The sequence below is a fragment of the Pseudomonas fjordensis genome, assembly GCF_976987115.1.
The window spans coordinates 2,777,378-2,835,048 of record NZ_OZ336860.1 but is presented as its reverse complement, the minus strand read 5'-3'; the positions used below and the strand labels follow the sequence as shown (position 1 = coordinate 2,835,048).

Annotated in this window: 41 protein-coding genes (2 of these 41 running past the window's edge); 14 read left to right on the top strand and 27 right to left on the bottom strand. The window is 61.2% G+C overall.

The genetic code is table 11. The annotated features are described in order from the left end of the window. Both ACWHXD_RS12745 and ACWHXD_RS12740 read left to right on the top strand, forming a co-directional pair. Positions 1-1,398 carry the 3' portion of a tetratricopeptide repeat protein gene (locus tag ACWHXD_RS12745; protein WP_138762568.1) on the top strand. Its footprint begins 342 nt before the window's first position, so only the last 1,398 of its 1,740 coding nucleotides appear in the window; its start codon lies beyond the left edge, outside the window; it ends in the stop codon at positions 1,396-1,398. Continuing rightward, positions 1,395-3,035, top strand: coding sequence for a BatD family protein (locus ACWHXD_RS12740; RefSeq protein ID WP_138762567.1), 1,641 nt, complete (start codon positions 1,395-1,397; stop codon positions 3,033-3,035). The genes ACWHXD_RS12745 and ACWHXD_RS12740 overlap by 4 nt, the downstream gene beginning before the upstream one ends. 670 nt (positions 3,036-3,705) lie before the next feature. Here the strand turns inward: ACWHXD_RS12740 and ACWHXD_RS12735 are convergent. Continuing rightward, the gene (locus ACWHXD_RS12735) at positions 3,706-4,176 is read right to left on the bottom strand and encodes a hypothetical protein (RefSeq protein WP_169918595.1); all 471 of its coding nucleotides are present in this window, start codon (positions 4,174-4,176) and stop codon (positions 3,706-3,708) included. 404 nt (positions 4,177-4,580) lie between these two features. Between ACWHXD_RS12735 and ACWHXD_RS12730 the strand changes: the two genes are divergently transcribed. The 5 genes from ACWHXD_RS12730 to ACWHXD_RS12710 all read left to right on the top strand — a co-directional run bounded on the left by ACWHXD_RS12730 (position 4,581) and on the right by ACWHXD_RS12710 (position 12,511). Continuing rightward, on the top strand, positions 4,581-4,820 hold the full coding sequence (locus ACWHXD_RS12730; protein ID WP_032892142.1) for a DUF6124 family protein: 240 nt from the start codon (positions 4,581-4,583) through the stop codon (positions 4,818-4,820). 160 nt (positions 4,821-4,980) lie between these two features. Next, positions 4,981-6,954, top strand: coding sequence for a zinc-dependent metalloprotease family protein (locus ACWHXD_RS12725; RefSeq protein WP_032892143.1), 1,974 nt, complete (start codon positions 4,981-4,983; stop codon positions 6,952-6,954). A 90-nt stretch (positions 6,955-7,044) separates the two neighbouring features. After that, on the top strand, positions 7,045-8,286 hold the full coding sequence (locus ACWHXD_RS12720) for an exonuclease SbcCD subunit D C-terminal domain-containing protein (protein ID WP_098951755.1): 1,242 nt from the start codon (positions 7,045-7,047) through the stop codon (positions 8,284-8,286). After that, on the top strand, positions 8,283-11,921 hold the full coding sequence (locus ACWHXD_RS12715) for an AAA family ATPase (protein WP_138762566.1): 3,639 nt from the start codon (positions 8,283-8,285) through the stop codon (positions 11,919-11,921). Before ACWHXD_RS12720 ends, ACWHXD_RS12715 begins: the two co-directional genes overlap by 4 nt. Further along, the gene (locus ACWHXD_RS12710; RefSeq protein WP_032892146.1) at positions 11,918-12,511 is read left to right on the top strand and encodes a glutathione S-transferase; all 594 of its coding nucleotides are present in this window, start codon (positions 11,918-11,920) and stop codon (positions 12,509-12,511) included. The genes ACWHXD_RS12715 and ACWHXD_RS12710 overlap by 4 nt, the downstream gene beginning before the upstream one ends. 615 nt (positions 12,512-13,126) lie before the next feature. Here the strand turns inward: ACWHXD_RS12710 and ACWHXD_RS12705 are convergent. The 3 genes from ACWHXD_RS12705 to ACWHXD_RS12695 all read right to left on the bottom strand — a co-directional run bounded on the left by ACWHXD_RS12705 (position 13,127) and on the right by ACWHXD_RS12695 (position 14,921). Further along, positions 13,127-13,306, bottom strand: a complete 180-nt coding sequence (locus ACWHXD_RS12705) for a hypothetical protein (RefSeq protein WP_032892147.1) — start codon at positions 13,304-13,306, stop codon at positions 13,127-13,129. A gap of 156 nt (positions 13,307-13,462) precedes the next feature. Beyond that, complete coding sequence (locus ACWHXD_RS12700) at positions 13,463-14,638, bottom strand: lactonase family protein (RefSeq protein WP_138762565.1); 1,176 nt, start codon at positions 14,636-14,638, stop codon at positions 13,463-13,465. Next, entirely contained in the window at positions 14,625-14,921 is a 297-nt protein-coding gene (locus tag ACWHXD_RS12695; RefSeq protein WP_032892149.1) for a DUF5629 family protein, read from the bottom strand. Before ACWHXD_RS12695 ends, ACWHXD_RS12700 begins: the two co-directional genes overlap by 14 nt. A gap of 285 nt (positions 14,922-15,206) precedes the next feature. Here ACWHXD_RS12695 and ACWHXD_RS12690 point away from each other — a divergent pair, with 285 nt between their 5' ends. After that, positions 15,207-20,210 carry a dermonecrotic toxin domain-containing protein gene (locus ACWHXD_RS12690; protein WP_138762564.1) on the top strand — a complete coding sequence of 1,668 codons (5,004 nt, stop codon included), beginning with the start codon at positions 15,207-15,209 and terminating at the stop codon, positions 20,208-20,210. 65 nt (positions 20,211-20,275) lie between these two features. Here ACWHXD_RS12690 and ACWHXD_RS12685 read toward each other — a convergent pair whose 3' ends face one another. Beyond that, positions 20,276-22,651, bottom strand: coding sequence for an efflux RND transporter permease subunit (locus ACWHXD_RS12685; protein ID WP_044273422.1), 2,376 nt, complete (start codon positions 22,649-22,651; stop codon positions 20,276-20,278). Between the two features lie 18 nt (positions 22,652-22,669). After that, complete coding sequence (locus ACWHXD_RS12680; RefSeq protein WP_138762637.1) at positions 22,670-23,707, bottom strand: WD40/YVTN/BNR-like repeat-containing protein; 1,038 nt, start codon at positions 23,705-23,707, stop codon at positions 22,670-22,672. Positions 23,708-24,038: 331 nt separating this feature from the next. Here ACWHXD_RS12680 and ACWHXD_RS12675 point away from each other — a divergent pair, with 331 nt between their 5' ends. Together ACWHXD_RS12675 and ACWHXD_RS12670 are read left to right on the top strand one after the other, a co-directional pair. Beyond that, on the top strand, positions 24,039-24,398 hold the full coding sequence (locus ACWHXD_RS12675) for a hypothetical protein (protein WP_202877252.1): 360 nt from the start codon (positions 24,039-24,041) through the stop codon (positions 24,396-24,398). A 100-nt stretch (positions 24,399-24,498) separates the two neighbouring features. Then, positions 24,499-25,671 carry a Gfo/Idh/MocA family protein gene (locus ACWHXD_RS12670; RefSeq protein ID WP_238344570.1) on the top strand — a complete coding sequence of 391 codons (1,173 nt, stop codon included), beginning with the start codon at positions 24,499-24,501 and terminating at the stop codon, positions 25,669-25,671. Positions 25,672-25,740: 69 nt separating this feature from the next. Here the strand turns inward: ACWHXD_RS12670 and ACWHXD_RS12665 are convergent, their stop codons facing one another. The 12 genes from ACWHXD_RS12665 to ACWHXD_RS12610 all read right to left on the bottom strand — a co-directional run bounded on the left by ACWHXD_RS12665 (position 25,741) and on the right by ACWHXD_RS12610 (position 40,974). Beyond that, a complete protein-coding gene (locus ACWHXD_RS12665) occupies positions 25,741-26,154 on the bottom strand; it encodes a hypothetical protein (RefSeq protein ID WP_138183577.1) in 414 nt (137 codons plus the stop codon). Between the two features lie 229 nt (positions 26,155-26,383). Then, positions 26,384-26,602 (bottom strand): hypothetical protein, encoded by a 219-nt coding sequence (locus ACWHXD_RS12660; protein ID WP_032892153.1) that lies wholly within the window; start codon positions 26,600-26,602, stop codon positions 26,384-26,386. Between the two features lie 707 nt (positions 26,603-27,309). Further along, positions 27,310-29,013 carry an AMP-binding protein gene (locus ACWHXD_RS12655; protein ID WP_138763560.1) on the bottom strand — a complete coding sequence of 568 codons (1,704 nt, stop codon included), beginning with the start codon at positions 29,011-29,013 and terminating at the stop codon, positions 27,310-27,312. 31 nt (positions 29,014-29,044) lie between these two features. After that, on the bottom strand, positions 29,045-30,343 hold the full coding sequence (locus ACWHXD_RS12650) for an acetyl-CoA C-acetyltransferase (protein ID WP_138763559.1): 1,299 nt from the start codon (positions 30,341-30,343) through the stop codon (positions 29,045-29,047). After that, positions 30,340-31,230, bottom strand: a complete 891-nt coding sequence (locus ACWHXD_RS12645; protein WP_138763558.1) for a MaoC/PaaZ C-terminal domain-containing protein — start codon at positions 31,228-31,230, stop codon at positions 30,340-30,342. The genes ACWHXD_RS12650 and ACWHXD_RS12645 overlap by 4 nt, the downstream gene beginning before the upstream one ends. A 3-nt stretch (positions 31,231-31,233) precedes the next feature. Continuing rightward, complete coding sequence (locus tag ACWHXD_RS12640; protein ID WP_138763557.1) at positions 31,234-32,577, bottom strand: 3-oxoacyl-ACP reductase; 1,344 nt, start codon at positions 32,575-32,577, stop codon at positions 31,234-31,236. Positions 32,578-32,787: 210 nt separating this feature from the next. After that, the gene (locus ACWHXD_RS12635; protein ID WP_499084064.1) at positions 32,788-35,298 is read right to left on the bottom strand and encodes an acyl-CoA dehydrogenase; all 2,511 of its coding nucleotides are present in this window, start codon (positions 35,296-35,298) and stop codon (positions 32,788-32,790) included. Between the two features lie 262 nt (positions 35,299-35,560). Beyond that, positions 35,561-37,018: an outer membrane protein transport protein gene (locus ACWHXD_RS12630; protein WP_098951775.1), complete on the bottom strand. Its 1,458-nt coding sequence runs from the start codon at positions 37,016-37,018 to the stop codon at positions 35,561-35,563. Positions 37,019-37,150: 132 nt separating this feature from the next. After that, positions 37,151-37,645, bottom strand: coding sequence for an alkane oxidation protein activator PraB (praB, locus tag ACWHXD_RS12625; protein ID WP_003190764.1), 495 nt, complete (start codon positions 37,643-37,645; stop codon positions 37,151-37,153). 134 nt (positions 37,646-37,779) lie between these two features. After that, positions 37,780-38,274, bottom strand: coding sequence for an alkane oxidation protein activator PraA (gene praA, locus ACWHXD_RS12620; RefSeq protein WP_098951779.1), 495 nt, complete (start codon positions 38,272-38,274; stop codon positions 37,780-37,782). A 125-nt stretch (positions 38,275-38,399) separates the two neighbouring features. Then, on the bottom strand, positions 38,400-39,680 hold the full coding sequence (locus tag ACWHXD_RS12615; protein WP_138763555.1) for an alkane 1-monooxygenase: 1,281 nt from the start codon (positions 39,678-39,680) through the stop codon (positions 38,400-38,402). A 295-nt stretch (positions 39,681-39,975) separates the two neighbouring features. Continuing rightward, on the bottom strand, positions 39,976-40,974 hold the full coding sequence (locus ACWHXD_RS12610) for an alpha/beta fold hydrolase (RefSeq protein WP_138763554.1): 999 nt from the start codon (positions 40,972-40,974) through the stop codon (positions 39,976-39,978). Between the two features lie 287 nt (positions 40,975-41,261). Between ACWHXD_RS12610 and ACWHXD_RS12605 the strand changes: the two genes are divergently transcribed. The 3 genes from ACWHXD_RS12605 to ACWHXD_RS12595 are packed head-to-tail and all read left to right on the top strand — an operon-like array spanning position 41,262 to position 44,545. Further along, positions 41,262-42,800, top strand: coding sequence for a flavin-containing monooxygenase (locus ACWHXD_RS12605; protein ID WP_138763553.1), 1,539 nt, complete (start codon positions 41,262-41,264; stop codon positions 42,798-42,800). Next, a complete protein-coding gene (locus tag ACWHXD_RS12600; RefSeq protein WP_098951786.1) occupies positions 42,797-43,687 on the top strand; it encodes an SDR family NAD(P)-dependent oxidoreductase in 891 nt (296 codons plus the stop codon). The genes ACWHXD_RS12605 and ACWHXD_RS12600 overlap by 4 nt, the downstream gene beginning before the upstream one ends. 15 nt (positions 43,688-43,702) lie before the next feature. Beyond that, positions 43,703-44,545, top strand: a complete 843-nt coding sequence (locus ACWHXD_RS12595; RefSeq protein ID WP_003190755.1) for a metal-dependent hydrolase — start codon at positions 43,703-43,705, stop codon at positions 44,543-44,545. Between the two features lie 137 nt (positions 44,546-44,682). Here ACWHXD_RS12595 and pepN read toward each other — a convergent pair whose 3' ends face one another. From pepN to ACWHXD_RS12565, 6 genes are read right to left on the bottom strand one after another with little or no spacing between them, the layout of a single operon-like run. Continuing rightward, complete coding sequence (pepN, locus tag ACWHXD_RS12590) at positions 44,683-47,340, bottom strand: aminopeptidase N (protein WP_138763552.1); 2,658 nt, start codon at positions 47,338-47,340, stop codon at positions 44,683-44,685. A 13-nt stretch (positions 47,341-47,353) separates the two neighbouring features. Then, on the bottom strand, positions 47,354-48,184 hold the full coding sequence (locus ACWHXD_RS12585) for a DUF2797 domain-containing protein (protein WP_078467406.1): 831 nt from the start codon (positions 48,182-48,184) through the stop codon (positions 47,354-47,356). Next, the gene (locus ACWHXD_RS12580) at positions 48,181-48,441 is read right to left on the bottom strand and encodes a YeaC family protein (RefSeq protein WP_016972751.1); all 261 of its coding nucleotides are present in this window, start codon (positions 48,439-48,441) and stop codon (positions 48,181-48,183) included. The genes ACWHXD_RS12585 and ACWHXD_RS12580 overlap by 4 nt, the downstream gene beginning before the upstream one ends. A 14-nt stretch (positions 48,442-48,455) precedes the next feature. Continuing rightward, on the bottom strand, positions 48,456-49,325 hold the full coding sequence (locus ACWHXD_RS12575; RefSeq protein WP_138763551.1) for a rhomboid family intramembrane serine protease: 870 nt from the start codon (positions 49,323-49,325) through the stop codon (positions 48,456-48,458). Next, positions 49,322-50,296 (bottom strand): metallophosphoesterase, encoded by a 975-nt coding sequence (locus tag ACWHXD_RS12570; protein ID WP_169918605.1) that lies wholly within the window; start codon positions 50,294-50,296, stop codon positions 49,322-49,324. The genes ACWHXD_RS12575 and ACWHXD_RS12570 overlap by 4 nt, the downstream gene beginning before the upstream one ends. Continuing rightward, positions 50,293-51,183 carry an NAD(+) kinase gene (locus tag ACWHXD_RS12565; protein WP_003190745.1) on the bottom strand — a complete coding sequence of 297 codons (891 nt, stop codon included), beginning with the start codon at positions 51,181-51,183 and terminating at the stop codon, positions 50,293-50,295. The genes ACWHXD_RS12570 and ACWHXD_RS12565 overlap by 4 nt, the downstream gene beginning before the upstream one ends. 144 nt (positions 51,184-51,327) lie before the next feature. Between ACWHXD_RS12565 and ACWHXD_RS12560 the strand changes: the two genes are divergently transcribed. Beyond that, a complete protein-coding gene (locus tag ACWHXD_RS12560) occupies positions 51,328-52,275 on the top strand; it encodes a DUF1853 family protein (RefSeq protein WP_138763550.1) in 948 nt (315 codons plus the stop codon). A 635-nt stretch (positions 52,276-52,910) separates the two neighbouring features. On the opposite strand, the gene ACWHXD_RS12555 is transcribed toward ACWHXD_RS12560, so the two are convergent. The 3 genes in view from ACWHXD_RS12555 to cobN are tightly spaced (at most 53 nt apart) and all read right to left on the bottom strand, a layout consistent with a single transcriptional unit that may run on beyond the window. Then, positions 52,911-53,513: a vWA domain-containing protein gene (locus ACWHXD_RS12555; RefSeq protein WP_138763549.1), complete on the bottom strand. Its 603-nt coding sequence runs from the start codon at positions 53,511-53,513 to the stop codon at positions 52,911-52,913. Positions 53,514-53,566: 53 nt separating this feature from the next. Continuing rightward, positions 53,567-54,571: a magnesium chelatase ATPase subunit I gene (locus ACWHXD_RS12550; RefSeq protein ID WP_138763548.1), complete on the bottom strand. Its 1,005-nt coding sequence runs from the start codon at positions 54,569-54,571 to the stop codon at positions 53,567-53,569. Then, positions 54,571-57,671 carry the 3' portion of a cobaltochelatase subunit CobN gene (gene cobN / locus ACWHXD_RS12545; RefSeq protein WP_138763547.1) on the bottom strand. 661 nt of this gene lie beyond the right edge of the window, so 3,101 of the gene's 3,762 nt are visible here — the last part of the coding sequence; its start codon lies beyond the right edge, outside the window; its stop codon occupies positions 54,571-54,573. Before cobN ends, ACWHXD_RS12550 begins: the two co-directional genes overlap by 1 nt.

Here is a 57,671-nt window from a genome sequence, read left to right as displayed (position 1 = left end):
CTGGAGCAGGCGCGGCGCAAGCTGTATGACTTGCTGCAAGCGCGCACCGATGCGCAAACAGCCATCATCGTGTATGCCGGCAGCGCCCATACCTTGGTGCCGCTGTCCGATGACTTGGCCACCAGCCGCAACCTGTTGGAAGCCCTGCGCCCCTCGATCATGCCCGAGCCCGGCCATCGTGCCGATCTGGCCGTGGAAAAAGCCCTGGGCCTGCTCAAGCAAGGCGGTCTTGGCCAAGGGCGCTTGCTGCTGATCGGTTCCTCACTGTCCAAACAAGAGCGCCAAGGCATCCGCCTGCAACTGCAAAGTGCCCAGGCTCCAACGTTGTCGATCCTCGGCATCGGCAGTCGCGAAGGCACGCCGGTGACTCAGGAAAGTGGCGAGTTCCTCAAGGACGACCAGGGCGCGATCCTGGTGCCGCGTCTCGACAGCCCGACCCTCAAGGCGTTCGCCAGCGAAATGGGTGGCCGCTACCGTGCGGCGCGCCTGGATGACAAGGACCTGCGCCAACTCGGCATGCTCGACAGCGCCCAAGCCCTGCGCGACGACGGCCAACGGCTGCGCCTGGACAGCTGGGCCGACCAGGGTTACTGGCTGCTCTTGCCGCTGTTGCTGCTGGCCGCGTGCGCCGGGCGTCGCGGCTGGCTGTTCTGCCTGCCCTTGCTGCTGATGGGTGCGCCGCAACCCAGCTACGCCTTTGGGCTGCAGGACCTGTGGCTGCGCCCCGACCAACAAGGCCAGTACCTGCTCAAGCACAAACGCCCGGCCGAAGCCGCCGAACACTTCCAGGACCCGCAATGGCAAGGCGTGGCGCTGTATGAAGCCGGCAATTACGCCGAGGCCATCAAGCGGTTTGCCCAAGGCAGCGATGCCTATTCCCACTACAACCGTGGCAATGCCCTGGCCAAGGCCGGCGAGCTTGAAGCGGCCATTGATGCGTATGAACAAGCCCTGGAAGCCCAGCCCGATTTGCAACCGGCACTGAAAAACAAAGCCCTGGTTGAAACCCTGATGCAGGAGCAAGCGCAGCCCGAGGCAGAGCCGCCAGCAAAAAACGAAGATGACGAAACCGCCCAACCCGGCCAAACTGCGCAACCGGGTGCCAGCGCACAAACGGCACAGGGTGGCGAGCAGTCGTCCCACGGCCAGGGCGAAGCGGGCACCGCTGAGACTCAGACAGCCGCCACGCCACAGCCTGGCGGTAATGAAGTGCCAGGCAGCGAACTGGGCGACGAGCAAACCACCACGCCCCCACTGCGCCCCGCCGACACACGCCTGGAAGGCGAGCGCCGCCAGGCCTTGGAGCAATGGTTGCAGGAGATCCCGGACAACCCCGGCGAACTGTTGCGACGCAAATTCTGGTACGAACAGCAACAACATCAGGACACCACTCGATGAGCCGCCGCACCACCCTTTTGCTCCTGCTCGCGCTGTCGGCAGGCCACGCCCAGGCGGCGGACCTGGTCGCCAGCGTAGACCGCAGCCGCCTCAACTCCGGGGAAACGGTGGAACTGACGGTGCAATCGAGTGATGTGACCCAGTTCGGCAAACCGGACCTGTCGCCCCTGGACGCGCAGTTCGAAGTCAGCGGCACCCGCCAGATCAACCAACTTACAACACTGGACGGCGACAACCACGCCACCACCCGCTGGATCATCACCCTGCTGCCCAAGGTGAACGGCAACGTGGTCATCCCGCCACTGCAAGTGGGCGCACTCAAGACCCAGCCGATCACCCTGCAAGTGGTGGAAAGCGCCAGCCAGAACACCAGCGCCGAACTGGCCCCGGTGTTCATCGAAGCCAACCTCGACCAGACCAGCGTATACGTGCAGGCCCAGGCCCTGTTGACCGTGCGCGTGTACCACTCGGTGTCGCTGTATGACGACAGCAGCCTCACACCCTTGCAGATACCGGATGCACGTGTCGAACAACTGGGCGAATCACGCACCTATGAAAAGGTCATCAACAGCATCCGCCATGGCGTGATCGAAACCCGCTACGCCCTTTACCCGCAACACAGTGGCGCCGTGGTGATTCCGGCACAGACCTTCAGCGCCACCCTGGTGGAATCGCGCCCGCCCCAGGAAAACACCTTGCAGGGCACCAAGCCGGGCAAGATGATTCACGTCAGCTCCGCGCCCCTGCCCTTGACGGTCAAACCCAAACCGGACGCCTACCCCGCCGACGCCCCCTGGCTGCCCGCACGCAGCCTGAGCTTGAGCGAAGGCTGGAATCCCACGCCGGACCACGTGCAAGTCGGCGACTCACTGACCCGCAGCCTCACCGTGGAGGCCGAAGGCCTGTCCAGCGCACAATTGCCGGCGCTGCCCGGCACCGAGGTCAACGGCCTGCGCCGCTACCCCGACCAACCGGTGATGGCTAACCGCACCAGCGACCGCGGCCTGACCGGCAGCCGTGAAGACCGCGAAGCTTTGGTGCCGACCCGCGCCGGCGAGCTGGAACTGCCCGCCGTGGAAGTGGTGTGGTGGAACACCCACGAAGACCATCTGGAACGCACCAGCCTGCCGGCGCGTACCGTGCACGTGGCGGTGAACCCCAGCCTGGTGGTCGACACCCCGGCGACACCGACCATCATCACCGCACCCGACGATGACCGCCTGTGGCTCTGGCAACTGAGCACACTGATACTGGCCTGCACCACCCTGCTGGGCTTTGGCCTGTGGTGGCGCGCACGCCGACAACCGGCGGTACAACGCGCCGCCCAAACCGGCCCCAGCCCACGCACCCTGCTCGACGACCTCAAGCGCGCCACCCAGGCCAACGACCCCCACGCCACCCGCCAGGCCCTCGACGCCTGGGCAAGGCAACAACCCGAAACCCTGGCCGACATGGCCGCACGGTTTGTGCCGTTGTCAGATGCCCTGGACGGGTTGAATGGTGCGCTGTACAGCGAAAGCGGCCAATACTGGTTGGGCGATGACCTATGGCGCGCGATCAAGGCGATCCCCGTGGCCGAACGCGAGCAAGACCCGGCCACCGACACCACCAGCTTGCCGCCGCTCTACCCCAAATAACCCAGCCTCAACCAACACCACAAAACCCTGTGGGAGCGGGCTTGCCCGCGATGGCCATAGGTATCTACACAACTTTGTAGCCTGTAGCAGCAGCCGGTAACCACGATGCGAAGCGAGCCGCTCTTGATCTGGCTCTTGATCTGCTCTTGATCTGCTCTTGATCTTGATCTTAGGCGCCCCGTCAAACCACGCTGGCCGGAATTCGACAGGGATTTGGGGGGTAAACCGGCAGGGATGCCGGTTTAGCCGCCCCGCGCCATGGATGGCGCGTGGCGGCGGCCCCCCAAATCAATGTCGGATTACGGGCACACCGAGCCTAGGCGAGGTGCCGAGTGGTGGGGCAAGAGCGTTTTGCTTACTTTTGCGCTTTTCAAAAGTGAGCCGCCGTCAGGGCGGAACCCTAAGCGGCCGTTACCGCAGCAATGGATATGTACACAATCCAACTGTGTTGACTGCCAGGCCGCCTTCGCGAGCAAGCCCGCTCCCACAGTTTGATCGTGGGGCATCGGGTAGATAGGCGTCGGCTGGGAGGCCGCCATCGCAGGCAAGCCAGCTCCCACATTTGGACTGCGGCGCGTCAGCTAGATCAGCGTCGGCTGTCAGGCCGCCATCGCAGGCAAGCCAGCTCCCACAATTGATCTGCAGTGCCTGCTCGAACGCCTGCCTGCACTTAATGATTACGACGCGGCACCTTCCATTCACGATGGGGGAATTTGTACAGATAGTTCAGGTTATCCATATCGAATCGGCCATCCTCCTTACCGGGGCCACCGAAGAAGCTGATGCCGATATCCAGCTTGCGCAGCAGCTTGGGACGTGAAAGTAACTCCTTGGCCGCGTGGTGTGCCTCTGGTGAAAATGTCCTGTCGGTGGCAACCAGGCCGGCGGCTTCTTTCAACTCATTGAAGTTCACATAGCTGTCTGTCGCCCCTGCGGCGAATTCGCGGAAGTGGTCGCGGATCAGCCCTATTAGTTGTCGGTCAGTCACACTAGCGTACGGGCGCGTGTCGGGGACGATGGCCTGGGTTTCAGCGCTTCGTGCCTGTCGATGGCTAGCTTGGCGTGAGCGACTGTCAGCATCCGGTTGCTCGGGTAGAGCGGTGAAAGCGCTAGTGGAAGATGGCTTTATTGAAAATGTCATGCTGGGCCTCTGATTCATTCAGGGATTGATTGAAAAATCCACCTTGTGGGTGGTCGTCACTCAACCTGCCGTTCCATTTATCACCGCCCGCTCGACATGCATTGTTAAAGGCCAGCAATCCATATCCCTTTAATTTGCAGGACGTTTCCTAGACAATCCTTTGGCCTTGCGCCCGCTCATTTCGCTGGCTAGCCTTCGCTTCGTCGCTGCATATCAGCGATCGGGTGTGAGATCCCGTTATTAGCAGGCGCAATGCGCTACAACCGTCTATGGCGGCTGTGTGCGGGCAGACTTCGGTCTGGCCGGGTCCTGTTTTCCGGTATCTCACCCCGCACATAGCTGCCACCTTTTGACGTGTGAGATCGGCAAAAGAATGGCTCCCAATCCAAGCAGGAGCTTTATCCATGAACAAACTCATCCCCGACCCACCCTTCCCGATTTTCGTCGCCCACGAAGACCTGAGTTTCGAAGACGCCATCGCCAGCATCTCCTCGCTACTGCGCTGCGCCGCCACCACCGCCACCGAAACCGCCGAGGGCCTCAAAGGCACCCAGCGAGACATGGCCTGCTCCACCGCTCACCTGATCGACATGGCCCGCACCCTCGCCGACCGTGCGCTGGATTGCCTGCAACCCAAGGTATGACGTAACCCCAGCCTGGGTGTGTGCAGGCACCCAGGCACTTAGGCGCTTCCCCTCCTGACCACTGATCGGAACTGGTATTTACGACAGTATCCGCCCGCGCGATTCCCGATTTAGCTGTACGGAACGTCCCAAGCGGGAAGCATCCAGGAGAGCGCAAACAATGAACAGACCCGTACTTTATGCCCTTGCCACCTGCTGGCTGCTAATGTCTTCACGGCTGTTCGCAGCCGAGGCATTATTTCTGCTGGGCCCACAGGTATCAGCCCAGTCCACGGCAGGCCATCCGGCGAACAGCGCCTTGAAAGCCATCCTCGACGATCAGACCACAGTACAAGTCAACCAATTGACCCTGGATGCTGGGTTGCTGACAACCGATATGCAGGAATTGGCGTTTCCCCTGGAGGAAGGCCTGGTTGTCGTGGCGAGTAAGTTTCAAGCCGAATTCGCCAGCACTCGCCTGTTCACCTGGCATGGACGCCTTCCCGATCAGCGCATGATCAACGCCGGGGTGCAAACCGGCAAAGAAGTGCCGGTGGACGAGCTCAATAGCGCGATACTGGTGCGCAATGGCGATCAAGTCTCCGGTTCTATTCATTATCTCGGCCAGCTGTATCAAATCGTTCCGGTGGGCGCGGGAGAACACGTCATCGTTAAAGTAGACACCTCCAAATACCCTGAAGACCTCGTCCTACCGGTTGATCCCCCCCTGGAACATTCCCCGGCAGCACCGACTAGCACTGCGCTAAGCGCCATTCGTGTACTGCTGATCTACACCAACCAGGCCAAGGCGGCGTGGCCCGATATGGAAGGCCATGCCGCACTGATGTTCGCTGAAGCCAATCAAGGCATGGCCCATAGCGACGTACCGATCTATTTTGAGAGCGCAGGGGTCTATCACCTCGACTATTCCGATAAGCAGGGAACGGACGGTTACAGCCAAATGCTCGTGGACCTCAGGACACCCACCCATGCGGCCCTGGGCGGGCCGGTAAGTTTATTGCGTGAACAACAACGGGCCGATCTGGTTGTCATGGTCAGCAAGGCCAGTATCTATTGCGGGCTGGCCTACGTGAATGCGCCCAAGGGTTACGCCTTCAGCATCGTCAGTTGCCCAACCGGCAACTACACTTTCGCCCATGAGATGGGGCATAACTTTGGTTTGAACCATTATTCGGATGTGCCGGCAGGCCAATACGGCGATGGCTTCGGCTATCAACAAAAAGGGCATAGTCCTTTCTGGCGTACGACCATGGCCTACGACTGCATACCGGCGTGTCCAAGGGGCAATTATTGGTCCAGCCCCAACCGTACATATAACGGCTTGCCCATGGGCATCGCCGGTATTCACAACAGCGTGCGTGTCCTCAATCTACGGCGCGAAGTGCTCGCCAACTTTTACCCACCACTCGAGGCCCAACTGCCTGTCGGCCAATTGGAGATTCCCCTGGATGTCGAGGCCAACCAGACGTTCGTCGCCCGCGCTATAGCGACCGACCCCGGTGGCAGCACATTGGACTATGCCTGGTCCGCGCCTGGCTTCACACCCGAGGTCGGTAGCGCCGATTCGCTGAGCTTGAAAGCCCCGAATGTTGCGCAACCCCTGAGAAAACCCATTTCGGTGAAATTGACCAACGCCTATGGCACCACCCTACTGAACAAGACCCTCACGATCAGGCCCGCTATTGCACCGATTACCGCCACCATGGATATCCCGCCGACCGTTATCGCTGGTGGTCAATTGCCCGTCAAGGTCGACGCCTACAGTTCAACCGACAAGCCACTGACCTACGCCTGGTCCAGGACGGCGGGCATGTACACCGGCACCACGGGGGGGCGGCCCAGCGGCATCTATACTGCGGCAGACGTCGATAAAGACACTAACACCACTATTTATGTGACGGTCAGCGACGGCACAAACGAGGTTAAACGCAGTTCGAGCGTCGTCATTCTTACAGCGCTGGCCCTATGCGCTGCGCCCTGGGAGGAAGAAAAAATCTACGCAACCGTTAACGAGAAAGCATCCTACGCCGGCTACAACTATGAGGTTGCGCACTGGACACAACGTCAGCGTCCCGACCTGAACGCTGGGCCAGAGGGCAAACCGTGGCGGAAGTTGAGTAGCTGTTCCCATTGATTGCAGCAATTGAAGAATGGGACAGCGGGGGCAGCGTGTTCGCAATACAGGTAAACTCCCCTCCTTTTCATCTTCTCCACGGAGTTCGCCTTGCGTCTGTTTCATACCTCCGACTGGCACTTGGGCCAAAACCTCCACGGCCAGGAACGCGACTTCGAACACGCCTGTTTCCTTGAATGGCTGCTGGGCCAACTCAAGGCCCAGCGCCCGGATGTGCTGTTGATCGCCGGCGATATCTTCGACACGGTCAACCCGCCGCTCAAGGCCCAGGAGCGCTTGTATGACTTCATCATCAGCGCCCACGAACAACAGCCGACACTGACCATTGTGATGATCGCCGGTAACCATGACTCCGGCTCGCGCATCGAACTGCCTGCGCCCCTGATGCGCCGCCTGCGCACCCATGCCCTGGGCCGGGTGCTGTGGTTGGATGACGGCCAACTGGATGCCGACCGCCTGCTGATCCCGCTGCCCAATGCCAAAGGCAAGATCGTCGCCTGGTGCCTGGCGCTGCCCTTCCTGCGGCCAGCGGAAGTCACCGGTGCCCAGTTGGGCGATGATTACCTGCGCGGCATCGGCCAAGTGCATGAATGGCTGATCGCGGCCGCCAATGCCAAGCGCAACAAAGGCCAGGCGTTGATAGCCATCAGCCATGCGCACATGGCCGGTGGCTCGGTATCCGAAGACTCCGAACGCAGCCTGATCATCGGCAATGCCGAGGCACTGCCCGCCACACTGTTCGACCGAAGCGTGGCGTATGTGGCCCTCGGCCATTTGCACAAGCCGCAAAAGGTCAATGGCGAGGAGCGCATTCGCTACAGCGGCTCGCCGATACCCTTGTCGTTCTCCGAAATCGGCTACAAGCACCAGATTCTCGACGTGACGTTCCAGGGCGAAAGGCTGGTGGGCTGCGAACCGATCCTGATCCCCCGCTCCGTCAACCTGCAACGCCTGGACGCCGCGCCCCTGGCCGATATCCTCAAGCAACTCGGTGAACTGCCCGACATCGACCTGCTCGCCGAAACCCAGCGCCACCCCTGGCTGGAAGTGCGCGTGCGCCTCGACGAGCCGCAACCAGACCTGCGCCAACAGATCGAAACCGCGTTGCAAGGCAAGGCCGTGCGCCTGGTGCGTATCGCCGCCGAATACGCCGGCACACGCGGCAGCGCAGAGGCAGACGATGCGCAACTGATCGAACTCGACCAGCTCACGCCCCAGGAACTGTTCAGCCGCGCCTGGCAGGACAGCTACGGCAGTGAAGTGGATGAACAGACCTTGAAGGACTTCGCCGTGCTGCTCCAGGAAGTGCAACAGGAGGGCGAACAGCCATGAAGATTCTCGCCATCCGCTTGAAAAACCTCGCCTCCCTGGCGGGCCCGTTCGAAATCGACTTTACCGCCGAGCCCCTGGCCAGTGCGGGCCTGTTCGCCATCACCGGGCCGACTGGCGCGGGTAAAAGCACCCTGCTCGATGCGTTGTGCCTGGCGCTGTTTGGCGCGGTGCCGCGCCTGGGTGATACCGGCCAGGCCAAAATGCCGGATGCCGACACAGATATTTCCATCGGCGACCCGCGCACCCTGATTCGCCGCGGCACCGGTGGTGGCTATGCCGAGGTGGATTTTGTCGGTGTCAGTGGCCGTCGCTACCGTGCGCGCTGGGAAGCCAACCGCGCTCGCGACAAAGCCAGCGGCAAGTTACAGAACAGCCGGCAAAGCCTGATCGACCTGGACAGCGACCAACTGCTGGCCAGCCAGAAAACCGAATACAAGACCCAGCTGGAATTGGCCCTGGGCCTGAACTTCGAGCAGTTCACCCGTGCGGTGCTGCTGGCGCAAAGCGAGTTCAGCGCCTTCCTCAAGGCCAATGACAATGAGCGCAGCGAGCTGCTGGAAAAGCTCACCGACACCGCGCTCTACACCCAGCTCGGCCGCCGTGCGTTCGACAAGGCCAAAGAGGCCAAGGACGCCCACAAACAGCTGCAGGACCAAGCCACCGGCGTGGTGCCCCTGGCCCCCGAAGCCCGCGCCGAGCTGGACCAACAGCTGGCCGAAGCTCAGCAACAGCTCAAGACCCAACAAGCCCAGCTCAAACAGTTGGAGTTGCAGCACACCTGGCTCAAGGAGTTGCGTGAATGGCAGGAGCGCCATCAACATGCCGTGGAGCAACTGCAACGCGACGAAGCAACCTGGGCAAGCCAAGGCCAGCAACGCCAGGACCTGAGCCTGCTGGAGCAGTTGGCACCGCAACGCCATCACTTCCTGCGCCAGGCAGAACTCGCCACCTTGCTGACGCCCTTGGCGGCGCAGATTGCCCAGCACCTCGAGCAACAAACCGCCCTGCACACCCGCCAGGAACAGGCGCAACACCAGCAAGTGGCCGCCCAGGCAGCACTGGCTGAGGCCCTGAAAAACCAGGCCGACGCCGCGCCCCTGCTGCGCCAGGCCATCGAGGAGCAAAACACCCTCGCCCACGTGAGCCGCGAACTGGCCAAGCGCAACGAGGAAAAACACCAGCACGAAAGCGCCTGTACCGAAGGCCAGGCCCTGCTCGACGGCTTGCAACGCACGCAGGCCCAAGGCACCGAGCGCCTGCAACGCCTGGCCACCGAGCTTGAGCACAGCGCCGCCCTCGCGCCGCTGAGCGATGCCTGGAACGCCTACCGTGACCGCCTGCAACAGCTGGTGTTGATCGGCAATCGCCTCAACCAAGGCCAGGCCGAGCTGGGGCAGCTCGAACAGCGCGCCAGCGCCGCCGCCGAACAGTTCACCCAGCAGCGCGAAGCCCTGGACCTGCTCTACCACGAGGCCGGTGCCGAACCGCACGCGGTGGCCGAACAAATCCAGTTACTGGCCAGCCTGCTGCAAGACAATCGCAAGCAACAACGCGCCTTCGAAGACCTGGCCCGCTTGTGGGACAGCCAGCAACAGCTGGATCAACAGGCCGCTGCGCTGACGCAAAAGCTTGCCGAGGCCGCGCAAAAACGCGAACAACTGAACCAGACCGGCCTGCAAACCAAGGCCGAACTCACCGTTGCCGAACAAACCCTGGCGGTGACCAAGCAACTGCTGGAGCGCCAACGCCTGGCCCGCAGTGCCAGCGTCGAGGAATTACGCGAGCAGTTGCAGGATGACCAACCCTGCCCGGTGTGCGGTAGCCACGAACACCCCTATCACCAGCCCGAGGCTCTGCTGCAAAGCCTGGGTCGCCATGATGAAAGTGAAGAGGCAGCGGTGCAGAAAGCCGTCGACAGCCTCAAGGAAAAACTCACTGAATTGCGTGGTGAAGTGGGTGGCCTGATCGCTCAGCAAAAAGAATTCCTGCAACAGCAGGAACAGCTGGCCACGCAGCAGCAGGGTTTGGGACCGAGCCTGCAAGCCCATCCGCTGTGCGCCTCGCTGTTCAACCAGGACGTCGACAAGCGCAGCCCTTGGCTGGCCCAGCAACTGGCCCAATTGACCCAAAGCATCAGCCAGGACGAACAACGCCAGGGCGCCCTGCTCAACCTGCAACAGAACGCCGGGCGCTTGCAGCAACAATTGCAAGCGGCCCAGGACGCCAGCCAGCAAGCCCGGCAATTGCTGGTGGACCAACAGCGGCAACTGGCCGGCGACCGCGAACGCCTGGAGACGGAACTCAGCGCCTTCGCCAGCCTGTTGCCCGCCCAGACGCTGGAGGGTTTGCGCAGCGCGCCTGCGGCGACCTTCATGCAGCTTGACCAGCAGGTCAGCCAGCGCCTTGAGCAATTGGGCCATCAACGCGACGAGCAGGCCGAGCAGCAAGAGCGCCAACAGGCCATCGAGAAACAACACACCCACCAGCAGCATCGTCAGCAGCAACTCGATGCCTTGAATCTGCAAGTCGCCGAGCTGGCCGACCAGCAACACGCCGTCCAGGAAAAACTCCGCGCCTTGCTAGGGGTCCACCCCAGCGCCGAACACTGGCAACAGCAACTGGAGCAAGCCGTCACCCAGTCCCGCCAGAGCGAGACCGACGCCAACCAGGAACTGCATGCCGTGCACACGGCCCTGGTACAGCTGGCCGCCGACCTCAACGCCCAGCAGCAACGCCAGCAGGCATTGGAGGCGGAACAGCAAGCCCTCGCGACACGCATTAGCGAATGGCGCGCCCTGCACCCCGAACTGAATGATCAAGGCCTGGCACGCCTGTTGGCCTTCGATGAGGCCCAAGTCGCGCAGTTACGCCAGCACCTGCACAGCAGCGAAAAGGCCGTGGAGCAAGCCAAGGTTCTGCTGCACGAGCGCGAACAGCGCCTGGCCGAACACCAGGCCCTGCACAACGGCAACCTGGAGGCCGAGCAACTGGACGCCACCCTGGCAACGCTTAACCAGCAACTGCTCGAGGGTGAGAAACACTGCGCCGAACTGCGCGCACGCCAATCCGAAGACCAGCGTCGCCAGAATGCCAACCAGGCCCTGGCCGAACAGATCGCCAAGGCTTACGAACAATGGCAGCGCTGGGCACGCCTGAATGCGCTGATCGGCTCGGCCACCGGCGACACCTTCCGCAAGATCGCCCAGGCCTACAACCTCGACTTGCTGGTGCACCACGCCAACGTGCAACTGCGCCAACTGGTGCGCCGCTACCGGCTTAAACGCGGCGGCAGCATGCTCGGGCTGTTGGTCATGGACACAGAAATGGGCGATGAACTGCGCTCGGTGCACTCGCTGTCCGGTGGCGAAACCTTCCTGGTGTCGTTGGCACTGGCGTTGGGGCTGGCGTCGATGGCGTCGAGCACCTTGAAGATCGAGTCGCTGTTTATCGACGAAGGCTTTGGCAGCCTCGATCCCGAGTCATTGCAACTGGCAATGGACGCCCTGGACGGCTTGCAAGCCCAGGGCCGCAAAGTGGCGGTGATCTCCCATGTACAGGAAATGCATGAACGCATCCCGGTGCAGATTCAGGTCCAGCGCCAGGGCAACGGCCTGAGCACGTTGGAGGTCAAGTGAGCGAAGCGCTGCTGTATTCGTTCCGGCGCTGCCCCTATGCAATGCGCGCGCGGCTGGCGCTGCGCTACTCCGGCGTGGCGGTGCGCATTATCGAAGTCAGCCTGAAAGCCAAGCCGGCCGAGATGCTCAAGCTGTCGCCCAAGGGCACGGTGCCGGTGCTGAGTGTCGAAGGTCGAGTGATCGAGGAAAGCCTGCAGATCATGCAGTGGGCACTGGCGCAGCACGACCCGGATGATTGGCTGCTGCAAGGTGACCCTGCGGTGCTGGCGTTGATTACCGAGAATGATCAGGTGTTCAAGCATCATTTGAATCGATACAAGTACGCCGAACGCTACCCGGAGCACTCGATGGAGCATTATCGGGCCGAGGGTGAAGTGTTCTTACAGAAACTGGAAACATTGCTGGCAGACCGTGAGTACCTGCTCGCCGAGCACCTGAGCCTGGCAGATGCGGCGCTGATGCCGTTTGTACGCCAGTTTGCCCATGTGGATCGGGAGTGGTTTGCGAGCACGCCGTATCGGCGTTTGCAGGCCTGGCTGCAACGGTTTCTGGATTCACCGTTGTTTATGGCGGTGATGGCAAAACCCTGAGGCTAATCCAATCAACTGTGGGAGCTGGCTTGCCTGCGATGGCCATAAGTATCTACACAACTCTGTATCGATCCACGGTAACTACGATGCGAAGCGAGCCGCTCTTGATCTTGATCTGCTTTTGATCTTAGGCGCCCCGTCAAACCACGCTGGCCGGAATTCGACAGGGATTTGGGGGGTAAACCGGCAGGGATGCCGGTTTAGCCGCCCCGCGCCATGGATGGCGCGTGGCGGCGGCCCCCCAAATCACTGGCGGATTACGGGCACACCGAGCCTAAGCGAGGTGCCGAGTGGTGGGGCAAGAGCGTTTTGCTTACTTTTGCGCTTTTCAAAAGTGAGCCGCCGTCAGGGCGGAACCCTAAGTAGCCGTTACCGCAGCAATGAATATGTACTCGATATAACAGTGTCGCCCGCCAGGCCGCCTTCGCGAGCAAGCCCGCTCCCACAGTTGGATCGTTGGGGCGCCAGGTAGATATGGGGCGGCTGTGAGGGCGTCATCGCAGGCAAGCCAGCTCCCACAGTTGGATCGTGGGGTTTCAGGTAGATAGGTGTCGGCTGGCAGGCCATCATCGCAGGCAAGCCAGCTCCCACAGTTGACCTTGGCTCAATGGCGCCTCAGTGCTGGCTCTTGTGATCCAGCGCAGCATAGAAATTGGCACTCTGTTGCAGGTACTTCTGGGTATAGGCCGTGACACTGGATTTTTTGCCGGAGACTTCCACGCTAGCAGCGGCAGGCAATGCCACAGTAGCGGAAACAGCAGAAGCAGCAATGATCGAGAAGAGATTGAAATTCATGGCGTTAACCCTTGTGTGCGTTTGGTTGGGTGGCCTGGGAAGGCCTTGGAACCCAACTTACGCCCGAGGGTTGAACCTTAGAAATGCTTTGAAACAGTAGCCGTTATCACTGCCATTAATACAAAGGGTCAGGCCCCGCATTGCGGGGCCTGTGGCTTATTGACGCACCAGAAACTTGAGGTCGCTGGGGGCATCGATCGGCAATTTCTGCACGGTTTTACCCAGCAGGCCAGTCTTGGGGTCGCGTTCAACCACCACGATTTCATTGCTTTTCTGGTTGGCGACCAGCAGGAACTTACCGCTCGGGTCGAGGCTGAACTCGCGCGGATGGTCGCCTTCGACAGAGCGGCGCTGGACTTCCTTGAGGTGCGCAGTGGCCGGGTCGATGCTGAACACCAGCATCTGATTGGCCGTGCCACGGTTGCTCACGTACAGGAATTTGCCGTCGTTTGACGCATGCAACGCTGCACCGGCCTTGTCGGACACCGGTTGGCCAGCCGCATAGTCCACCAACTGGGTTTGCTTAAGCTTGCCGTCGTTGTAGTCGAACACGGCCACCTGGGCGCTCATCTCAGTGGTCAGCCAGGCGTGTTTGCCGTCCGCGCTGAACAGCAAGTGACGCGGGCCGCTGCCCGGTGGCAACTGCACCGACGCCGGGTTGGCCGCGGTGAGTGGTAGCTCGTGATTGGCCTTGGGGTCGTAGCGGTAGGCAAATACCTTGTCTGCGCCCAGGTCCTGCACGAATACATACTTGCCGTCCGGCGACGACACCACCGAATGCACATGGTTGGACGCCTGGCGCTCCGGGTTCACGCGGCTGGCCGGGTGCCCGCTCAACTGCACCGGCGCCGACAGCTTGCCACTGGCATCCACCGGCAAGATCGCCAAGCTGCCACCCGGGTCTTCCACCACCGAATAGTTGGCGACGAACAGGTAACGTCCATCGGCGGCCACGCTGGAATGGGTGGGCTCATTGCCCAGGCTCTGCACCTGGTTGATCAGGGTCAGCTGGTGGTTCTGCGGGTCGATGCTGTAGCTGCTGACACGCCCCACCGGGTCTTCCTGGCCCGGGCCGTTTTCATTGACCACGAACAATTGCTTCTGGTCTTTGGAAATCGTCAGCCAGGAAGGGTTGGCGGTTTTCGCCGCCAGCACCGGCTTGCCGTTGAACTGCCCGGTGCGGCTGTCGAACTGCAGGCGGTAAATACCCTCGCTGCTACCGGCGGTGTAGCTGCCCACCAGCAGTTCATGCACATCGCTGGGTGCGGCCTGTACCGACATCGCACCGACGCTGCCTGCCATCAGCAGGGGCCAGAATTTACGCATCATCATCCGCTTCGTCCTCATCGTTATTGTTGCCGGTGAAGGCGCTCATGCAGATCAAGCGGTGCTCGCCCGACTCACCGGTAAGGGTCCAGCTTTGCAGCGTGTCGTCAAATGTGGCGGCGTCCACCTGCGCCGTGGTGAAGCTCCAGCGTTTTTCGGCCCGGCCATCCATGGCGGTAATCACAAGCTTTAGTTCAGTCAACTCGAAATCAAAGGCATGCAGGCCGTCGATTTCAAGCATGTCGCTGGTTTCAAGCACGGGGCGCAAGGAGGCGGATTCGGCAGTCATAACATCAATCGTTCAGAGGAAAGACCCCATGATAGGGCAAATGGTTGCAGCGGCGTAAATCCTCGCGTGGCCTGCGCCGCGTTTACATGCAGCCACATATCCCGCGCCCTGCTCCACCCCGTGCCGTATCAAGGGTTGACGGCCAGCGCGTGCCAATCGAAATGCTTGATTACCTTTTGCCGATTTCACTGAAAAACCCGCCTCGGTAGTTTCCTTGTTACCTGCCCGCATGACGCGAACAGGGTCACCTCTATGACTAGCACGACTCGACAAGGAAGCTGCACGATGATCCAGGGAAACTACCCCCAGCGTTTTTTTGCCCCTAACCTGCCCCTGTCACTGCCAACACCGGCTGCCCGCCAGACGGTCGGCCCCCATCAAGAACCCTTATCGAATACCGCAAACGACCAACCGCTGAGCCGGCCCCGACGTGCATCCGCACCGTTGCGCACCACAGGGACCACCGCTTCCACCCCGGCCAGCGAAAGCTCGGCGCCGCTCACCGCAACGGCGGTCGCCCACCAGTTCGATACCCGCCCTACGCTGCGTTCAGTGGTGTCGGGGATGCTCGAGGAGGCGATCAAAAGCCTGTACCCCACTTTGGCATTCAATCCCGCCGAAACGGCGGTCGCCGAACCCATTTCAAGCAGCCCGCCCCAGTATCGCCTGACCCCCTTGCTGGACATCGCCCTGAGGCACCTGACCACCGAAGGCGACCTCGACTTTACCGACAAACATGCACTGCCCTGCACGCTGGTCGACCCAGCCACCGGGCACACCCTCAAACCGGCGCCGTCGCCGGATGCCCTGATGCCTGGCATTGATATGCAAGCCATCGAACTGGCCATTCGCAGCCTGCGCGCCCCGCTCAAAAAAACCTTCGAACAGGCCCTGCTCAAGCACTTCATGGCCAGCACCGATGCCCATTCTCAAGGCGACAACCCCTGGCGCTGGCTCAGCGACACGCTGCGCGACACTTTGACCATCGCCGCTCTGAAACAGCCGGGGCTCAGCGCTCAACAGCGCGAAACCCTCGACCAGGTACTGACCTACCCGGACCGTGCGCAGCGCCAAGCGGCCAAAGGCGAGGCCGCGGCGCAGGTGTTTATCCTCGACTCTGCGGTGAGCCATGCCGGTGGCAATGCCTCGCAACTCACCCCAGACCTGCTGATCACGCGCCAGGTCGATGGCCGCATGCAGGTGCTGCACGCCACCGCCGCCGGCGTGGTGACGCCCTATGACTCCTTGCACGCATTCGGCCAAGCCTGGGGCGAGAAAATGGGCGATGCCTTCGTTTTCGACAGCCTGAACTGGAAGCGCCAGGAGCCTGCGGGGAATATTTTCGATACCCAGGCGGCGGTCATCCTCAATGCCATGGTGGAGAACGTTGCGTCCATCGAGGTGCCCACCACCGGCTCGCTTGAGGCGTTGGAGCAGGCTTTCACCCAGGCCAGCGACCCGAGCCCCTGGTTTGTCGGGGCCTATGCACCCAACGCGCGCGAGCTTGAACGCCTGCATGAACAGCTGCCCACCTGGTTCGGCCCGGCAAGCACCGCAGAACGCGACACCTATCGACAGCACGCACTGGCCCTGGCCAGCAGTGTGCGCCGCAACAATGGCCGCACCTTCCTAGACGGCATCCCCGATATCCGCACCTACGCCGAGCAACAGCTCGACCAGCATTTAGCCGGCAAGGGTTACACCGCCAAGGATGTGGAGGTGGTGTTCAAGGTCCCGGTGGGCGATATGGGCAGCAACTACCTGGAACGGGTGAAAATGAGCCTGGTGGACATGGCCCTGGAAAACCTTTCGGGCTTGCCCAAGGGTGAGATGGAAGTCCACCTGCATGGGCAACGGGTCAGCGATGCCAGCCTGCCAAAAATGCTCAAGGACTTGATCAACACCGTGGACATAGGCGGCCACTACCCCGAATTGCTCAAGCGTGAACTGCTGGACGACAGCCCAGCGGCCCGTGATCGGCTGGCACGTTTCATCGAGCAGGTACCCCTGCAGCTCGCGATGCAGGCCTTGGAACTCAAGCTCAAGGGTGAAGCCGGCATCACCGCCCAGGGCCACGCGTTTATCGAAGCCGTCACCCAACCCGGCGCGGGCAGCAAATGGGTGGACGGCCAAGAGATTACCGTGCGGCCCCTGGCGTTTGTGCGCAAGCCGGGAGCGACGCCGGATGTGGTCGCCAATATGTTCATCATCGAACCGCTGGCCAGCGGCGGCGGCCCACACCTTTTATATCGCCCCCAGCTGAAGCCGGCACTGCTGGAGTTCGCCAGCCGCGACGCGCTGCTGGAGGCCATCCGCAAGCCCGGTGCGCTGCAGGAAAGCGTGTTGGCCTGGTTGCCGGACGACAAAGTACGGGCGGTGTACGGCAATGGCGGTTTTCACACGCCCAATATTGCCCGTTTTACCGTATTCAATGAGTTTGACCCGCCTGCTACGCCCAAGCCGACCACTCTGGCTGTCGACGGCTATGCCGCTGCCAGCACGTTACGCCAGGACCTGCTCAATGGCGACCTGGCCACGCACTGGTTCCACTCCAACGCCAACAGCCTGGTTACCCTCGCAGAAGGCCAATCCACTTCCGATGCGCAAAGCCGATGGGCCTCCTACAAGGAACTCGGCTGGCTGCTGTTCAATACCCTGCTGCCGCTGATGCGCGGGCCGGGCGCCATGGCCGGCTGGTTGCTGCAACTGGCCAATGCCGAAAACGACATCAAGCGCCTGTCGACCGCGAACGATCCGGACCCGGCCGGGGCAATGGTCGACCTGCTGGTGAACCTGGGCATGACCCTGACCCATGTCCCAGTTGCCGAACCCACGCCGACGCGCACCTTTGAGCCGTTCAAGCCGAGGCCAGAGACCAGCAACCCTGCGCCTCGCCCCCGTCAGAGCAATGACCCCGTACGCCCTGCGCCCACCATTCACCAGGACCCGAACGCGCCGGTCACCACCGGTTTGGGCGCAGGTACGGCCATCGATATCAGGCTGTCGAGCCCACGCGGACTCACCCCTGAGCTGCGCGCGCACATCGACTCGTTCAAAGCGCCCGCACCGGCAGCTCCCGGCACCCCCATCGCCGAAGGCATCAGGAAGGGCCTGTATCAGGTGGATAACCGCTGGTACGCCAAAATCGACAATCACTGGTTTCGCGTCGCCACCGACCTGGATGGCCCTTACGTGATTGACGAACACAACAAGGCACGCACCGCGCCCTCGATAGCACGGGACGCCCGTGGCAACTGGTATTTTGACTTGGCGCCAAGGCTCAAGGGCGGAATGCCGAAAACGAAAGACTTGCAGAGTACGATCAGACAAAACCTGGAAGCCAGGGCCCGAACCAAAGAGGATTTTCAACGCGGCTGGCAGGAACGCAGCAAGATTTCAAAAGAACATGCTGGCAGCATGGAAAAAATCCGCAACGCCTTTGCCGAGTACGAACAAGCACGAAAAAAACTCAAGACGCTACGCGGCCTGGCAAACAATGAAGCGTCTGCAGACCGTTTCGCCGCGACCTACTCCAATCAGCGGCAGGCCGCCGAAGCACTCAGAGCCGACCTGGACCAACAACTTGAAAACCTCAGGCCGTTGACGCAGTCACTGATAGCGGCCAGCGAGCACAACATCGAAACCTTGGCGCCGAAAAAGATCGGCGGCATTGACGATTTATCCGAGCTCAAAAAGAACCGCTCACTGGAATATCAGCAGACTCTAAGCGCGCTGATCGAGCTAGATAATATATATGTGGGCCTGACCAGCGAAATGCTGAAACATGGCGTGAATGGCGCTTCATTGGCCGAACTGACTGACAAATCCAATAACGGCTTGGAGGTGTCATATAACGAAATGATGGAAGCGTTCAAAATAGGCTATCAGGACACCGAGCACCTGTTGGCAGTGCGACAGACCATCAGTTCCATATTCGAACGCTGGAGGAACGACTCGCCTTTTGGCTACAAGGCCGCCGACAGCTTCCTCAAGCAACGGTATCCGGTATCGCTGGACACCCTGCTACTCACAACACAAGTGAACAGATTGTCGTACCTCCAGCAACTGACCACTACACGGGCTGCACGTCGCCTCGATGAAGCCGTGTATTTTCAGATGAACCGCTTGATGACAGAAAACCTGAAAACCGAGATATTGACCTACGAGGATCTTCGCCAATACCACGACTACACCCTTGAGGAGCGCCATGCCGCATTGATCACCATTATTACCAAGTTCAAACAAGTGCTGAACGACAGTCGACTGATGCAGGAGCAGCGCCCAGAGTTTTTTCGGGTCGAGTACCACCACCGCTTCAACGAATTGCTCAATGAGTTCATCACTCAGGCCGAAACCGAACTGGTCCAGGTGGTCAAAGAAGAGCAGTTTCTGCTTCCTGCCGCGCCCGCGCGCACCAACCAAAGGGCGAAACCGCAGAACCAACGCGTGTTCAGGACCGAGCACCAGGAAACATTTATCGGCACGTTGCGCCCTTCGGAGCCGGGCCGAACCGTCGATATCATCGACGTGGTCGACCCAGGGAGCGGGCAACCCATTGCCAGCTACAGCGAACACCCTGGGGAACGCGGCTGGGTGAAAATCGTCCAGGGACAGCCCACAGCACCTCGCCCAGCCTCACCGCCCAAGCCCTGGTCCACTTATAAGAGTGAGGCGCAAAACCTCATCGACGGCGTGCCGAAGATAGAAAAAACCATCCTCTTTCAGAAAAAGAAACTCGATGACCCGCTATGGCGAGACACTGTCAGCCCCCGCGACTGGAACGACATGCTCGAAGCCCAGGCCAACCTGCTTTTCGAGAAGGCGCAACAGGCACAAGCCGCCCACGGCAACAAGCCGGAAACCGCCGAATGGGTGGCGCGCTGGCGAGCAGCGGCCGAACAAATGCTGCAAAAGGCCCGCCAGCATACCGCTGATGGCTATCTGGTACAGACGCCCACGGCGGAAAACGTCGATTACCTGTGGCGTCACGGTTTTGTCGATATCAACCTGGTACGGCGCGACATCCCGACCAGAAGTGGCGATGTCTTCACCGAGTATGTGGTGCGCAAGAAAAACAAAATCGATGCGTTGTGGTATGCCCACTTCCACTATCCGAAAAAAGGCTGGGCACGTGATGACTTTAGGGCGGCGCACCTGAAAACACCGCAGCAACGCATCAAGACTCAAAAGATGCTGATTGAAGAAGCCGGAAACAACGGGGTCGTTGAGAAACTCATCAAGGCCGCTATCACCAAGCCGCTGGCTGAAAAGCTGTTCTTGAAATTGTGAAACCCTGGGCCTGAGGCCCAACAAAAAGCCGCACAGTGTGCGGCTTTTTGTTCTGCTACCCAGGATTAATGCGCGAACAATGAGTTGCCCTTCTGCCCCGCCAGCTTCTCGGGCTTGATCAGGAACCGCGCCAGCGCCGGCAACAGCCACAGCGCGCCGAACATGTTCCACAGCAGCATAAAGGTCAGCATCAGGCCCATGTCAGCCTGGAACTTGATGGCCGAGAAGATCCAGGTGCACACGCCGATGGCCAGGCACAGGCCGGTGAACAGCACGGCTTTACCGGTGGACTTCAGCGTCTGGTAATACGCCTCTTGCAACGGCAGGCCGGCACGCAGGAAGCTTTCCAGGCGGCTGTAAATGTAGATGCCGTAGTCCACGCCAATGCCCACACCCAAGGCCACCACCGGCAAGGTCGCGACCTTAACGCCAATGCCCATGAACGCCATCAGCGCGTTACCCAGTACCGAGGTCAGCACCAGCGGCAGCACGATGCACAGGGTCGCTGCCCAGGAACGGAAGGTGATCATGCACATGGTCGCTACACACAGGTACACCAGGATCAGGATGATCAGCTCCGACTCCTTGATCACCTCGTTGGTGGCCGCTTCGATCCCGGCATTCCCCGCGGCGAGGATGAATTCCAGGCCGTCCTTGTTGTTTTCCTTGGCGAAGTCCTGCACTGCATGCACGGCGCGGTCGAGGGTTTCGGCCTTGTGGTCGTTGAGGAACACCAGCACTGGCGCCAGGGAGCAATTGTTGTTGTACAAGCCATCGGCACGGGCGATGGAGTTGTTCAGCACATCCGGGTTGCGCGACAGGGTTTCCCATTTCAGGTTGCCCTCGTTCATGCCCTTGATCATTTGCTTGGACACGGTCACCAACGAGATCGCCGACTGCACGCCCTCGGTGTTCTGCATCTTCCACATCAACTGGTCGATGGGCGCCATGGCTTCATAACGCGAGCAGCCTTCGGCCTTGGTCTTGACCATCACCACCAGCACGTCGGAACTGGTGGAGTAATTGCTGATGATGAAGTTGTTGTCCTTGTTGTAGCGCGAGTCCGGGCGCAGTTCCGGTGCGCCTTGGTCCAGATCACCGATCTTCAGGTTCTGGCTGTACCAGAGGCCGCCACCAAAGGCGATCAGGGCCAGGAACACCGAAACCGGCGCGACTTTCGGGCTGGCAAATTTGGACAGCAGGCGCCAGAAGCTATGTTCGCGGTTCGCGTCTTTTTTGCTCTTGGCGATGGCGCGTTTGCTGATGCCCACGTAGGAAATCGCGACCGGCAGCAGGATCAGGTTAGTGAACACAATGACCGCCACGCCGATGGACGCGCCGATGGCCAGTTCGCGGATCACACCGATGTCGATGATCAGCAGCGTGATGAAGCCTACCGCATCCGCCAGAATGGCGATCATCCCCGGCAGGAACAGTTGTCGGAAGGTACGCCGCGCGGCGGTCAGGGCGTTGTCTGCTTCGCTGGATTGCAGGGCAATGCCGTTGATCTTCTGCACCCCATGGGAAATGCCGATGGCGAATATCAGGAACGGCACCAGCATGGAATATGGGTCCAGCCCGAAACCGAAGAAGTGCATCAACCCGAGTTGCCAGACCACCGCCACCAATGTCGTACTCAACACCGCAATGGTGCTGCGCAGGCAGTTGGTGAACCACAGCAGCAGAACCAGGGTGATGACAAACGCAACGCCGAAGAACAGTACCACCATCACCAGGCCGTCGATCAGGTCGCCAACCTTTTTGGCAAAGCCGACAATATGAATCTTGACGTTGGGGTTCTGGGTTTCGAACTTGTCGCGGATCTTGTCTTCGAGTTCATGGGAGAACTTGCGATAGTCCAGGGCCAGCAATTTGCCCTGGTCTTGCGGGTCCGGGTAGGACTCCAACAGCGGGATATCAACGATGCTCGACTTGAAGTCATTGGCCACCAGCCGCCCGACCTGGCCGGACTTGAGCACGTTATTGCGCAACTGGTCGAGGCTTTGCGGCGAGCCGTTGTAGCTCTGCGGGATGACCTCCCCGCCGGCAAACCCTTCTTCGGTCACTTCGGTCCAGCGCACGCTGGGGCTCCACAGCGACTTGAGGCCCGAGCGGTCCACACCGGAGATGTAGAACACCTCGTCGTGGATCTGGCGCAGGGTCTCCATGTACTCCTTGGTGAAGATGTCGCCATCCTTGGCCTCCACCGAAATACGCACGGTGTTGCCCAGGTTGGCCAAATCGTTGCGGTGCTCCATCATTTTTTCGATGAAGGGGTGCTTGAGGGGGATCATCTTTTCAAAGCTGGTGGACGGGCGAATCAAGGTCGCCTGCCAGAACAGGAAGAGGCTCACCAGCAGGCAGATGACGATCACCGCCGGGCGATTGTTGAAGATCAGACGCTCAAGAAAGGTCGCTTTATCGTTGTGATGACTGCTCATTGAATCCCCGCCTTCTTATTATTTTGAGAGCTCTGCGCCGGCCGATGTGGCAACCCGCACGCCACCCTGCCCCGCGAGGATCAAATTGCCATTGCCTGCCGCCGTGACCGCCGAGAGTGAAATGCGGTCTGGGCGATTGAACACACTGAAGGTCTGGCCGTCGTCATGGCTGACCACGACGCTGCCGCCGTTGCCGACCACGACGATAGAACCGTCCTCCAGCAAGGTCGCACCCGACAGGCCAAACTCCAGCGCACCACGTGCCGCGTTCAATTGGACCTGCTCCCAGGTGCTGCCGAAATCAGTGGAGCGGTAGAGGTTGCCACGCAAACCATACGCCAGCAGGGTCTGTGGCTGTGCGGTGCTGATCACGCCAAACAGTGAACCCTCGTAGGGGCCTTCGAGTTTTTCCCAGGTCTGGCCGTCGTCACTGGAGCGAAACATGCTGCCTTGCTCACCGACGATAAACAGGCCGGCGCCCTTGATCTGGGCGATGGCGTTGAGGTGGTACTGGTCTTCGTTGTCGAGTCGCTCGCTGACGTCGTTCCAGGTTTTGCCGGCGTCGGTGGTTTCGATCAGCGCACCGTAGGCGCCCACGGCCAGGCCGTGGTTGGCGTCGTTGAACCACACATCGAGCAACGGCGCTTCGCGTTTGAGGTCTTGATATTGCTGGGTCCACGTGGCGCCGCCATCGGTACTGGCAAGAATCTGCGCATCATGGCCGACGGCCCAACCGTGCTGATCATCAACGAAAAACACCGCCGTGAGCAGTTGCCGGGTGGGTACTTTGGCTTGGGCCCAGGTGTTGCCCTGGTCATCGGAATAAAGGATATGCCCACGATCACCGACCGCCACCAGGCGCTTGCCCGCGTGAACCACGTCGATCATCAAGCCTTTGGCGGCCTTGGGGGATTCAATCGCAAAGACTGCGGCGGCGGGGGTATCGCTGGCGGCCAGCACCGGCAGCGACAATACGCTGCCAGCGAGCAGCGAGAGCGCTGTGGCCAGCAACGCAACCCTGCGTGCGGCGCGTGGGCGGCAAACAACCCAACCCATGACAGGCTCACTCATAGACCTTTCTCCCATTTATTATTGTTAGGTCGTCTTCTCTGCCAGGACCTTGAAACCTGCAATCTAGAGCGCCTGGAGGAAGCAGGAGCCATCCTATCGGGCTTTGGAATCGTCTGACAATCGGCGCTACGTTATCTTTTGTTAACTGATGGCTGCAAAGCGAAGGGTGAATAGCCGAGCATTCGGCGCAATGATGGCGTTTTAACGTGCGATATCGGAAATTTCGACGGGCCTATTCGGAAACGGCTTACTGGCTGGCCCTTTGCAAGCTGAACCACAATCGGCGCTCAAACCTTCCCTTAAGGACGCGCCAGCCATGAAAACCCCTGCCCTAACCCTATTAGTGTCTTGCCTGCTACTGGTTTCCTGTACGACCTACGATCGAACGTGGGTCAAGGCCGATGCCTCCCGCGAGCAACGCAAGCATCAGCAAGCAGCGTGTGAAGCGGATGCGCTAAGGGCACTGCCCCCCAATAACGTGAGGGCGTCGGCAACGTCCAAACGCTCAACCTGCTCGAGTGACGACAGCACTTGCAGGAAAAAGAATGAACAGACCGACACCGAGTACAGCTATACGGATAAAAACCGCCTGCCTCGGGAAACGTTGATCAAGGACTGCATGTACAAAAATGGTTGGACTCGCACAAAAGTCGAACGGCCGCTGATCAAGTGGTGAGCGATCAGGCGCAATGAATTTTTATTCCATCTATTGAATTTAGAGAATATTTATTCCATTAATAGGCTTCCTGAAAACAATAATCCAAAGGACCACGACGATGCGTGAACTCGGAATCGGCTTGATCGGCACAGGCTTCATGGGCCGCGCCCACGCGCTGGCGTTCAATAACGCGCGGGCGGTATTTGAACTGCCGGTGCACCTCAAGCTGGCCGCCCTGGCCGATGCCGACACCGAGCGCGCCCAGCGTTGCGCCAGCGCCTGGGGGTTTGCCCAGGCCCATGGTGACTGGCAAGCGCTGGTCAACGACCCCAAGGTCGATGTCGTGGCCATCACCACCCCCAACCATTTGCATTACCCCATGGCCATGGCCGCGATTGCGGCGGGTAAAGCCGTGTATTGCGAAAAGCCCCTGGCCGTCAGCCTTGAACAAGCCGATGCCATGCGCCGCGCCGCCCATACCGCCGGGGTGGTGACTCGGGTCGGCTACAACTACCAGCACAACCCGATGATCGTGCTGGCGCGGCAGATGATTGCCCAGGGCGAATTGGGCCAGATCATCAGTTTTCAAGGTGAGTTCAGCGAAGACTTCATGGCCGACCCGAATTCCCCTTGGTCGTGGCGCTGCGACGTGGAGCATGCTGGCGGCGCCCTGGCGGACCTGGGCAGCCATTTGCTGTCGATGGCCCGCTATCTGGTGGGCGAGGTAACCCATGTTTGTGCTGATACCCAGACCGTACACAGCCAGCGCCCCGCCACCGCCGGCAGCCCGACCTCAAAAACCATTGCCGTGGATGACCAGGTGCACGCCCTGTTGCGCTTTGCCAACGGCGCCCGTGGCACGGTGAGCAGCAGTTGGCTCAAGCACGGCTACAAGAACCATCTGAGTTTCGAGATCAGCGGTACCCAAGGCACGCTGGCGTTTGACCAGGAACGCTTAAATGAACTGCGCCTGTGCCGCATCGGCCAGGACGGTTTCCAGCGCCTGCTGGCTGGCCCTGCCCTGCCCGGCTATGCGGCGTTCAGCCCGGCGGCGGGGCATCAGTTGGGCTACAACGAGTTGAAGACGCTGGAGGTGCAGGAGTTGATCATGGCGCTGGCGGGGCAAGGTGCGGATGGCACCGACTTCGAGGCTGCATGGGAGATAGAGCGATTGGCGACAGCGATTCGCGTGGCAGCCCTCGAAGAACGTTGGGTCAAGGTCAGCGCGCACGGGCCACTCAAAAACAGTCAACCCAAAAATTTTGGGGAGGTAGAGGGCACGGTACTTTAAATTAAAGTCAGCTAGTCCGCGAGTGCCTAGGCATCGCGGACCACCGGAAATACTCCTTGTCATATAATACTAGTATCGATAACGAAACGTTTGGCAAAAAATCAAACCAGCCTCGCTAACCTGCTTTTCTGCAAGTAGGCTTACCTCCCAAATAGGAACTCCTGACATGGACGGCACATCCATTAAATTTGGCAAGCCTCTTACTCTCAACTGTTGTGCTGTTTGCACAAACTCCGTCCCCTCAGGCTTTTCAAGTGGTGCAACATTACTAAAATAGTATAACGCGGGCTGGTCGCCGTACCTTTTTAATGGCTGAGCCCCACACAAACCAGCAATGATCAATGCGAGATCTTTCCCGGTAGTCGTACTGGTATCAATCCAAGTTTTGTATTGCTTTCCATAGGCCGGATCATTAGGTGTTGGGCCTGGGATAGTTTTCCCATGCCGCAGGAGCACATAAACATTAACCAAAGTAAGAGCCATAATATACCTTCCTTTTTTAAACGATATACGCAGGGGCTATAAAGAACCCACAATCATTCTTTACAGCCTCGATATTGATGAAAACGGTTAAGGGAAAGTCAATATTCGAGAATGACACAGCCATCTCCCCCCTTGAGCCCTGGAGAGCCGGAATATCCAGTCTGGCTGCTTGAGTTAGCGATACCGCCAACGCCGCCTTTACCACCTTTACCCGCGTTGCTGCACAGACCTAAACTGTCTCCGCCATTGCCAGGAGTTTCTGAGCCACCGTAAAGGCCTCCGCTTTCGCCAACGCCCCCAATCTTAAACGTAGAACAGTTGTTTCCTTGATTCTCCGGGAGGTGGGCAGCGCCTCCGTTTCCGCCATGTCCAGGTTTAGCGGTTGTAAGCCCACCATCGCCGCCGCCGCCTCCACCAGAGCCCCCATCAGCGGAATAAACACCGTCATTTGTATTAACTATGCTTTTTGCGCCGTCCCCTCCATTACCACCCGATGTGCCGAGCTGGGTGTGACTGCCTTTCTTTCCTGCGCTACCCTCGGCGCCGCCGCTACCGACAGTAATGGTGAAGGTTGGATTTGACGCGGTGGATACCGAACACACTAGACCACCACCTGCGCCCCCCCACCGCCACCAGCGCCACGACTTCTCACCAAAAGCCGGTCAAGAGCGCCCCCACCGCCCCCACCCCCGCCGCCACCGCCGATCACAGTGACTTTTACTGTAACTCCTAGTGGGGCGGTGAAGTAATGGGTACCAGGTTGATTATAAACCTGCGTCTCTGCGCGCACGTAAGTTGAAGCCATTACACCACCAAACAATGCGCCAGAAAGCAATAAGGCCGACGATTTTTTGCTCACCATTTAAGAATCTCCATTAAGTGTGCCTCAGGGCACGATTGCAGTGTTAACCGCAACATCCCTGCCACCTAAGTTAAGAGACCTTTCATTCTAAATACACCTGTGAAACCCTGCAGACATCTATACCCATTAGTTATAACCTTAATAACTTAAAACACCAGCACCTCAAAAATCCTCTCATCAAACTCAGCATACAGTTAGCTATCGAACAACCTCCCATTGTCGACACGTACCTTGCGCTGCTTGCGTTTAAGGGTGCGGTATCCCCCCCACTCTTGGGTCTCCGTCACTTTAGATCAACGCAGCGCCCGACGAAGTACTTTGCCCACCGTTGTCTTGGGCAATTCCGTGGTGCGAAACTCCACATACTTTGGCACCTTGTACCCCGTCAGGTATTCCCGGCAATGCGCAAGAATCTGCTCCTGGGTCAGGGTCGGATCCTTGCGCACCACGATGATTTTGACCTTCTCCCCACTCACGGCATCTTCCACACCGATCGCCGCCACTTCTGCGACATCCGGGTGCATCGCCACCACGTCCTCGATTTCATTGGGGTACACATTGAAACCCGAGACCAGGATCATGTCCTTCTTGCGGTCCACCAGGCGGATATAGCCGCGCGCGTCCATCACCCCGATATCGCCGGTGGACAGCCAACCGTCGGCATCCAATACCTCAGCAGTTTCCTTGGGCCGCTTCCAGTAGCCCTGCATCACTTGCGGGCCGCGTACTTGCAGCTCGCCTTGCTCGCCGATGTCAGCCAGCTCGCCGTCTTCGCGCATGAAACGCACCCAGGTCGACGGCAACGGCACGCCAATGCTGCCGGTGAATTCCATCTCGCGCATACGCGAAATATCGATGGGGCTGATGCTCACTACGGGCGAGCACTCGGTCAGCCCGTAGCCTTCGATGATCGGCAGCCCGGTCACTTCCTTCCAGCGCTTGGCCACCGCGGTATGAGTGGCCATGCCGCCAGCAATCACCAGGCGCAGGTCGGAAAAGTCCCGTGCACAGAACTCCTTGTTCTCCAGCAAGCCATTGAACAGTGTGTTCACCCCGGCAATGCCATTGAAGCGCTCCTTGCGCAGGATCATCTGCACGCGCTTCACGTCCCGGGGGTTGGCGATGAGGATATTGCGCCCGCCCAGGCACATGAACATCAGGCAGTTCACCGTCAGGGAAAAGATGTGGTACAGCGGCAGCAAGGTCACGTTGGTTTCCTGCTTGTGCAGGTTTAACTGGTCACCGACCCAAGCCTTGGCTTGCAGCAGGTTGGCAATGATATTGCGATGGCTGAGCATCACGCCCTTGGCATCGCCGGTGGTGCCGCCGGTGTATTGCAAAAAGGCCAGTTCTTCGCGGCCCAGGCTGACCGGCAAATGGTGCATGGCCCTGCCCTGTTTGAGCACCTGGTTGAAACGCAGCGAGCCGGGCAGCCTGAAGGCCGGCACTTGCTTCTGCACGCTGCGCAGAATGAAGTTCATCGCCGCGCCCTTGAAGGTACCCAGCAAGTCGCCAATGGCCGCGACCACCACACGCTTGACGCTGCTGCCCACCATGGCTTTTTCCAGGGTATGCGCGAAATTTTCGAAGATCACCACGGTTTCGGCGCCACTGTCCTTGAGCAGGTGCTTGAGTTCGTGGGCGGTGTACAACGGGTTGACGTTGACCACCACCGCCCCGGCCAGGATCGTGCCCAGCAGGCAGATCGGGTACTGCAAGCAGTTGGGCATCATCAGCGCCACGCGATCGCCCTTCTTCACGCCCTGGCCCTGCAACCAGGCGGCAAAGGCAATGCCCTGGGTGCGCCAATCGGCATAGGTCATTTCCGTGCCGATGCTGACGTAGGCGACCCGCTCACGGAATTTTTCCAGGTGCTCCAGGAACACTTCGCGCAGCGACGGGTAATCCTCGATCCCGGCCTCAATGTCCGCCGGCACGCCGGGCAGGTAAGTGTTCAACCAAATGCGTTCGGTGTGTTCCAGGCTGATAGCGTTCATCGCAGTGTCCTTATTGTTGTGTTTGATAGCGCTACTTTTCGACGATGGCGGTGATGCCCAACCCACCCGCCGCGCAGATCGAGATCAGGCCGCGACCGCCACCGCGTTCGTGGATGGCCTTGGCCAGCGCCGCCAGTTGGCGGCCACCGGTGGCCGCAAAGGGATGGCCGCAGCCCAGTGAGCCGCCGTTGACGTTCATCTTGGCCCGGTCGATGGCGCCCAGAGGAGCGCTCAAGCCGAGTCGCTCGCGGCAATACTGTGGGTCTTCCCAGGCTTTGAGCGTGCACAACACCTGGGCGGCGAACGCTTCGTGGATCTCGAAGAAATCAAAGTCGGCAAAACCCAAGCCTTCACGTGCAAGCATGCGTGGCACGGCGTAAGCCGGCGCCATCAGCAGGCCCTCGGTGCCGTCGACAAAATTCACCGCAGCCGTTTCGCCGGTGCGCAAGTAGGCCAACACCGGCCAGCCATTGGCGGCGGCCCATTCTTCACTGGCCAGCAGCACCACCGAGGCGCCATCGGTCAGGGGCGTGGAATTGCCGGCGGTGAGCGTGCCGTTCTGGCGGTCGAAGGCCGGCGACAAGCCTGCGAGCTTTTCCAGGCTGATATCGGCACGCAGGTTGTTGTCACGGGCCAGGCCGCGATGGGGGCTGATCAGGTCGTCGAAGAAGCCGCGTTTATAAGCCGCATCCAGGCGCTGGTGGCTGGTGAGGGTCAGCTCGTCCTGGGCCAGGCGCTTGATCTGCCAACGCTTGGCCATTTCTTCGCAGTGCTCGCCCATGGACAGCCCGGTGCGCGGTTCGCCATTGCGCGGCAGCAACGGTTTGAACAGCATCGAGGGGCGTACTTTCAACAAGGTTTTGAGCTTGTCGCCCAGGCGTTTGGCGCGATTGGCCGCAAGCAAGGTATGGCGCAAGGATTCGTTGATGCCAATGGGCGCGTCGGAAGTAGTGTCGGCGCCACCGGCAACGCCCACTTCGATCTGGCCGAGGGCGATTTTATTCGCCACCAGCAGCGCGGCTTCAAGCCCTGTGCCGCAGGCTTGTTGCACATCATAGGCCGGCGTTTGCGCGGACAAGGTGGTGGACAACAGCGCCTCGCGGGCCAGGTTGAAATCCCGCGAATGCTTGATCACCGCCCCGGCGGCAAACTCGCCCAAACGCTGGCCATGCAGGTTGTAGCGATCGACCAACCCTTGCAGGGCGGCGACCAGCAGGTCCTGGTTACTGTCGTGGGCATACACCGTGTTGGAGCGCGCAAAGGGAATACGGTTGCCGCCGATAATCGCCACGCGGCGGGTCGGGGCTGGGGTAAAGCTGTAGTCGCTCATTGCTGGCTCTCTTTGCAAATGAATAGCCCGCGCATATGGGGCTTGTCCCCGGCGAAATTGCGCACTTCGAACTCGCGCCGTGGGCCGGTCACGGGGTGGCTCCACAAGGCAACCTGGCCGGGCAGGAAGATCGGCAATTTGAAGTCGCAATGGGCCTCGGCCTGGTCCAGGCCGCCGGGTGGCTGTTGCGCTGCCAATGCGCGGCCCAGGGTCCACATGCCATGGGCGATGGCGCGACGAAAGCCGAAGAGTTTGGCACCGATGATTGAGGTGTGAATGGGGTTGAAATCCCCCGAGACCTTGGCAAAGCGTCGCCCCAGGTCGGCGGGCAGCACCCAACGCTGGGTGCGTAACAGGCCGTCTTCCCGCAGTGGCAGAGGGTCATTCCAGGGTTCACCCACCGGATTGCTGACGTCACGGCGCAAGTACAGGCTGTCGCTTTCCCACACCAGGGTTTCCTGGCTGTAGGCCCGAGTGGCGATGCTCAAGGCCTGCCCTTTCGGATGGGCCACCCAGCGCTCGCAATACACCTCCAGGCGCAGCGCCTGGCCCTCGTGCAGGCGCTGGTGCTGACGAATACGATTGGCCAGGTGCACCATGCCGCTGGCCGGGTACGGGAAGCTCGGCCGGGTCAGCAGCAGCAGGTGCAGTGGGAACGCCAGCACATGGGGATAGGACAATGGCACGCCCTGCTCGCGACGAAAGCCGCACGCCCGTGCGTAAGCGGCGATACCGGCCGGCGAAAGCTCCACCGCGCTGCGCACCAGGCGTGCTGTAGGCAATGGCGGCGCACCGTCGAGCTTGGGTTTGCGCAAGGCGCGCAGGCCGTCGAGCAACAACTGCGTGCGCGACGGCGGTGGGTCGATGATTTGCGTCACGTAGTCCATCGGTCAGGCTCCCAACAGGCTTTGGCCGCACACCCGCACCACCTGGCCATTGACCCCGCCCGACGCCGGATGGGCCAGCCAGGCAATGGTCTCGGCCACGTCGATGGGTTGCCCGCCCTGGGACAACGAATTCATGCGCCGCCCCGCTTCGCGGATCATCAGCGGGATCTTGGCGGTCATCTGGGTTTCGATAAAGCCGGGCGCCACCGCGTTCACCGTGACCTGCCGGGCTGCCGCACGCGGCGCCAGGCCTTGCACCAGGCCGATCACCCCGGCTTTGGATGTGGCGTAGTTGCTTTGCCCCAGGTTGCCGGCGATACCCGAAATTGACGACACGCACACAATGCGCCCGCCGGGGTTCACGCCCTGGCTGTCGAGCAAGGCCTCACTGAGCTGCAACGGTGCTTCGAGATTGACCGCCAGGACACTGCGCCAGGCGGCCTCGGTCATTTTGGCGATGGTCTTGTCGCGGGTGATCCCGGCGTTGTGCACCACCACATCAAAGGCGCCGTATTGGCTGACGTGGGTTTGCAACAGCGCGGCGGTGTCAGCGGCGGTGATATCCAGGGGCAACGCCGAACCGCCTACGCTGGTCGCCGCCTGTTGCAAGGCTTGCTGGGCCTGGGGCACGTCGACGCACACCACATGGGCACCGTCGCGCGCCAGCACCTGGGCAATTGCCAGGCCGATGCCACGGGAGGCGCCGGTGACCAGGGCGCGTTTGCCAGCAAAGGGTTTGTCCCAGTTGACGGCGGCGTGGCCATCGACCGGTTTTTCCAGGCGCACCACCTGCCCTGAGACATAGGCGGAGCGGCGCGACAGAAAAAACCCCAGGCTGCTGTCCAGCGCGTCTTCGGCGCCCGGCGCCACGTACAGCAATTGCACGGTGATCGCGCGGCGCAGCTCCTTGGCCAGCGACCGCACCAAGCCCTCAAGGGCGCGTTGGGCGATGGCCTGGGGCAAGTCGTTACAATGCTCGGGGGCCGTGCCGAGTACCACCACCCGGCCATGCTGGCCGAGGCGTTTGGCATTGCTGTGAAAGAACAGGTAGAGCTCATCCAGCTGTTGCAGGTCGGCCACGCCGCTGGCGTCGAACACCGCGCCTTGCACCTTGACCGTGGACGGCGCCTTGAGCGTCGCCGGGGTCGCGGCGACGGTGTCAGTGGCGCTGAAGATGCGCTGCACCGAGGCCACCAGGCGCCCTGCCCCGGCGATGATCACCGGGTTAGCCAGGCCGGCCTGGCCGCTGCGATGCCGTTGCAATGCCAAAGGTTGCGGCAAGCCAACGGCCTGGGCCAGGCGCCGGCCCCAGGGGGAATTGACGAACGAAAGGTAGCTGTCACTCATAGAGGGTTCCACTCACAACACAGTTCTTGGCTGGTAAACCCGATCAAATGTGGGGAACTGGATTGCCCTCTGTAGGAGCGAGCTTGCTCGCGAAAAACGTCAACGATAACGGGGGCTGCCTGAATGAACGCGGCGCCTGTGAGTTTTTCGCGAGCAAGCTCGCTCCTACAGTTAGGGCAATCCAGTTCCCACGTGGGGGCCGGGTTTCTATTAATTGACCGGGACGCTGCGCCGCTTGGCGACCGGCTCGAGCGCCTGCTTGCGCTGCTGCAGGGCCTCCAGCAAACCAAAGTCCTGGGGGAAGTCATCCACCTGGATACCGTGGTCGGCGTACTCCACATAGCGCGCCAGCAAGGCGTCTTCGTCGTCGCTGATCAAGTCCAGCGCCCGCGCCTTGACGCGCCAATCGGTAAAGGCCGTGGCAGCAATCGGCAGCGGGCCGAGCAGACCTTGCTTGATGGCGGGTTTTAGCCGCGCCTCGATCAACTCCACTTGGGGCAACAAACGGAACCCCAGTTCGCCATACGCCAGCTTGTCGACTTCCGGACGCGGGATGTAGGAATTGGCCAGCAAACGGTCGCGGGTCTCGCCAGGGGTCTGCACCACCTCCGCCACCTGCGCCAACAGGCGGTCCGACGGTTTGCGCAGCGGGATGCCAAACGGAAAACTCAACGTGCGCACCACCGCCGCAGCGGGTTTTGACGGGTAGTTGTCGAGCACTTCGGCCAAGGCTTCATGGGCGCGCAACAACGCGTCCTGGGCCGCCCAGTGCACCAGCGGCAAGTCCGCCTGGGGCCTGCCGTCATCCTCGAAACGCTTGAGCACGCAAGAGAGGATGTACAGCTGCGACAAAATATCCCCCAGGCGCCCGGTGATACTTTCCTTGCGCTTGAGGGCACCGCCCAGCACGCCCATGGAAATATCCGAGATCAGCGCCAGCACCACCGACAGCCGATTGGCCTGGCGGTAGTAGGCCGCCAGCGCCGGGTCGGTCTTGGCCGGCGCCGAAATCAGGCGCCCGCCGGTCAGAGCATGCACCGCTGCGCGTACGGCGTTGGCCACGACAAAACTCACATGGCCGAACATCGCGCTGTCGAAGTCTTCCAAAGCCTTGCGTCGGTCGGGGTTGTGCGCCGCTTCCATCTCGCGGAACACGTAGGGATGGCAACGAATCAAGCCCTGCCCAAAGATGATCAGGCAGCGAGTCATGATGTTCGCGCCCTCCACCGTAATGGCGATGGGGCTTTGCTGGTAGGCACGGGCAAGGAAGTTATTGGGGCCCATACAGATGCCTTTGCCGGCGACGATGTCCATACCATCGTTGACGATGATCCGCGCCCGCTCGGTGACGTGGTACTTGGCAATGGCCGAGATCACCGAGGGTTTCTCGCCGGCATCCAGGGACGCCACCGACACCTTGCGCACCGCATCACACGCATACAGATGCCCGGCCATACGCGCCAATGGCGCCTGCACACCTTCGAACTTGCCGATGGGCAGGCCGAATTGCTTGCGCATCGCCGCATAGGCGGTGGTACCGCGCACCGCCACTTTACCCAGGCCGACGTTGGCCGATGGCAGGGAAATCGCGCGGCCTGCCGCCAGGCATTCCATCAACATGCGCCAGCCGTTGCCGATTTGTTCGCGACCACCGATCACCCACTCCAAGGGAATGAACACATCCTTGCCGGTTGTTGGGCCGTTCTGGAAGACCGCATTCAACGGCCAGTGACGCCGGCCGCTGTTCACCCCTGGATGGGAGGTGGGGATCAACGCACAGGTAATGCCCAGGGAACCTGGCGCGCCAAGCAAGCCCTGCGGGTCTTCGGCGCGGAACGCCAGGCCCAGCACCGTGGCAATCGGGCCGAGGGTGATGTAACGCTTGTCCCAGGTCACTTTGAAACCCAGTACTTCCTCGCCCTCATGCATACCTTTGCAGACGATGCCCAGGTCGGGGATCGCGCCTGCATCGGAGCCGGCATACGGGCTGGTCAAGGCGAAACACGGGATGTCTTCACCGCGTGCCAGGCGCGGCAGGTAGTAGTTTCGCTGGGCGTCGGTGCCGTAATGCAGCAACAGCTCGGCCGGGCCGAGGGAGTTGGGAACCATCACCGAAATCGCTGCCGCCGAGCAGCGTGTCGACAGCTTCATCACTACTTGGGAATGGGCGTAGTGGGAGAAGCCTTTGCCACCGTACTGCTTGGGAATGATCATGCCGAGGAACCCGGCCTCCTTGGTGTACTGCCAGCCTTCGGGGGACATGTCCTGCCAGACTTGCGTGGTTTCCCAGTCGTTGGCGATGTCGCACAGGGTTTCGACTTCGTTGTCGAGGAAGGCTTGCTCCTCGGCGCTCAGGCTGGCCGGCGCGGCTTGCAGCAGACGCTGCCAGTCGGGTTTGCCGCTGAACAGCTCGGCATCCCACCACACGGTGCCGGACTCGATGGCCGCCCGCTCGGTGTCGGACATCGCCGGCATGATTGTACGAAACAGGCCCAGGGCCTTGGTGGTCAACAGTTTGCGGCGCAGGGGTTTGATTGCCAGCACCACGGCGGGCAGCACCACCAGCACCGCCGCCAGGGTAATGCCCGGCACGGCCACCACGTTGAACAGGTAACCCGCCGCCAACCAGACCAGGCCAGCGCCCAGCCACAAGGTGGCGGCGGCTTGTCGATACGCCAGGGCAATCGCCGCGGCGAGACCCACCAATAACCAGATAAGCATGGGGATACCTCTACTTGATTCGGGGCGTGGCAAACGCGTGGGCAGCTCGATATGAACTGCGGCTGAAAACCACACTACAAACTTCAAAGATCAAATTCAAATTTTGTTTTGAAATTTTTATTTAATCAATAAGCCAAAAAAAACACGGCTGAATGCCTCAGCCTGTTATCACCGACACACATCACAGCTATGTAGAAGGACGCACCTCGGAGGAAGGCTGCAAGATGCGCTTGCCGCCCTCCGCCATCGTCCTCAGGCCCCGTCAGAACGCATAAGTCGCCGACAAACTGACCACATCACCCGAAGACTCGGCCTTGCCATCCAGGCTTGCGCCGCCCAGCCGGTCGATGTTTTTGGTCTTGAGATTGACCTTCTGCACGAACTGATGGGAATAGGCCACATCCAGGCTCAAGCCCTTGACCGCCTTCACATCGTAGCCAGCCCCCAGCGAAAGGAATGTACGGTCGCCATCGGGGATGCGTGGATCTCGGGTGGAGTTACGTGTAGGCGTCTGGTCGATAGCCACGCCGGCACGCAAGGTCAGTTCATCGGTCGCACGGTAGTCACCACCCAGGGAGTACATCCAGGTGTTTTTGTAGTTGTAGGGAATAGAGACAATGCGCATGTCGCCGGAGTCGAGGGTCAGGTCCTTGAACGACGACCATTCGGTCCACGTGACGCTGGCACCCAGGGTCAGGCGATCGTTGAACTGATGCACCCAATCCAGGCCCGCCGTGGCAGGAATATCCAGTTGAACCTTTGCATGCGCACCGTTGGGGGCCAATTCCAGGCCAGGGTAGGCGGTGTTGACCAACGTACCGTTGCCCCCGAATGGGCTGGGTTGGGTCATGAGGTTGTAGGAAAACTGGTCGGCGTACAGGTTGTACTTACCCGTCATCTTGTTTTTGATCTTGGCGTGGTAATTCAGGCCAAGGGTGTCGCGCTCGGTGGGTTTCCACACCACGCCGGCAAACCAGCCAGTGGAAATATTGTCGACCTTGACCCGCATCAGCGCATGGCCCACGTCTGAGGGGAAGTTGATCCCGCCAAGCTCGGAGTCCGACACTGCCGCAGCGGACAACAGGTCGACGTTCTGGCTGACGAAGCCCTTGCTGTGCTGCACGATCATGCCGCCCCCAACGGAGAACTGGTCGTTGACTTTAAACGACAGCGAGCCCGTCAGCCCGACGGTTTCGATTTTGGTATCCACGGCAAAGTCGCGCAGTTTGGAGTCTTCATTCCAGGTGGAGCGCATGCCCTGTGGCACCACTTGGCTCAAGCCGAAGGCAAACCGGTCGCCCAAGGGCATTACCATGAAGCCGGTGGGCAGCCAGGCCGTGAAGCCGCCCTGGCCACCGTCGTTGTTATTGACAGTGGTTGCGGCGCCATCGGGAAAACCATTCTCGTCCAACGGCGTACTGGAAATCGGGTTGCCGGCGTAATCCGAGGCACTGCCCTTGTACTTGATCTTGATGCGCGCATAGTCGACCGTGAATTGCGCAACATTGTGTTCGACAAACGCCATGGCGGCCGGGTTGTTGTAAGCCGAGCTCGGGTCGTTCTTGAACAACGAGCCGCCGGCAAACGCCCTGCCCCAACCAGGTGCGCCGTAGGTCGGGGTTGAAAAACCGCCAGCCTGTGCAGGCGCGATGAAGGCGGTTACCCCTCCCATCAACGCCAGCCCCAGCAAAACCTGCACGTGTTGTTTCTTATTATTCATGCGGCACTCCTTTTTGTTATCCCTGTGAACCGGCCTCGCCCGTTCGTCTTGCTGCCCGGCACTGCCTGAACTGGCGCCCGGTAAAGGCGCCAGTCTTTCAGCAGGTGATCAACCCAGTGTTCCGACCGGCCATCAAGGCACGATGGTGAAGGTTGGGCTTGGGGTCACGCTCAGGCTCACCACGGTGCAGCTGCCGCTGAGCCCTTGGTTGGCCGCCGTCAGCACCCCACCGCTGTAGCCCACGGTGATGGTCGATGGGCCACAGTTAGAGGCTGGGTACAGGACCGAAGAGGCGATGGTATAGCCGACATTGGCGACCGAACCTGCCGCTGGGCCGGTGGCGGTCAATGTCCATGGCAACCCGGTGATTTTTGGCAATGCGCAAAGGCCGCTACCGCTCACCGTCACCCCGGTGATCTTGGCCACCCCAGTGGCGTCGACGTTGCCGGTAAAGTTGGCGGTGCAGTTAACGGTGGCCTGATAGGACGACGGTGACTTCACCGAAATAGTGCCAGGCGCCGTAAAGTTCGAATTAACCGGCGTGATGCTGTAGGCATTGGCCATGGAAGCAGCACCCATGCAAACAGCCAAGGCAGAGAGCGACACGAGAGTTTTCAAGCTTTTCATTGTTTTTCCTCACATGTTATGGCGATTCATTTCGCCAGGGGTAATGGCCATGATCGAGAGGTCACGGTGAAACTGCAGAACTTCCCTTTCCAGCCAAATTTCAATGCATGTACCGCTACAACAGTCGGAGCGTGTTATTCGACAACTTTGAAGTTGGGCGGCATCTTGATCGACACCGTCTTGATCTTGCAGTCTTCGCCAATCGCCACATCGCTGGCTTCCAACTTGCCGGTGGCGTTATCCCAGGTACCGTCGGCCGTCGAAGGCCCGCACTTGCCGCCCAGGCCAAAGGCATGCACATCCACGCTGATCTTCGACATGGAGCCGCTTTTTGTGTCTTTGGCGATTAACACCCAGGGCAAGTTGATGGCTTCGACACGGCTGCACTTGAGGCCACCGTCGAACTCGACTTTGTCCACATTCACCGACGAACCATCGGCTGCAACCTTGCCGGCCACCTTGATGGTGCAATCGGCACTGATGAGCTTGCCTTTGGAGAAGCTGATAGGCCCCTGGGCGGTGAAGGCACTGCCAGCGGGTTCGATACGCGCAGCCTGGGCCTGGTGATACACAATCAGGCCGATGGCCGCTAACAGGATGTGGGCGGTGAACTTGGCAGAACTTTGCATGGTGTACGTCCTTCCCTTGAAATTATTGTTGTAGGGTCAAACCAGGTTCTTGCACTCAATACTCCGGGCGATCAGAACCTGCGCGATACACAGATCCCGAGTACACCCTGAGGGCTTACTTCATCTCAAAACGGCTTGGCACTGCCGCTGTACTTTTCCAGGTACTTCAAGCGTTTTGACGGTTGAAGATTGGTCAAGTTGATATCACCGGCATAGTGATTCAGTACGCGATGGTCCATGCGACGCCGCCACAAGTACGGCACATACGCCCAGACAATCATGCTGGCGTAGCCATACGGAAGTTGCGGTGACTCATCAAAGTGACGCAGCGACTGATAACTGCGCGTGGGGTTGGCATGGTGATCGGAGTGCCGTTGCAACTGGAACAGGAAGATATTGGTGACAATCCGATTACTGTTCCACGAGTGACGCGGCGAGCAGCGTTCATAACGGCCATTGGGCAACTTCTGGCGCTTGAGGCCGTAATGCTCGACGTAGTTCACCACTTCCAGCAACGAGAACCCGTAGATGCCCTGGATAATCAGGAACGGAATCACCGCCGCCCCCAGCCAGGCAATCATCGCGCCCCACAACACCACGCTGTACATCCAGGCGCTGAGCACGGCGTTTTTCCAGTGCAGGGCCGGCAGGCCGAGTTTGCGCAGGCGTTCGCGCTCCAGGTTCCAGGCCGACACGGCGCTGAACCACACCGAACGCGGCAGGAATGCCCAGAAACTTTCACCGAGGCGCGAGCTGGCCGGGTCTTCCGGCGTGGCGACCCGTACGTGATGGCCACGGTTATGTTCGGTGTAGAAGTGCCCATAGAACGTCGGCGCCAGGGTGACCTTGGCCAGGAACACTTCCAGGGGCTTGGGTTTGTGCCCCAGCTCATGGGCGGTATTGATGGCAATACCCGTGGCGGCACCGGTGGACATCGCCATGCCCACATAGGTCAACCAGCTGATTTCACCGTGAAGTTCAGTGCGTGCGGTGATGAACGCGGCGGTCTTGGCCAGCCAGCTTGAGGGTTCCAGAGTGGCCGTGGCCTGCAACAGGCCGCCGTTGATGATCCAGTCGATGCCGCCTGCGGCGAGCCAACCGGTGATGACCACCGAGGCAATCACAAACAGCACGCCGGTGTAGACGATCCAGCGATAGTAGCGTTGGGATTCAAGGTGGCTGACCGCAGATTCGGGCGGGTTGCTGACGTCTTCGCCGAGCAGGCCGTCAATCAGCGGGATCAAGCCGAAGATCACCAGCACACCCACCCACCACAGTTGTTGCACGCCTGTGGTGATGGCCAGGGCGCCGGAGAGCAAAGGAGTGGCCAGCGGCATGATGCCGAGCCACCACAGGTGGCGTTTGCCGTCGGCCCACACGGTCGCAGCTGTCAGCGTCTGGTTCATGGCAGCCTCCGAACACATTCGGTAGGCAATGCGGCAGCGATGCGCTGACTGCCGCGAGAAATCATGCATGCGATAAAAGGCGTTTTTTTCATTATTTTATTCGCTCTTAGGCATTTCAAAAATAATTTCAAATTACACATTGAAATAATTTTTTTAAATAAATAGCGCGGAATCGTTAGGTCGTCAACTAGTTTCTCCAGCCCTTTTTACCGTGACCGAGCAGTCTCTTTTCAGCCATTGGGTCAGGTATTCAGGGCAGGCATCGACACCAATGAACCGCAGTCGAGTGGCACTGTTATTTGCTCGCCAAAGCTACAGATGGCTGTAACTGCCTGACGTTTTCACCGGGTCGAACCCGCTTGGCCACCTGCTCCACCAGCGCCGCCACGCGCTCGGTGGCGGTGATCGGCAACATATGCCCGCGGCCTTCGATCACCTGCATTTTCAGCCCTGGCACCTTGCTGGCCAGGGCCTGGCCGTGTTTCTGGAAGTCGAGCACCTTGTCTTGCGCGCCGTAGATCAGGCCGATGGGCAGCGTCAGTTGGGGGTAACGCTTGACCATCTCCGGCAGGTGGTCGTTGACCCGGTTGATCTCGGTGGACGCGGCGTAGAAGTTGTCGGGGCGCATGCCCAACAAGCCGCCGCCACGGCTGGCGAAGTCTGGCGGCGCAGGGTCCGGGGCGAACACGCCCTTGACCACCGAGTCTTTGGTCAGCAGGCCGATGGGCAGGGTCAAGGTGTGGGCCACCCAGCGCCGCAGCCAGGCCGGGCGCACGGCCAGAGACAGGAAAACCAGCGGCAGCATGCGTTGGGGGTGAGTCAAGGGCGCAACCAGCACCAACCCGGATACCGCATGGGGATGGTCGAGTGCCAGCGCCAGGGCAATCGCGCCGCCCAGGGAGTGCCCCAGCACCAGCGGTTTGTCCAGGTCCAGCGTCTTGATAAAGGCCGCGATTTGTCGCGCCTGGGCAGGCAAGTCTGCCGGCGTGCCGCTGTGCCGGGTGGAATAGCCTGAGCCCGGCCGGTCGAGGCTGATAACCCGAAAGTGCTCACGCAACTGGCCGGACAAGGTATAGGTCAAGTTGCGACTGCTGCCCATCAGCCCGTGGATCATCACCAGCGGCGGGCCCTTGCCCTCTTCGACATAATGAAAGCGCTCGCCGTCCACCTCGACGAAGCGCCCGTTGATTGGCACGGTCGCTTCAATGCGCCGCGTCATCCAGGCACTCAAGCCCCATAACGCCGCGCTGGCGCCCACCAGCACACCCGCAGCGACAACCCACTCCACAGCCATAGCTCGGTCCTCTGCTTCCCTGCTGCTGGCGACCCGACCGGAATTGGCCTGGCCTCAGCCATCGTCCACACCCTGGACCTGAACTTCATGCATACCACGTTCGTCCGTCGGACAAATCGCTCATGCGCAACAAGGTCCTAGCGTAGGCGAATTTTTCAGGTAGATTATTTAAAATCTTTTTTAAAATAATTAATTCAATTTTCCTTTGCAATGGTGTTTTATCTAAAAGACAAAACAAAAACAGGAGCACATCCGATGCCCAAGCGTTTTATTGACGAGGCAGCCCTATGAATGCCCCCCGTGACTCAATCGACATCGCCATCATTGGCTCCGGATTCGCGGGCCTGTGCATGGCGATCAAACTCAAGCAAGCCGGGCTCACCGACTTCTTTGTTGCCGAACAGGCCCAGACCCTCGGCGGTACGTGGCGCGACAACCACTACCCAGGTTGCGCCTGCGACGTGCAGTCCCATGTGTATTCGTTTTCCTTCGCGCCCAACCCGAGCTGGACGCGGCAGTTCGCGGCGCAACCCGAGATTCGCGCCTATCTGGAAGACTGCGCCAAGCGCTTCGAGCTGGCGCCCTACCTGCGCTTCGGCATGGGCCTGCAACGTGCGGTGTTTGATGAACAACAGCAGCGCTGGCAGCTGACCTTCAGCGACGGCCGCCAGGTCAGCGCACGGGTGCTGGTGTCGGGCATGGGGGGCTTGTCACGCCCGGCCATGCCGGATATCCCAGGGCTGGACAGTTTCAAGGGCAAGCGCTTCCACTCCCAGCAGTGGGATCACGAGTATTCTTTGAAGGGTAAGCGCGTGGCGGTGATCGGCACCGGTGCCAGCGCCATCCAGTTCGTGCCGCAGATCGCCCCGCAGGTAGCGCACCTGGACCTGTTCCAGCGCACACCGCCGTGGATCATGCCCAAGCCCGACCGCCCGATTACCGCCGCCGAACGCTGGCTGTTCAAGCACGTACCGCTCACCCAAAAGCTGGTGCGCGCTGCGCTTTACTGGGCACTGGAAGGCCGCGTGGTGGGCTTTGCCCTGCATCCGCGCCTGATGAAAATGGTGCAGAAAATCGCCCTGCGTCACCTGCGCAAACAGGTGGCCCGCCCTTCCCTGCGCAAAACCCTGACGCCGGACTACACCATCGGCTGCAAGCGCGTGCTGATCTCCAACGATTACTACCCGGCGCTCTCGCGCAGCAATGTCGAGGTGGTCACCGACAGCGTGCTGCGCATCGAAGCCGACGGCGTGATCACCGCCGACGGCATCAAGCACCCCGCCGATTGCCTGATCTTCGGCACCGGTTTCCAGGCCAGCGACCCGTTGCCCCGTGGCTGCATCATCGGCCGTGACGGCATCGACCTGATGGACACCTGGCGCGATGGCGCCCATGCCTATAAAGGCACCACCGTGCCGGGCTACCCGAACCTGTTTTTGATCGTCGGCCCCAACACCGGCCTGGGGCATAACTCGATGATCCTGATGATTGAGGCCCAGGTGGCGTACATCCTCGATGCCCTGAAACACATGCAGCGCCAGCGCATCACCACGGTGGAGGTCAAACCTGCCGTGGAGCACGCCTACAACCAGCAGTTGCAGGACAAGCTCAAGCGCACCATCTGGAACACCGGCGGCTGCCAGAGCTGGTACCTCGACCCGCGCACCGGCAAGAACACCACGCTGTGGCCCGGCTCGACCTGGCGCTTCAAACAGGTCACCCGGCATTTTGCCCTCAAGGACTACAGCGTCAGCCAGGCGCCGGCGCCCGCCCTCCCGCGTGCGGTTGCAACGCCCCACTCCACCACAGAAGGCAGCCTGTCATGAAGTCATTCAACGGCCGCGTCGCGGCGATCACGGGCGCGGCTTCCGGCATGGGCCGCGCACTGGCCTTGGCCCTGGCCCGGGAAGGGTGCCACCTGGCGCTGGCAGACAAAAACAGCCAGGGCCTGGAACAGACCCAGGACCTGATCCGCGCCTCGACTTTGTCGCCGGTTACCGTCACCACCCAGGTGCTGGACGTCTCCGACCGCCAGGCCATGCAGGCGTGGGCAGCGCGTTGTGCGGCCGAGCACGGCCAGGTCAACCTGGTCTTCAATAATGCCGGGGTGGCGCTGTCGAGCACCGTCGAAGGGGTGGATTACGCCGACCTGGAATGGATCGTCGGCATCAACTTCTGGGGCGTGGTGCATGGCACCAAGGCGTTCCTGCCGTACCTCAAGGCCAGCGGCGACGGGCATATCATTAATACGTCCAGCGTGTTTGGCCTGTTCGCCCAGCCGGGCATGAGCGGCTACAACGCCACCAAGTTCGCCGTGCGCGGTTTCACCGAAGCCTTGCGCCAGGAACTCGACCTGCAACGCTGCGGCGTGTCGGCTACCTGTGTACACCCCGGTGGCATTCGTACCGATATCTGCCGCAGCAGCCGCATCGACGCGAACATGACCGGTTTTCTCATCCACAGCGAGCAACAAGCCCGCGCCGATTTCGAAAAGCTCTTCATCACCGACGCCGACCAGGCCGCCAACGTGATCCTGCAAGGCGTACGCAAAAACAAGCGCCGCGTGCTGATTGGCCGCGATGCCTATTTCCTCGACCTGCTCGCCCGTTGCCTGCCAGCGGCCTATCAGGCGCTGGTGGTGTTTGCCAGCAAACGCATGGCGCCCAAGCCGCGCACGCCAGTGTTTGAAACCAACGACGAGCCCCGACTCTGAACAGGAGCACGCAGCATGTTGCCGATCCGTCGCGATATCCGTTTTGCCTTGCCTGCCGAGCGCATCAAGAACTGGCACGAACAAGGGCCTGTGGTCAGCCATTTCTTCAATGCCTTGTCGTTGCTGTTTCCCCAGGGCGAGCTGTTCTTCATGGACAGCGTGCGCCACTACCGTGGGCAGATCGACGATGCCGAACTGAAAAAAGAGATCCAGGGGTTTATCGGCCAGGAGGCCATGCACAGCCGCGAGCACGTGGCCTACAACGATTTGCTGCAAGCCGCCGGCCTACCAGCGCACACCCTCGACCGACGCTTGAAGTTCTTCCTCGACCTGCAGAAAAAACACCTGCCGCCGTCGTTCAACCTGGCGGTGACCATCGCCTTGGAACACTACACCGCGATGCTCGCGGAAATCCTGCTGAGCGACCCGTCGCGCTTTGGCGACTCACTCAAGGGGTACCAGCAAATGTGGTACTGGCACGCACTGGAAGAAACCGAACATAAAGCCGTGGCGTTCGATGTGTGGAACACCGTGATCAAGCCAGGGCCTGCGCGTTACCTGCTGCGCACCGGCACCATGCTGACCACCAGCGTGCTGTTCTGGGTGGTGGTGCTGGATTTTCACGTGCGCCTGTTGATTGCCGACCGCACTTCGGGTGGCACGCTGAAGGGGCTGTGGCGCATGGTTAAATTCTTGTATGGGCCCAAAGGCGTGTTTCCACGGATGTTCCGGCCGTGGCTGCATTACTTCAAGCCGGGCTTTCATCCCTGGGATCATGACAACCGGGCGCGGTTGGCGGGCATTGACCGGTTGGTCGAAGAGATAGAGCGTACACGCCGAAGTTATGAGTCGGCCTAGTGTCAGGGATTAATCCTGCCGTCTGTAGGAGCGAGCTTGCTCGCGAAAAACGTCAACGATGACGCGTGCTTCCTGAATGAACGCGGCGCCTGTGAGTTTCTCGCGAGCAAGCTCGCTCCTACATAAAGCAATGAGGTTTACGCCAGGCTCTTGCTGACCACCTCAAACACATCGCTGGACAGCTCACCCGCGCCCAGGATGCGTTCCAGCTCCGCTTTCATCAGCGCCTGCCGTGCGCTGTCGTATTTACGCCAGCGGGTCAACGGCGCCAGTTGGCGCGAGGCGATCTGCGGGTTCAAGGTATTGAGCTGGATCACCAGGTCCGCCAAGAAGCGGTAGCCCGAGCCATCCGCCGCATGGAAGTTGATCAGGTTCTGCCCGGCAAAGGCGCCCACCAGCGCGCGCACCTTGTTGGGGTTCTTGATGGTGAACGCCGGGTGCTGCATCAACGCCTTGACCCGCGCCAGCCCGCCCGGCAAGGTGCTGCCGGCCTGTACGCTGAACCATTGATCCATGACCAGCGGGTTGTCCTTGAAGTTCTCGGCAAACACCGCCAAGGCCTGGGCTTTCTCTGCTTCGAATGGCGAGTTCACCAGCACCGCCAACGCCGTCAGGCGCTCGGTCATGTTATCGCTGGTGTCGAACTGATCCAGGGTGGCCGCCAATACTTCCGGCTTGCCGCTGAGCATCAAGTACGACAGCGCGATGTTCTGCAGGGCACGCCGGGCGAAGTGCTCTGCCTCTGCCACGTAAGGCGTTTGCTTGGACAGTTCGCGGTTGGCCTGGTAGCGCAGCCACAACCCTTCGAACAGGTGGTCGGCCAGTTGCTTGCGGGCAAACTCGCGGGCAGCGTGGATGGCATCCACATCCGCCACTTCGCTGATTTCTGTGAGGTAGGCTTCACTCGGCAGCGAAAGCATTTCGGCGACCATGGCCTGGTCCAGGCTTTCATCGCTCAATACCGTGCGCAGCGCATCGATCAGGCGTTGATCAAGCTTCAGCGGCTGGCCCGCCTGATGCTGGCCGATCAGCTCCTGCAATACCTGCACGGCCAATTGCTGGCCGGCATCCCAGCGGTTGAAACCGTCGCTGTCGTGCTGCATCAGGAACATCAGTTGATCGCGGCTGTAGGGGAAGCTGAGCTTCACCGGCGCCGAGAAACCCCGCAGCAACGAAGGCAAGGGTTTTTCAGCGATGTCGACGAAGGTAAACGTCTGCTCCGCTTCGGTCACCGAGATTACCCGCGAAGTGTCGCCCGCCGCTGCTTCACCGGCCAGGCGCAAGGCAATACCGGCGCCCTGCCCGTCCAGCAAGCCCAGCTCAACCGGGATCACAAAGGGCAGTTTTTCGACCTTGTCCGGAGTCGGCGGGCAGCTCTGGCGGAAGGTCAGGCTGTAGGTCTTGGCCGCCGCATCGTAGGCTTCGCTCACCGCCAGACGTGGGGTGCCGGCCTGGCTGTACCAGCGTTTGAACTGGCTGAGGTCGGCCCCATTGGCGTCTTCCATGGCCTTGATGAAGTCGTCGCAGGTCACGGCCTGGCCGTCATGGCGTTCGAAATACAGGTCGCTGCCTTTGCGAAAGCCCTCGGCGCCGAGCAAGGTGTGGATCATGCCGACCACTTCCGAGCCCTTTTCATAGACGGTCAGGGTGTAGAAGTTGGAGATCTCGATAAAGCTGTCCGGGCGCACGGCGTGGGCCATGGGGCCGGCATCTTCAGCGAACTGATGGGTACGCAAGTACGCCACGTCCTGGATGCGCTTGACCGTGGCCGAGTTCATGTCGGCAGAGAAACCCGAGTCACGGAACACGGTGAAGCCTTCCTTGAGCGACAGCTGGAACCAGTCGCGGCAGGTGACGCGGTTGCCCGACCAGTTGTGGAAGTATTCGTGGGCAACGATGGCCTCGACGCGCTGGTGAGCGGCATCGGTGGCCGTTTCGGCGCGGGCCAGCACGGCGCTGGAGTTGAAGATGTTGAGGCCCTTGTTTTCCATGGCGCCCATGTTGAAGTCGTTGACCGCGACGATCATGAAGATGTCCAGGTCGTACTCGCGGCCGTAGGTCTCTTCGTCCCAGCGCATGGATTTTTTCAGGCTGGTCATGGCGTGCTGGCACTTGTCGATATTTTCCGGCTCGACATAGATGCGCAGCGCGACTTCGCGGTTGGTCATGGTGGTGAAGCTGTCTTCAACGCACCACAGGTCACCGGCCACCAGCGCAAACAGGTACGCCGGCTTCTTGAACGGATCTTCCCAGGTCGCCCAGTGCCGGCCGTCTTCACCAGGGCCGCTGGCGATCGGGTTGCCGTTGGACAACAGCACCGGGTAGCTGTGTTGCTCGGCGATCACCGTGGTGGTGAACACGCTCATCACATCCGGGCGGTCGAGGTAATAGGTGATCTTGCGGAAACCTTCGGCCTCGCACTGGGTGCAGAACATACCGCTGGATTTGTACAAGCCTTCCAGGGCGGTGTTGGTTTCCGGGTGGATCTTGACCGTGGTGTCCAGGGTGAAGGTTTCACGCTGGGGATGCAGGGTCAGGTGGCTGTCGGTCAGCTGGTAATCGGCGGCGGTCAGTTCCTGATCCGCGAGGGTGACGCTCAGCAACTCAAGCTGCTGGCCATCGAGCACCAGCGGTGGCAGGCCGGTGCCACGCTCGGGGTTGCGGCGCATCACCAGCTGCGCGTGGACCAGGCTGTGGTCCTCGAACAACTCGAAGGTCAGGTGCGTCTCGTCGATCAGGTAGTCCGGCGCCTGATAGTCCTTAAGGTAAATCATCTTCGGTTGTTCGGTGCGCATGCTGGGGATCCTTCTACTGATGCACGGCGAGCTGGTAGGCCGTGTATTTACGAATGTTGATGACGCCGGTGTCGAAGATCAGGTATTGGCCCTTGATCCCCAGCAGCGTGCCTTCGGCAATCGGGTTCTTGTCCAGGTTGAAGCTGACGATCTTGGTCGGATACTGCTCGACCGGGTAGCGGATTTCAATCGGCTCGATGTCGGCAATGGTTTGGATGGCTTGCAGCCCAAAGCGTTCCTGCAAACCCAGCAAGCCCTCGGCGCAAGAGGCGAACAGCTCGTCACGCACCTGCTTGAGGTCCACCGATTGCGCATCGCCCTTGAGCAAGGCGCGCCAGTTGGTCTTGTCGGCCACCTGGCTGCGAAACAGGTCTTCGACGAAGCCCGATTGCTGGCGCGTCGCCACGCGCATGATCGGCAGCGCCTGGCTGGCGCCCTGGTCCAGCCAACGGGTGGGCAACTGCGTAGCCCGCGTAATACCGACCTTGATCCCCGACGAGTTGGCCAGGTACACCACGTGGTCGGTCATGCAGAATGTCTCGCCCCAGCCCGGATCGCGGCAGGTGCCGGCGTCGTAATGGCAACGTTCGGGGCTCATGATGCACAAGTCACACTGGGCCAGCTTGGTCATGCAGGGGTAGCAATAGCCCTGGCTGAAGCTGGTCTTGGTCTTGCGCCCGCAATGGCTGCAATGAATCGCGCCCAGGTACTCCAGGCGTACATGGGTGCCGATCAGTGGATTGACCGGCACCTCGGTGTTTCCTAAGCGAAAGGCGTATTGAACGGTCGGCTCACCGAGTTGCGCCGACATTTTGCTGACTGCACCGCGACCAATTTCAATCAATGGATCGCATCCGACTTGAACAGGATGTTCGGCACCGGTGCCGATTTCGATGCGCATTCCTGCGGGCCCATATAGCCGGTGCGCTGGTCTTCGGGCAGGTTCTGGATTTCCCAGGCGATCACCGCTTGCAACGACAGCTCGCGCTGCTCGGCGGTGAGCTTGCGGCCATCGGACCATTTGCCGATCTCTACCGCGAGCTTGAGGCTCTCGTAGATGTCCGGGGTGATGTTTTCGATCATTTCAGCAAAAGAGGACATAAGGCTCTTCCTTATCAAAGAGACGCTTTGCGACGGTTGTACAAACCGCCGAGCAAACCCGTCAAGCAACCGATGACCAAGCCGCCCACATGGGCCGCGTTGGCGATTTCGCCGAAACCGATCATCGAGACCAGCCCCGACAGGCAGAGCAGCAACCACACCAGCATCATCACCAGCACCCCACGGGGCAGGCGATAGGCCGGGTTAGGCGACAATAATTGAAAGATCCAGCAGTGCCCGAGCAGGCCGTACAACACGCCGGACAAGCCGCCAAACAAACCGGGGCCACCGTAGGCGTATTGCGCGTAGTTGGAGGCCAGGCTGAACAACAGGGTCAGGCCCAGCAGGTTGATACCGCCCTGGCGCGCTTCAATGCGCCGGCCCAGCTCCCAGTACCACATGCCGTTCATGGCCAGATGCAGGATGCCGAAGTGGATCAGCATCGGCGTGACCAGGCGCCACCACTGCCCCGAGGCCAGGGTGTCGGCCAGCGGCGTGAACTGGATGTACTCGCCCAGCACGCGGAACGGCAGGAAGGTCAGCCAGGCCATGGCTTGCAGGTTTTCACCCAGCAGGGTTACGGCACCCACAATAAGGCTGGCCAACAGCACCAGCGCGGTGACCGGGCTGTGGCGCACCTGCTGAACAAAACCTGGCCGCGCAACGGGCGCCTGCTCGGGAATGTCCAGTTGCTGGTCCGGGTCGCCAGCGGGGAAACGTTGATACAACACGCGCACGTCGTCACTGATGGCCTCGGGCACCCACAGCACCTGTTCACCCGCCTCCTCGCTGACGCGGTGCGGCACCTGCATGCGGTGCAGCAACTTGACGAAGCCGCCCAGGTCGACGCTCAGGGGCAAGCGCAATACAGCTACGGTACTCATGGGATGGCCTCTGGTCGCTCAACGTCGACCCATACGAATTTATGCGGATCCAGTTGGGTTTCCTGGTCGAGTCGATACGCCACCAGCTTGCCGTAGAGCACGGCGCTGTAGTCCAGGCAGGCCAGGTTCGGGCGGATCGGCGCCGGTTTGCCGCTGCGCCAGTAGTGGCCGACGAACAACAGCGGCTCATCGACGCCGTAGCGCAGCAGGGAATTCTTTTGTGTGGACGACAACGGCGTGCGCGCCACCGGCTCCGGCAAGGCGTCGGGCTGGAACACGATGTCGCCGTAGGTCTTGGGGTCGTCTTCCCAGAACTTGGTGCGGAAAAACGAACGCGTCAGGCCATCGCCACCGGTCAACGTCAGGCCGTCGGGCAGGCGCATATCGGTGCCGCGCAACAGGCGATCGAACGCGTTGCAGGCGAAACTGCCCGGTACGGCAGCGGCTTGCAGGAAGTGTTGGTCGATGCAGCCGTCCGGGAAGGTGGCGCGCAACGGCTGGATGAAGCCTTCATCCCAGCACGCGTGCACCACGCGAAAACGCCCGGCGTCGACAAACAGCGGCATGTCGTAGAACCAGCCGAGGAAGTCGTGCCAATCGGCCGGGTGGTGTTCGAACTGGGTCAGGGTCTCGTGGATCAAGCGGGCGTGGCGCGGGTTATGCTCACGCACAAACTGCTTGCCGCTGCCCGGCGGGGCCGGCGTGGTCCAGCCCAGCGCATTGAACTCGTGGTTGCCCATGATGCAGAGCGCCTGGCCGGCCTCGGTCATATCGTGGACGATATGCAGCGCCTCGCGGATGCGTGGGCCACGGTCGATGATATCGCCCAGGAACACGGCCATGCGTGACGGATGGCGCCAGGTGCCGCCCTGCTTGTGGTAACCCAATTGGTCGAGCAAGTGCTCAAGGGTATGAGCGCAACCGTGCACGTCACCAATCAGGTCGTAGCTACGCGCGGGATCGAGCATCAGTCGCCTCCACCTCCCAAGCGGCTGCCCCAGCCCAACTTGGTGCGGCACACTTCGTAGTAGTTGTGATCCAGCGGGTGGATCAAGCGCAACTTCTGTGCCTTCTTGCTCACGGTGATGGTGTCACCGGGGGCGCAGGTGAAATGGTTCTGCCCGTCGCAGGAGACTTGCGGGTAGATTTGCATGTCTTTGGACACCACGATTTTCAGCTCACTGTTGCCATCGACCACAATTGGCCGACTGGACAACATATGGGGGTACATCGGCACGATCACAATGGCATCGAGCTTGGGGTGCATGATCGGGCCGCCGGCCGACAGCGCGTAGGCGGTGGAACCTGTGGGCGTGGCGACGATCAGGCCGTCGGCCTTCTGGCTGCACACGAACTGGCCGTCGATGTACAGCTCGAATTCGATCATGCGCGTGGACTTGCCGGGGTGCAGCACCACGTCGTTGAGGGCATCGCCCTGGCCGATCGCCTCGCCGTGGCGGCGCACTTCGGCTTGCAACAGGAAGCGGTTCTCCACCAGGTAATGACCGTCGAGCACCTTGGCCACTTCGACTTCCAGCTCATCGGGGCGGATGTCGGTGAGGAACCCCAGGCTGCCGCGGTTGATCCCCAGCACCGGCACATTATGCCGCGCCAGCGCCCGGGCAGCGCCGAGCAGGCTGCCATCGCCGCCGACCACGATGACCATGTCGCACACCTCGCCAAGCATCTTGCGCGACGAAGTTTGCAGGCCGTGGCCGGGGAGGATTTCAGCGATGGTGTCTTCGAGGATCACATGCAGGTGGCGCTCGAGCAGAAACTTCTTCAGCCGGCGGACGGTGTCCAACACCTGGGTACTGCCCAGGCGACCGATAATGCCGATATTGCGAAAGTGCTCCATGGGGCTCCTGCGGAATCTGGGGTGAGGCAAAAAGAGCGATTATGGGCGAAAGGCCGCCTCAGGCAAAATCCTTTGTCGCCGCCACGCCTTGATGACAATGGTTCTCAGGCACCTTGCGCACGCTGAAAAGGCTATGCTCGGAACATGACGCCATTCCCCGACTTGCACACCCTGCCCCGCCAACTGCGCCACCCCGAGGTGCGCGACCTGGCGTGGGTGATGCTCGCGCCTCCGATGCTGGCGCAGACGCCTTGGCCCCAGCGCCACCCGCTGGCCGGCAGTGACTGGGTGAAGGCCCCTCACCAGCTCGAAGCCTGGTTGCGCCAGCTGGACCAGGACAGCAGCGCGTTGCAGCAGTGGCTGAGCCTGTCACGCACCCGGCGCCTGGGCCTGTATTACGAACGCTTATGGCAATTCGCGGTGCAGCATGCGCCAGGCGTGGAGTTACTGGCCGCCAACCTGCCGATCCGCCGTGCCGGGCATACCCTGGGCGAGCTGGACATGCTGGTGCGCGACCGCGATGGCGTGCACCACCTGGAGCTGGCGATCAAACTCTACCTGGGCCCGCAGGACGGCAACGGTCAGGACGCCGCGCAATGGCTGGGGCCTGGCTGCCATGACCGGCTGGACCGCAAACTGGCGCACCTGGCCCAGCATCAATTGCCGATCTCCGCGCGGGCAGAAAGCCGCGAGGCCTTGGCGGCGTTGGATATCCAACAGTTCGATGCGCACTTGTGGCTCGGCGGCTATCTGCTCTACCCCTGGCCCGGCGCGGCGCAATCCCCCCTCGGCGCTCACCCGCAGCACCTGCGTGGGCGCTGGTTGCATCAGCGCGATTGGGCGGGCTTTGTCCGCACCCGCCCCGCGGGCCGCTGGCAACCCCTGCCCCGGCATGCCTGGCTGGCGCCCGCGCATTACCCGGCCGATGAGGTGTGGAGTGAGGTGCAGATGCAAGGTTGGCTGGCAGACCTGGACCCAATGGCCCCGGCGCAGTTGCTGGTGCGCATGGTGCCCAACGGTGAGGAGTGGGAAGAAGCCGAGCGGTTGTTTCTGGTGGCCGATCTTTGGCCGAATGTGCCGGGGACAGGCTGATACAGGTGTGGTGTGTTTGAGGGCCTCTTCGCAGCATAGGTATCTACACAACTTTGTAGGCTGTCGCAGCTAACGGTAACCACGATGCGAAGCGAGCCGCTCTTGATCTTGATCTGCTTTTGATCTTAAGCGCCCCGTTAAACCACGCTGGCCGGAATTCGACAGGGATTTGGGGGGTAAACCGGCAGGGATGCCGGTTTAGCCGCCCCGCGCCATGGATGGCGCGTGGCGGCGGCCCCCCAAATCACTGGCGGATTACGGGCACACCGAGCCTAAGCGAGGTGCCGAGTGGTGGGGCAAGAGCGTTTTGCTTACTTTTGCGCTGTTCAAAAGTGAGCCGCCGTCAGGGCGGAACCCTAGGTGGCCGTGACCTAAATAACGGATATGTACCCGGTCCAACTGTGTTGACTGTTAGGCCGTCTTCGCAGGCAAGCCAGCTCCCACATTTTGACCGCGCCGCTGGCTTGCATTTTGTAGGAGCGAGCTTGCTCGCGAAAAACTCGCTGGCGCCGCGTTCATTCAGCAAACACGGGTTATCGTTGACGTTTTCGCGAGCAAGCTCGCTCCTACAGAATGGGCCGCAGCGCCTACCCCATGTGGGAGCTGGCTTGCCTGCGAAAGCGCTAGCCTAGGCGCTACAGCTTATCGATGTGCTGATAATCCAACTGCAACCCCACCGCCAATTCCTGAGCCCGCCCCAACCTGATCGGCCCGCGCTCGATATCAATCAATACGCCTGGGCACTCCAATCGCGGCAGCGCGCCCATCGCCTTGAGTCGTCCATCGGTCACCACCAGCAACTTCTGCTGCTCGGCGGGATAGCGCTTGCGCCGTGCCACCAACCAATGCCCCGCCTCTGTCAGCGCAGCCAGCAATGGCGTGCCGCCGCCCGCACCCAACTGCGCCAACCACTCGGCCAAGCCTTTCGCCGCCTTCAAGCCCTGCACTTGCCACTTCGGTGACTGCCCGCTAGCCGTGAGCAACGCCATGCGCGCCCGTTGCCGATAAGCATCGTCAAACAACTGAGCCAACAGCCCCTTGGCGTCGGTCAGCGCCCGATGGCGCAGCGTGGACGCCGAGGCATCGACAATCACCAGCCACAGCTCAGGGGCTGACCGGCTACGCAGATGAAACAGCAGGTCCGCGCGACATTGCGGCCGACCGCCGAGCAACGTGCCCGGCCAATTGATCGCCCCGCGCTGTGCGCTGCGGGCTTTGCCCTGCCGGCCGGTGTTCAATCGCCCCGCGTGGGGCCGGGCATCCGCCCCCGCGTCAGGTCGGGGGCGGATGCCTAGGGCTTTTTTGGCCAGGTGGGTACATCGCGGCGTGCGCCCGTGGGCAAGGCAGGTGCGGGCATATCGCCCCATTGGCCTTGGCCGGGCGAGGTGTCAGAGGGGGAAGGCGACGGCCCGTCACTCGGCTGGGGCGGCGCGCCTGACGGAGTCTGTTGTTGACGACGATGGCGCAAGGCAAATTCTGCCACCGCATCGATATCTTCCTGCTCGATAGCGGCCGCCCCACGCCACGCCGCATGGGCACGGGCGCCACGCAACCAGACCAGGTCGGCACGCAGGCCGTCGACCCCTGCGGCAAAGCAGCGCTCGGTGATGAGGGCCAACGCCTGGTCATCCAGGGCGATGCTGTCGAGCCGTGCCCGCGCCTGGGTGCAGCGCTCGCGCAAGGCGCCTTGGGCTGGCGCCCACTGCGCGCAGAACGCCGACGGGTCGGTGTCGAAATCCAGGCGGCGCCGGATGATCTGCCCACGCTCGGCGGGCAAGGTCTGCCCGCTCAACGCCACGTTGAAGCCAAAGCGGTCGAGCAACTGCGGGCGCAACTCGCCCTCCTCCGGGTTCATGGTGCCGATCAACACAAAGCGCGCCGCATGGCGATGGGAAATCCCGTCGCGCTCGATCAGGTTGGTGCCGCTGGCGGCCACGTCCAACAGCAAGTCCACCAAGTGGTCGGCCAGAAGGTTGACTTCATCCACGTACAACACGCCGCCATCGGCCTTGGCCAACACGCCGGGGGAGAATTGTGCGCGGCCTTCGCCCAGTGCAGCGTCCAGGTCCAAGGTGCCGACCAGGCGCTCTTCGGTCGCGCCCAGGGGCAAGGTGACAAATTGCCCGCTGGCCAGCAGGTCTGCCAGCCCACGGGCCAGGGTGGACTTGGCCATGCCCCGTGGCCCTTCGATCAGCACGCCGCCGATCTTCGGGTCGATGGCGGCCAGGCACAGCGCCAGCTTCAAGTCATCGGCGCCGACCACGGCGGACAGCGGGAAATGGGGAGTATCAGTCATCAGCTGTCTTCTTCTATGTCCAGCAACAGGTTTTCCAAGGCTTCGCGGTACGCCCCCGGTGCCTGCCACAAGCCACGTTGTTGGGCTTCGAGCATGCGTTCGGTCATGTCGCGCAGGGCATCGGGGTTGTGCTGTTGCACAAAGGCACGGGTGTCAGGGTCCAGCAGGTAGGCATCGGCGAGCAAGACGTATTGGTGGTCGTCAATCAGCGCGGTGGTGGCGTCGAAGGCGAACAGGTTGTCCACGGTCGCGGCCATTTCAAACGCGCCTTTATAGCCATGGCGCTTCACGCCTTCGATCCACTTGGGGTTGGCCGCACGGGAGCGGATCACCCGGTTGAGCTCTTCCTTCAAGGTGCGGATTTTCGGCACGTCCGGCTGGCTGTGGTCGCCATGGTAGCTGGCGGCCTTGTCACCGCTCAGGGTTTCCACGGCGGCCAGCATGCCGCCCTGAAATTGGTAGTAGTCGTTGGAGTCGAGCAAGTCGTGCTCGCGATTGTCCTGGTTCTGCAACACCGCCTGCACCTGGCTCAAACGCTGGGCAAATTGCTCGCGGGCTGCGGTGCCTTCATCGGAGCCACCGTAGGCGTAGCCACCCCAGTTCAGGTAGACCTCGGCCAAGTCCTCGCGGCTCTGCCACAGGCGCCCGTCAATCGCGCCCTGCACGCCCGCGCCATAGGCACCCGGTTTGGCGCCGAAAATGCGCCAGCCGGCCTGTTTGGCCGCTGCTGCTTCATCCAGGCCCGACTCAAGCAGCGCTTGGCGTTCGCTGCGCACCTTGGCGGCCAGCGGGTTCATGTCGTCGGGTTCATCCAGGGCCGCTACCGCCTGCACCGCCGCATCGAACAGGCGGATCAGGTTGGCAAACGCATCGCGAAAGAACCCGGACACTCGCAGGGTCACGTCCACACGCGGGCGGTCCAATAAGCTGATCGGCAGGATCTCGAAATCATCCACCCGCTGGCTGCCGGTGGCCCACACCGGGCGCACGCCCATCAGTGCCATGGCCTGGGCAATATCGTCACCGCCGGTGCGCATGGTGGCGGTGCCCCACACCGACAGGCCGAGCTGACGCAGGTGGTCGCCGTGGTCTTGCAGGTGCCGCTCAAGCATCAGGTTGGCCGACTGGAACCCGATGCGCCAGGCCGTGGTGGTTGGCAGGTTGCGCACGTCCACGGTAAAGAAGTTACGCCCTGTGGGCAGCACATCCAGCCGACCGCGACTCGGCGCACCGCTGGGCCCCGCCGGGACAAAGCGCCCACTCAAGGCATCGAGCAAACCGCGCATCTCCGCCGGGCCGCAGGCATCCAGGCGTGGCGCGACGACAATGCGCAGGCTTTCGATCACCGACTTCACCTCGTGCCAGCCGGGCTCTTCCAACTGCTCGATGGGGCCTTCCAATGCCTGCTCGATCAAGCGCGCCGCGTACAACTCCAGACGTTCACGGGTATCCCCGGCGGTGCGCCACAGCTGATCGTCAATCTTCTGCAACACCAACGGCCGCCGCCCCGTCCAGGGCTCGGCCAATGCGCAATCGAGCGGATCAAACCCCAGCTCGAACGCCTTGGCCAACACGCGCAGCAGGCTCGACTGCGGGCCCCGGCCATCGCCACGGGGAATGCGCAACAGCGCCAGCAAGGTGTCGATACGCAAACGGCCCTCGGGCGACTCGCCAAAAATATGCAGGCCATCGCGGATCTGCGATTCCTTCAAGTCGCACAGGTAGGTATCCAGGCGCGGCAGCCACACCGCCGCGTCCGCCTCACTGCCCAATTCCAACTCCTGGTCGATACGGGTTTCGCGCACCAGCTTGAGGATGTCTTTTTGCAGCTCCAGGGCACGGCGCGGGTCGAGCAATTGCGCTTCGTAATATTCGTCGGCCAGCAACTCAAGGTCACGCAGCGGGCCGTAGGTTTCGGCGCGGGTCAGCGGCGGCATCAAGTGGTCGATGATCACCGCCTGGGTGCGCCGCTTGGCCTGGGCGCCCTCACCCGGGTCGTTGACGATAAACGGGTAGATATTCGGCAGCGGCCCCAGCAGTGCATCCGGCCAGCAGTGCTCCGACAGGCCCACGCCTTTGCCGGGCAGCCATTCCAGGTTGCCGTGCTTGCCCACATGGATCACGCCGTGGGCGCCGTAGGTATGGCGTAGCCAGAAATAGAACGCCAGGTAGCCATGGGGCGGTACCAGGTCCGGGTCGTGGTACACGGCGCTGGCATCCACCTGGTAACCCCGGGCCGGCTGGATGCCGACAAAGGTCAGGCCCAGGCGCAGGCCAGCGATCATCATGCGGCCATCGCGGCACATCGGATCGTTTTGTGGCGCGCCCCACCGTTCCAGCACGGCCTGGCGATTGGAGGCCGGCAGGCGATCAAACATCGTCTGATACTCCTCCAGGCCCAGGCTTTGATGGCAAGGGCGCAGGTCTAGGCTGTCGAGGTCGTTGGTGACGCCGCCGAGCAGTTCATGGATCAGCGCGGTGCCACTGTCGGGCAACACCTCCGCCACCGGGTAGCCTTCGGTTTGCAAGGCGCGCAGGATATTCAGCGCCGCCGCCGGGGTGTCCAGGCCCACGCCGTTGCCGATGCGACCGTCGCGGGTCGGGTAGTTGGCCAGGATCAACGCAATCCGTTTCTGTGCATTGGGCACCCGCGCCAACTCGACCCAGCGGCGTGCCAGCTCTGCGACAAAATCCATGCGCTCGGGCGCTGCGCGGTAGCACACCACGTCCGACTGGCTGCGCTCGCTGCGCCAGGCCAGGTCCTTGAAACTGATCGGCCGGCTGATGATTCGCCCGTCCAGCTCCGGCAAGGCAATGTGCATCGCCAGGTCGCGGGGCCCCAGGCCCTGTTCACTGGCCTGCCAGCCGGGTTGGTTGTCCTGGGCGCAGATCGCCTGGATCACCGGGATATTGCGGCGAAACGGGCGCAAATGCGGAGCTTCCGGGCTCGATTGGGCAAAGCCGGTGGTGTTCAGAATCACCGCGGCTTGCACGTCATCCAGCAGGTCCTCGACCACCGTGAGGCAGCCGGGCTCTTTCAAACTGGCCACCGCAATCGGCAACGGGTTGAGGCCCGCCGCTTGTAAGCGCTGGCAGAACA

Coding starts and splice junctions, on each gene's coding strand:
- ACWHXD_RS12740 (WP_138762567.1), top strand. CDS start 1,395: ATGAGCCGCCGCACCACCCTTTTGCTCCTGCTCGCGCTGTCGGCAGGC.
- ACWHXD_RS12735 (WP_169918595.1), bottom strand. CDS start 4,176: ATGACATTTTCAATAAAGCCATCTTCCACTAGCGCTTTCACCGCTCTA.
- ACWHXD_RS12730 (WP_032892142.1), top strand. CDS start 4,581: ATGAACAAACTCATCCCCGACCCACCCTTCCCGATTTTCGTCGCCCAC.
- ACWHXD_RS12725 (WP_032892143.1), top strand. CDS start 4,981: ATGAACAGACCCGTACTTTATGCCCTTGCCACCTGCTGGCTGCTAATG.
- ACWHXD_RS12715 (WP_138762566.1), top strand. CDS start 8,283: ATGAAGATTCTCGCCATCCGCTTGAAAAACCTCGCCTCCCTGGCGGGC.
- ACWHXD_RS12705 (WP_032892147.1), bottom strand. CDS start 13,306: ATGAATTTCAATCTCTTCTCGATCATTGCTGCTTCTGCTGTTTCCGCT.
- ACWHXD_RS12700 (WP_138762565.1), bottom strand. CDS start 14,638: ATGATGATGCGTAAATTCTGGCCCCTGCTGATGGCAGGCAGCGTCGGT.
- ACWHXD_RS12695 (WP_032892149.1), bottom strand. CDS start 14,921: ATGACTGCCGAATCCGCCTCCTTGCGCCCCGTGCTTGAAACCAGCGAC.
- ACWHXD_RS12690 (WP_138762564.1), top strand. CDS start 15,207: ATGATCCAGGGAAACTACCCCCAGCGTTTTTTTGCCCCTAACCTGCCC.
- ACWHXD_RS12685 (WP_044273422.1), bottom strand. CDS start 22,651: ATGAGCAGTCATCACAACGATAAAGCGACCTTTCTTGAGCGTCTGATC.
- ACWHXD_RS12680 (WP_138762637.1), bottom strand. CDS start 23,707: ATGGGTTGGGTTGTTTGCCGCCCACGCGCCGCACGCAGGGTTGCGTTG.
- ACWHXD_RS12675 (WP_202877252.1), top strand. CDS start 24,039: ATGAAAACCCCTGCCCTAACCCTATTAGTGTCTTGCCTGCTACTGGTT.
- ACWHXD_RS12670 (WP_238344570.1), top strand. CDS start 24,499: ATGCGTGAACTCGGAATCGGCTTGATCGGCACAGGCTTCATGGGCCGC.
- ACWHXD_RS12665 (WP_138183577.1), bottom strand. CDS start 26,154: ATGGCTCTTACTTTGGTTAATGTTTATGTGCTCCTGCGGCATGGGAAA.
- ACWHXD_RS12660 (WP_032892153.1), bottom strand. CDS start 26,602: ATGACGGTGTTTATTCCGCTGATGGGGGCTCTGGTGGAGGCGGCGGCG.
- ACWHXD_RS12655 (WP_138763560.1), bottom strand. CDS start 29,013: ATGAACGCTATCAGCCTGGAACACACCGAACGCATTTGGTTGAACACT.
- ACWHXD_RS12650 (WP_138763559.1), bottom strand. CDS start 30,343: ATGAGCGACTACAGCTTTACCCCAGCCCCGACCCGCCGCGTGGCGATT.
- ACWHXD_RS12645 (WP_138763558.1), bottom strand. CDS start 31,230: ATGGACTACGTGACGCAAATCATCGACCCACCGCCGTCGCGCACGCAG.
- ACWHXD_RS12640 (WP_138763557.1), bottom strand. CDS start 32,577: ATGAGTGACAGCTACCTTTCGTTCGTCAATTCCCCCTGGGGCCGGCGC.
- ACWHXD_RS12635 (WP_499084064.1), bottom strand. CDS start 35,298: ATGCTTATCTGGTTATTGGTGGGTCTCGCCGCGGCGATTGCCCTGGCG.
- ACWHXD_RS12630 (WP_098951775.1), bottom strand. CDS start 37,018: ATGAATAATAAGAAACAACACGTGCAGGTTTTGCTGGGGCTGGCGTTG.
- praB (WP_003190764.1), bottom strand. CDS start 37,645: ATGAAAAGCTTGAAAACTCTCGTGTCGCTCTCTGCCTTGGCTGTTTGC.
- praA (WP_098951779.1), bottom strand. CDS start 38,274: ATGCAAAGTTCTGCCAAGTTCACCGCCCACATCCTGTTAGCGGCCATC.
- ACWHXD_RS12615 (WP_138763555.1), bottom strand. CDS start 39,680: ATGAACCAGACGCTGACAGCTGCGACCGTGTGGGCCGACGGCAAACGC.
- ACWHXD_RS12610 (WP_138763554.1), bottom strand. CDS start 40,974: ATGGCTGTGGAGTGGGTTGTCGCTGCGGGTGTGCTGGTGGGCGCCAGC.
- ACWHXD_RS12605 (WP_138763553.1), top strand. CDS start 41,262: ATGAATGCCCCCCGTGACTCAATCGACATCGCCATCATTGGCTCCGGA.
- ACWHXD_RS12600 (WP_098951786.1), top strand. CDS start 42,797: ATGAAGTCATTCAACGGCCGCGTCGCGGCGATCACGGGCGCGGCTTCC.
- ACWHXD_RS12595 (WP_003190755.1), top strand. CDS start 43,703: ATGTTGCCGATCCGTCGCGATATCCGTTTTGCCTTGCCTGCCGAGCGC.
- pepN (WP_138763552.1), bottom strand. CDS start 47,340: ATGCGCACCGAACAACCGAAGATGATTTACCTTAAGGACTATCAGGCG.
- ACWHXD_RS12580 (WP_016972751.1), bottom strand. CDS start 48,441: ATGTCCTCTTTTGCTGAAATGATCGAAAACATCACCCCGGACATCTAC.
- ACWHXD_RS12575 (WP_138763551.1), bottom strand. CDS start 49,325: ATGAGTACCGTAGCTGTATTGCGCTTGCCCCTGAGCGTCGACCTGGGC.
- ACWHXD_RS12565 (WP_003190745.1), bottom strand. CDS start 51,183: ATGGAGCACTTTCGCAATATCGGCATTATCGGTCGCCTGGGCAGTACC.
- ACWHXD_RS12560 (WP_138763550.1), top strand. CDS start 51,328: ATGACGCCATTCCCCGACTTGCACACCCTGCCCCGCCAACTGCGCCAC.
- ACWHXD_RS12550 (WP_138763548.1), bottom strand. CDS start 54,571: ATGACTGATACTCCCCATTTCCCGCTGTCCGCCGTGGTCGGCGCCGAT.